This is a genomic window from Agromyces sp. NPDC058126 (assembly GCF_042884595.1).
Classification (GTDB): Bacteria; Actinomycetota; Actinomycetes; order Actinomycetales; family Microbacteriaceae; genus Agromyces.
The window spans coordinates 615,935-671,458 of record NZ_JBHVTS010000001.1; the positions used below are offsets into that span (position 1 = coordinate 615,935).

At 71.9% G+C, this 55,524-nt stretch carries 49 protein-coding genes (2 of these 49 only partly in view); 18 read left to right on the forward strand and 31 right to left on the reverse strand.

The annotated features are described in order from the left end of the window. Together ACFVTR_RS02840 and ACFVTR_RS02845 are read left to right on the forward strand one after the other, a co-directional pair. On the forward strand, positions 1–176 hold the end of the coding sequence (locus tag ACFVTR_RS02840) for an Lrp/AsnC family transcriptional regulator (protein WP_387034543.1). Its footprint begins 295 nt before the window's first position; 176 of the gene's 471 nt are visible here — the last part of the coding sequence; its start codon lies beyond the left edge, outside the window; the stop codon is at positions 174–176. A 59-nt stretch (positions 177–235) separates the two neighbouring features. After that, the gene (locus tag ACFVTR_RS02845; protein ID WP_387034545.1) at positions 236–1,297 is read left to right on the forward strand and encodes a LacI family DNA-binding transcriptional regulator; all 1,062 of its coding nucleotides are present in this window, start codon (positions 236–238) and stop codon (positions 1,295–1,297) included. Here the strand turns inward: ACFVTR_RS02845 and ACFVTR_RS02850 are convergent. After that, positions 1,245–2,810 (reverse strand): hypothetical protein, encoded by a 1,566-nt coding sequence (locus tag ACFVTR_RS02850; protein ID WP_387034547.1) that lies wholly within the window; start codon positions 2,808–2,810, stop codon positions 1,245–1,247. The genes ACFVTR_RS02845 and ACFVTR_RS02850 overlap by 53 nt on opposite strands. Continuing rightward, the gene (locus ACFVTR_RS02855; RefSeq protein ID WP_387034549.1) at positions 2,807–4,996 is read right to left on the reverse strand and encodes an alpha-galactosidase; all 2,190 of its coding nucleotides are present in this window, start codon (positions 4,994–4,996) and stop codon (positions 2,807–2,809) included. The genes ACFVTR_RS02850 and ACFVTR_RS02855 overlap by 4 nt, the downstream gene beginning before the upstream one ends. A gap of 119 nt (positions 4,997–5,115) precedes the next feature. Between ACFVTR_RS02855 and ACFVTR_RS02860 the strand changes: the two genes are divergently transcribed. The 4 genes from ACFVTR_RS02860 to ACFVTR_RS02875 all read left to right on the forward strand — a co-directional run bounded on the left by ACFVTR_RS02860 (position 5,116) and on the right by ACFVTR_RS02875 (position 10,092). Then, a complete protein-coding gene (locus tag ACFVTR_RS02860) occupies positions 5,116–6,462 on the forward strand; it encodes an ABC transporter substrate-binding protein (RefSeq protein WP_387034551.1) in 1,347 nt (448 codons plus the stop codon). A gap of 73 nt (positions 6,463–6,535) precedes the next feature. Next, complete coding sequence (locus ACFVTR_RS02865) at positions 6,536–7,549, forward strand: carbohydrate ABC transporter permease (protein ID WP_387034553.1); 1,014 nt, start codon at positions 6,536–6,538, stop codon at positions 7,547–7,549. Beyond that, entirely contained in the window at positions 7,546–8,391 is an 846-nt protein-coding gene (locus ACFVTR_RS02870) for a carbohydrate ABC transporter permease (RefSeq protein ID WP_387034555.1), read from the forward strand. Before ACFVTR_RS02865 ends, ACFVTR_RS02870 begins: the two co-directional genes overlap by 4 nt. Positions 8,392–8,403: 12 nt before the next feature. Beyond that, entirely contained in the window at positions 8,404–10,092 is a 1,689-nt protein-coding gene (locus ACFVTR_RS02875; RefSeq protein ID WP_387034557.1) for a glycoside hydrolase family 36 protein, read from the forward strand. Between the two features lie 183 nt (positions 10,093–10,275). Here the strand turns inward: ACFVTR_RS02875 and hpaD are convergent, their stop codons facing one another. From hpaD to hpaH, 6 genes are all read right to left on the reverse strand, one after another. Continuing rightward, positions 10,276–11,418, reverse strand: coding sequence for a 3,4-dihydroxyphenylacetate 2,3-dioxygenase (gene hpaD / locus ACFVTR_RS02880; protein WP_387034559.1), 1,143 nt, complete (start codon positions 11,416–11,418; stop codon positions 10,276–10,278). Between the two features lie 32 nt (positions 11,419–11,450). Beyond that, complete coding sequence (gene hpaE, locus ACFVTR_RS02885; protein ID WP_387034561.1) at positions 11,451–12,944, reverse strand: 5-carboxymethyl-2-hydroxymuconate semialdehyde dehydrogenase; 1,494 nt, start codon at positions 12,942–12,944, stop codon at positions 11,451–11,453. Between the two features lie 59 nt (positions 12,945–13,003). Next, positions 13,004–13,672, reverse strand: a complete 669-nt coding sequence (locus ACFVTR_RS02890) for a GntR family transcriptional regulator (RefSeq protein WP_387034563.1) — start codon at positions 13,670–13,672, stop codon at positions 13,004–13,006. Beyond that, positions 13,669–15,237 (reverse strand): fumarylacetoacetate hydrolase family protein, encoded by a 1,569-nt coding sequence (locus ACFVTR_RS02895; protein WP_387034565.1) that lies wholly within the window; start codon positions 15,235–15,237, stop codon positions 13,669–13,671. Before ACFVTR_RS02895 ends, ACFVTR_RS02890 begins: the two co-directional genes overlap by 4 nt. Before the next feature lie 76 nt (positions 15,238–15,313). Continuing rightward, entirely contained in the window at positions 15,314–16,153 is an 840-nt protein-coding gene (locus ACFVTR_RS02900; RefSeq protein WP_387034567.1) for an HpcH/HpaI aldolase/citrate lyase family protein, read from the reverse strand. Then, positions 16,138–16,923 carry a 2-oxo-hept-4-ene-1,7-dioate hydratase gene (gene hpaH / locus ACFVTR_RS02905; RefSeq protein ID WP_387034569.1) on the reverse strand — a complete coding sequence of 262 codons (786 nt, stop codon included), beginning with the start codon at positions 16,921–16,923 and terminating at the stop codon, positions 16,138–16,140. The genes ACFVTR_RS02900 and hpaH overlap by 16 nt, the downstream gene beginning before the upstream one ends. Before the next feature lie 176 nt (positions 16,924–17,099). Here hpaH and ACFVTR_RS02910 point away from each other — a divergent pair, with 176 nt between their 5' ends. Further along, positions 17,100–18,485 carry an MFS transporter gene (locus tag ACFVTR_RS02910; protein WP_387034571.1) on the forward strand — a complete coding sequence of 462 codons (1,386 nt, stop codon included), beginning with the start codon at positions 17,100–17,102 and terminating at the stop codon, positions 18,483–18,485. Positions 18,486–18,566: 81 nt separating this feature from the next. Here ACFVTR_RS02910 and ACFVTR_RS02915 read toward each other — a convergent pair whose 3' ends face one another. Both ACFVTR_RS02915 and ACFVTR_RS02920 read right to left on the reverse strand, forming a co-directional pair. Then, positions 18,567–18,719, reverse strand: a complete 153-nt coding sequence (locus ACFVTR_RS02915) for a hypothetical protein (protein ID WP_376942496.1) — start codon at positions 18,717–18,719, stop codon at positions 18,567–18,569. A gap of 110 nt (positions 18,720–18,829) precedes the next feature. After that, complete coding sequence (locus ACFVTR_RS02920; RefSeq protein WP_387034573.1) at positions 18,830–19,693, reverse strand: helix-turn-helix transcriptional regulator; 864 nt, start codon at positions 19,691–19,693, stop codon at positions 18,830–18,832. 321 nt (positions 19,694–20,014) lie between these two features. Here ACFVTR_RS02920 and ACFVTR_RS02925 point away from each other — a divergent pair, with 321 nt between their 5' ends. After that, a complete protein-coding gene (locus ACFVTR_RS02925; protein ID WP_387034575.1) occupies positions 20,015–20,896 on the forward strand; it encodes an aldo/keto reductase in 882 nt (293 codons plus the stop codon). A gap of 20 nt (positions 20,897–20,916) precedes the next feature. Here the strand turns inward: ACFVTR_RS02925 and ACFVTR_RS02930 are convergent, their stop codons facing one another. The 3 genes from ACFVTR_RS02930 to ACFVTR_RS02940 form a co-directional block, all read right to left on the reverse strand. Beyond that, positions 20,917–22,596 (reverse strand): thiamine pyrophosphate-binding protein, encoded by a 1,680-nt coding sequence (locus ACFVTR_RS02930; RefSeq protein WP_387034577.1) that lies wholly within the window; start codon positions 22,594–22,596, stop codon positions 20,917–20,919. Positions 22,597–22,783: 187 nt separating this feature from the next. After that, complete coding sequence (locus tag ACFVTR_RS02935; RefSeq protein WP_387034579.1) at positions 22,784–24,046, reverse strand: acyl-CoA thioesterase/BAAT N-terminal domain-containing protein; 1,263 nt, start codon at positions 24,044–24,046, stop codon at positions 22,784–22,786. A gap of 92 nt (positions 24,047–24,138) precedes the next feature. Beyond that, on the reverse strand, positions 24,139–25,344 hold the full coding sequence (locus tag ACFVTR_RS02940) for a metallophosphoesterase family protein (RefSeq protein WP_387034581.1): 1,206 nt from the start codon (positions 25,342–25,344) through the stop codon (positions 24,139–24,141). A 115-nt stretch (positions 25,345–25,459) separates the two neighbouring features. On the opposite strand from ACFVTR_RS02940, the gene ACFVTR_RS02945 reads away from it, so the two are divergent. Next, positions 25,460–25,789, forward strand: a complete 330-nt coding sequence (locus ACFVTR_RS02945) for a hypothetical protein (protein WP_387034583.1) — start codon at positions 25,460–25,462, stop codon at positions 25,787–25,789. A 19-nt stretch (positions 25,790–25,808) separates the two neighbouring features. On the opposite strand, the gene ACFVTR_RS02950 is transcribed toward ACFVTR_RS02945, so the two are convergent. Beyond that, complete coding sequence (locus tag ACFVTR_RS02950; protein WP_387034585.1) at positions 25,809–26,771, reverse strand: helix-turn-helix domain-containing protein; 963 nt, start codon at positions 26,769–26,771, stop codon at positions 25,809–25,811. A 209-nt stretch (positions 26,772–26,980) separates the two neighbouring features. Here ACFVTR_RS02950 and ACFVTR_RS02955 point away from each other — a divergent pair, with 209 nt between their 5' ends. Next, entirely contained in the window at positions 26,981–28,510 is a 1,530-nt protein-coding gene (locus tag ACFVTR_RS02955; RefSeq protein ID WP_387034587.1) for an APC family permease, read from the forward strand. A gap of 33 nt (positions 28,511–28,543) precedes the next feature. Here ACFVTR_RS02955 and ACFVTR_RS02960 read toward each other — a convergent pair whose 3' ends face one another. After that, positions 28,544–29,077, reverse strand: a complete 534-nt coding sequence (locus ACFVTR_RS02960) for a hypothetical protein (protein ID WP_387034589.1) — start codon at positions 29,075–29,077, stop codon at positions 28,544–28,546. Positions 29,078–29,148: 71 nt separating this feature from the next. Between ACFVTR_RS02960 and ACFVTR_RS02965 the strand changes: the two genes are divergently transcribed. After that, positions 29,149–31,209, forward strand: a complete 2,061-nt coding sequence (locus ACFVTR_RS02965; RefSeq protein ID WP_387034591.1) for a primary-amine oxidase — start codon at positions 29,149–29,151, stop codon at positions 31,207–31,209. 76 nt (positions 31,210–31,285) lie between these two features. Here the strand turns inward: ACFVTR_RS02965 and ACFVTR_RS02970 are convergent, their stop codons facing one another. The 3 genes from ACFVTR_RS02970 to ACFVTR_RS02980 all read right to left on the reverse strand — a co-directional run bounded on the left by ACFVTR_RS02970 (position 31,286) and on the right by ACFVTR_RS02980 (position 34,537). After that, a complete protein-coding gene (locus ACFVTR_RS02970; RefSeq protein ID WP_387034593.1) occupies positions 31,286–31,873 on the reverse strand; it encodes a TetR/AcrR family transcriptional regulator in 588 nt (195 codons plus the stop codon). A gap of 115 nt (positions 31,874–31,988) precedes the next feature. Further along, complete coding sequence (locus tag ACFVTR_RS02975) at positions 31,989–33,428, reverse strand: aldehyde dehydrogenase family protein (RefSeq protein ID WP_387034595.1); 1,440 nt, start codon at positions 33,426–33,428, stop codon at positions 31,989–31,991. A 32-nt stretch (positions 33,429–33,460) separates the two neighbouring features. Continuing rightward, positions 33,461–34,537 carry a VanZ family protein gene (locus ACFVTR_RS02980; RefSeq protein WP_387034597.1) on the reverse strand — a complete coding sequence of 359 codons (1,077 nt, stop codon included), beginning with the start codon at positions 34,535–34,537 and terminating at the stop codon, positions 33,461–33,463. A 294-nt stretch (positions 34,538–34,831) separates the two neighbouring features. On the opposite strand from ACFVTR_RS02980, the gene ACFVTR_RS02985 reads away from it, so the two are divergent. The 3 genes from ACFVTR_RS02985 (at position 34,832) to ACFVTR_RS02995 (ending at position 38,454) form a co-directional block, all read left to right on the forward strand. Further along, positions 34,832–36,262, forward strand: a complete 1,431-nt coding sequence (locus ACFVTR_RS02985) for a glyceraldehyde-3-phosphate dehydrogenase (protein ID WP_387035372.1) — start codon at positions 34,832–34,834, stop codon at positions 36,260–36,262. Positions 36,263–36,365: 103 nt separating this feature from the next. Further along, the gene (locus tag ACFVTR_RS02990) at positions 36,366–37,541 is read left to right on the forward strand and encodes a thiolase family protein (RefSeq protein WP_387034599.1); all 1,176 of its coding nucleotides are present in this window, start codon (positions 36,366–36,368) and stop codon (positions 37,539–37,541) included. Between the two features lie 124 nt (positions 37,542–37,665). Continuing rightward, entirely contained in the window at positions 37,666–38,454 is a 789-nt protein-coding gene (locus ACFVTR_RS02995) for an SDR family NAD(P)-dependent oxidoreductase (RefSeq protein WP_387034601.1), read from the forward strand. A gap of 74 nt (positions 38,455–38,528) precedes the next feature. Here the strand turns inward: ACFVTR_RS02995 and ACFVTR_RS03000 are convergent, their stop codons facing one another. The 3 genes from ACFVTR_RS03000 to ACFVTR_RS03010 all read right to left on the reverse strand — a co-directional run bounded on the left by ACFVTR_RS03000 (position 38,529) and on the right by ACFVTR_RS03010 (position 41,416). Further along, a complete protein-coding gene (locus ACFVTR_RS03000) occupies positions 38,529–39,545 on the reverse strand; it encodes a permease prefix domain 1-containing protein (protein WP_387034603.1) in 1,017 nt (338 codons plus the stop codon). After that, positions 39,542–39,883 (reverse strand): PadR family transcriptional regulator, encoded by a 342-nt coding sequence (locus ACFVTR_RS03005; protein ID WP_387034605.1) that lies wholly within the window; start codon positions 39,881–39,883, stop codon positions 39,542–39,544. Before ACFVTR_RS03005 ends, ACFVTR_RS03000 begins: the two co-directional genes overlap by 4 nt. Before the next feature lie 90 nt (positions 39,884–39,973). Then, on the reverse strand, positions 39,974–41,416 hold the full coding sequence (locus ACFVTR_RS03010; protein ID WP_387034607.1) for a helix-turn-helix domain-containing protein: 1,443 nt from the start codon (positions 41,414–41,416) through the stop codon (positions 39,974–39,976). A 127-nt stretch (positions 41,417–41,543) separates the two neighbouring features. On the opposite strand from ACFVTR_RS03010, the gene ACFVTR_RS03015 reads away from it, so the two are divergent. The 3 genes from ACFVTR_RS03015 to ACFVTR_RS03025 all read left to right on the forward strand — a co-directional run bounded on the left by ACFVTR_RS03015 (position 41,544) and on the right by ACFVTR_RS03025 (position 44,498). Further along, complete coding sequence (locus tag ACFVTR_RS03015) at positions 41,544–43,421, forward strand: phosphoenolpyruvate carboxykinase (GTP) (protein ID WP_387034609.1); 1,878 nt, start codon at positions 41,544–41,546, stop codon at positions 43,419–43,421. Positions 43,422–43,556: 135 nt separating this feature from the next. Further along, entirely contained in the window at positions 43,557–43,958 is a 402-nt protein-coding gene (locus ACFVTR_RS03020) for a DUF1622 domain-containing protein (protein WP_387034612.1), read from the forward strand. A 51-nt stretch (positions 43,959–44,009) separates the two neighbouring features. Beyond that, complete coding sequence (locus ACFVTR_RS03025) at positions 44,010–44,498, forward strand: 2'-5' RNA ligase family protein (protein ID WP_387034614.1); 489 nt, start codon at positions 44,010–44,012, stop codon at positions 44,496–44,498. Between the two features lie 88 nt (positions 44,499–44,586). Here the strand turns inward: ACFVTR_RS03025 and ACFVTR_RS03030 are convergent, their stop codons facing one another. From ACFVTR_RS03030 to ACFVTR_RS03055, 6 genes are all read right to left on the reverse strand, one after another. Continuing rightward, positions 44,587–45,411 (reverse strand): hypothetical protein, encoded by an 825-nt coding sequence (locus tag ACFVTR_RS03030; protein WP_387034616.1) that lies wholly within the window; start codon positions 45,409–45,411, stop codon positions 44,587–44,589. Between the two features lie 180 nt (positions 45,412–45,591). Then, on the reverse strand, positions 45,592–47,544 hold the full coding sequence (locus ACFVTR_RS03035) for an ABC transporter ATP-binding protein (protein ID WP_387034618.1): 1,953 nt from the start codon (positions 47,542–47,544) through the stop codon (positions 45,592–45,594). A gap of 82 nt (positions 47,545–47,626) precedes the next feature. After that, positions 47,627–47,854, reverse strand: a complete 228-nt coding sequence (locus ACFVTR_RS03040) for a hypothetical protein (RefSeq protein ID WP_376941150.1) — start codon at positions 47,852–47,854, stop codon at positions 47,627–47,629. A 61-nt stretch (positions 47,855–47,915) separates the two neighbouring features. Next, positions 47,916–48,794: a carbohydrate kinase family protein gene (locus ACFVTR_RS03045; protein ID WP_387034620.1), complete on the reverse strand. Its 879-nt coding sequence runs from the start codon at positions 48,792–48,794 to the stop codon at positions 47,916–47,918. Between the two features lie 7 nt (positions 48,795–48,801). Further along, entirely contained in the window at positions 48,802–49,737 is a 936-nt protein-coding gene (locus ACFVTR_RS03050) for a pseudouridine-5'-phosphate glycosidase (RefSeq protein ID WP_387034622.1), read from the reverse strand. Positions 49,738–49,885: 148 nt separating this feature from the next. Further along, a complete protein-coding gene (locus ACFVTR_RS03055; RefSeq protein WP_387034624.1) occupies positions 49,886–51,283 on the reverse strand; it encodes an MFS transporter in 1,398 nt (465 codons plus the stop codon). A 258-nt stretch (positions 51,284–51,541) separates the two neighbouring features. Here ACFVTR_RS03055 and ACFVTR_RS03060 point away from each other — a divergent pair, with 258 nt between their 5' ends. After that, positions 51,542–52,000, forward strand: coding sequence for a DUF2269 family protein (locus ACFVTR_RS03060; RefSeq protein ID WP_387034626.1), 459 nt, complete (start codon positions 51,542–51,544; stop codon positions 51,998–52,000). 69 nt (positions 52,001–52,069) lie between these two features. Here the strand turns inward: ACFVTR_RS03060 and ribH are convergent, their stop codons facing one another. The 4 genes in view from ribH to ribD are tightly spaced (at most 1 nt apart) and all read right to left on the reverse strand, a layout consistent with a single transcriptional unit that may run on beyond the window. Further along, on the reverse strand, positions 52,070–52,546 hold the full coding sequence (gene ribH, locus ACFVTR_RS03065; protein WP_387034628.1) for a 6,7-dimethyl-8-ribityllumazine synthase: 477 nt from the start codon (positions 52,544–52,546) through the stop codon (positions 52,070–52,072). Continuing rightward, positions 52,543–53,838 carry a GTP cyclohydrolase II gene (ribA, locus tag ACFVTR_RS03070; protein WP_387034630.1) on the reverse strand — a complete coding sequence of 432 codons (1,296 nt, stop codon included), beginning with the start codon at positions 53,836–53,838 and terminating at the stop codon, positions 52,543–52,545. Before ribA ends, ribH begins: the two co-directional genes overlap by 4 nt. Next, on the reverse strand, positions 53,835–54,488 hold the full coding sequence (locus ACFVTR_RS03075) for a riboflavin synthase (protein WP_387034632.1): 654 nt from the start codon (positions 54,486–54,488) through the stop codon (positions 53,835–53,837). Before ACFVTR_RS03075 ends, ribA begins: the two co-directional genes overlap by 4 nt. 1 nt (position 54,489) lies before the next feature. Beyond that, positions 54,490–55,524, reverse strand: partial view of a bifunctional diaminohydroxyphosphoribosylaminopyrimidine deaminase/5-amino-6-(5-phosphoribosylamino)uracil reductase RibD gene (ribD, locus tag ACFVTR_RS03080; RefSeq protein WP_387034634.1) — the 3' portion only. Its footprint extends 30 nt past the window's final position; only the last 1,035 of its 1,065 coding nucleotides appear in the window; its start codon lies beyond the right edge, outside the window; its stop codon occupies positions 54,490–54,492.

Genomic DNA, 55,524 nt, shown 5'->3' on the forward strand with positions numbered 1-55,524 from the left:
CCGGCCGGAGTGACCTGCTGGTGCGGGTCGTCGCCGCCTCGAACCGCGACCTCCAGCGCGTGGTCGACCAGCTCGTGCGCGTGCCCGGCATCGAGCGCACCTCGACGCTCGTCGTGCTCGACACGCCCATCCCGTACCGGGTCGTCCCGCTCGTCGAGGCGACGCCGGCCGACTGAGGGCCGGGTTCCCGGGCCCGGCGGTGCGCGCGGCGACGGTCGTCGTCCAGAATGGACGCATGAGCCGAACGCCCGAAGTCCCCGCCGCGGCCGGAGCGACGGGCGCGCGGCGCACGCGCTCACCCGCGGGCACTGTGCGTCTCGCCGAGGTCGCCGCGATCGCCGGCGTCAGCGAGGCGACCGTGAGCCGGGTGCTGAACCGCAAGTACGGCGTCTCGGCGTCGACCCGCGAGCAGGTCGAGCGCGCGCTGCAGCAGATCGGCTACGAGCGCCCGGTCAAGGGCGAGATCGTGCTGATCCTCGTTCCCGGACTGAAGACGCCGGTGTTCGCCGCCATGGTGACGGCGATCGAGAGCGAGCTCACGCCCCACGGGCTGCGGGCGTTCGTCTGCCCGGTCGTGCCGGGCTCGGTGATCGAGCGCGACTACATCGAGCCCATGCTCGACGCGGGCATCGCCGCGGCGGTGTTCCTCTCGGCGAGCAATACGCTGCGCAACGCCGACCCGATGGCCAGGCAGCTGCTCGAGGGCCGGGGCATCCCGTACGTCAGCGTCAACGGCGGGTTCCCCGAGGGGGCGACGCCCGTGGTCTCGACCGACGACTGGCGTGCGGCCGAGCTCGCGGTCTCGCACCTCTACGACCTCGGGCATCGCCGGATCGGGATGTGCGCGGGCCCCGTCGGCAACACCCCGGCCGATCGCCGGGTCGAGGGGTTCCTCGAGGCGATGGACGCCCGGGGCCTCAGCGACGCGGAGGACTACGTCGTGCGGCACCACTACAGCGTCGACGGCGGGCGCCACGCCGCCGACGAGCTGCTGCCGCTCGGGGTCACCGCCATCGTCGCCTCGAGCGACGACATGGCGCTCGGAGCGATGCGGGCGGCGACGCGTCGCGGCCTCGAGGTGCCGAAGGACCTCTCGGTCATCGGCTACGACGACTCCTACCTGCTCGACTTCACCGACCCGCCGCTCACGACCGTGCGCCAGCCCGTCGAGAGCCTCGCCGAGACCTCGGTCCGTACCCTGATCACGATGATCCAGAACCGCGGCGTGCAGTCCGGCGAGGTGCTCATCGACCCCGAACTGCGGCTGCGCCAGTCGACCGGGCCCGCGCCGCGGTAGCCTCCCGGTCGAGATCCGCGGCGTCGGAGACCGTGCGCCGCTCGCCGGGCCGCACCCGCACGAGGTCGCCCTCGCCCGCGACGACGGCGAGGTGCGGGTCGCGGAATCGCCGGTCGCGGGTGCGGTGCGGGCTCCAGAGGATCTCGTCGGGGGTCCGGTTCTCGAGCCAGTGGCCCTCGCCCTCGGCCCAGCCGATGTCGAGGGTGCCCCGCCCGAACGGCACGCCGCTCGCCACCAGCCGGCGGACGCTTGCGGGGAGCGTCGGCCGCGTCGCGATGCGTCGCGTTCCCGCGTCGGGTTCGAGCCCGAGCAGCCCGGCCACGATCTGGCCGACGAGCGCGAACGCGAGCTCGGGGTAGTCGCCGTTCGCACCCTGCTGCGGGACCTCGTGGAGCTCGTCGCGGCGCGCGTGGATCTCGCGCATCCAGGCGTAGGCGGCGTCGGCGCGGCCGTGCCGCAGGAAGACGTCGGGGAGGTAGCTCAGGGCTTCGATGTTGCTCGGCGCCCGTGCGTCCCGGCACGCGGCGTCGATCTCGTCGAGCACGGCGTCGCACCTCGAGTCGTCCTCGGTGAGCAGGCCCTTCAAGGGCAGGAACCAGGTGGCCTCGCGGAGCCACTCGGCGACCGGCCGGCCGTCGGCGAGCCAGGCCGACACCAGTCCGTCGAACGCGGAGCCGGTGGGACGGGCCGCCGGCTCGTCCGCATGCGTGGCCGACGTGGCATCCCGATCACCGGGCTCGCCCACGCCCGGAACACGACCCCAGCGCGCGGTGAACTCGGCGGCGAGCGCTTCGGCGGCGCCGGCGAAGCGCCCGGCGCCCTCCTCGTCGCCGAGCGCGGCCTCGAGCGCCGCGGCGTGCCGCAGCGCGGCGTATTGCGCGCCGATGCCGTCGCCGGCCTCGAGGAGGTACGAGCCCGGCCGCTCGTTGTAGCTCGCCGCGCCGTCGAAGATCCCGGGGCCGCCGGCCTCCGCGACGCCGTTCGGGCGCAGGGCGTCGCGCCCGGCGACGAACTCGCCGAGCGTGCGCCGCCAGTGCGCCCGGTGCCCGCCGAGCGTGCGATCGCCGGTCCACCGGTACAGCACGTGGACGAGCTCGACGAGCTCGAACGCGGCGGGCAGTTCGCGCACGAAGCGATCGGGCCCGTGGTAGTCGATGGCGAGCGGAGTGACGCCGTCGAAGTTGAGCGCCCACACCGGCCATCCGCCGTGCTCGGGCGTGGCGGTGCGGATGAACGAATCGAGCATGGCGCGGTTCTCGCGGCCGAGCCCGAGCAGCTGCGCGCCGACGGCCTGGTGCGCGAAGTCGCGCAGGTAGTAGCCGCTGCGGAAGAGGTACCCCGCGTGATAAGCGGGACGGTAGACCGCCTGCAGGTACGGCGGCGGCGTGGCCTCCGAGACGTCGAGCGGGCCGGTCGTGCCCGCCTCCACGACGAAGCGGCGGGCGGTGCTCGTCGCCCACGCGAACAGCTCCGCGAGCGCCGCGTCGTCGGTCTCGATGCGCAGGGCGCTCATCGGTCGGCACCGCCCTCGGCACCCACGGCGCCCTCGGCGCCCACGGCGACGAGTTCGACGAGCCCGGCCTCCTGCGGGCGCAGCGCGGGCGTCGGCAGTCCCGTCGCCATGAGCACGACGCCCGGGACCACGGCCCCGTCGGTCCACCACGCGGGCTGGGCCCGCCTGGCGGTCGCGTCGACGGCGCCCTCTGGGCGGATGCGCCGCACCTGATAGCTCGACGAGGGGTCGAGCCCGCGCAGCCGCACGGCCGGCCCGGGCAGGTGCGAGGGCGTGTCGATCGAGGCGATGGTGACGATGGCGTGCCGGCGGTCGGCGGCGACGACGCTCTGCGCGACGAGGGCCGGCTGGGTCTCGAGGCGGAGCAGGCTTCCCCGCTCGATGAGCGGCCGGAGGCGCACGAACTCGTCGATCCACGCCGCGAGCTCGTCGAGCTCGTCGTCGGTCGCCTCGCGCAGGTCCCACTCGATGCCGAAGCTGCCGACCATCGCGGTGATCGCCCGGTACGCGAGCGAGCTCGTGCGCCCCGAGGTGTGCGCGGTGGCGGGCCCGACGTGCGCACCGAGGAGCTCGGGCGGCATCAGCAGGCTCGTCCAGCGCTGGATGCGCTGGCGCTCGAGCGGGTCGTTCGAGTCGCTCGTCCAGAACCGGTCGGTGTGCTCGACCACCCCGAGGTCGATCCGGCCGCCGCCGGCTGAGCATGATTCGATCTCGAGCCACGGGCAGGCCGCCCGCACGGCGTCCATGAGCCGGTAGACGGCGAGGGTCTGCGCGTGCACGCCGGCGCGGCCGTTGGTGCGGTCGATCGGTTCGACGAGGTCGCGGTTGTGGTCCCACTTGATGTAGTCGATTCGGTGCGCCGTCACGACGTCGACGATCTGCTCGAGGAGGTGGGCGAATGCGTCGGGGTGGCCGACGTTGAGCACGAGCTGCTGGCGGGCGAGCGGGGCGTCGCGGTGCCGCGGGCCGAGGATCCACTCGGGGTGCTCGCGGGCGAGGTCGGAGTCGGGGTTCACCATCTCGGGCTCGAACCAGATGCCGAACTGCATGCCGTGCTCGCGCACGCGGTCGACGAGCGGGCCGAGCCCGTCGGGCCACGCCTCGGGCGAGACCGTCCAGTCGCCGAGGCCCGCGCGATCGTGGCGGCGGGCGCCGAACCAGCCGTCGTCGAGCACGAAGCGCTCGACGCCGACGCGGGCGGCGAGCCCGGCGAGCTCGACGAGCGGTTCGAGCCGGTGGTCGAAGTACACGGCCTCCCAGGTGTTGAGGGTGACCGGGCGGCCGATCGACGGATGCCGGGGTCGCGCCCGCAGCGTGCGGTGGATGCGGGCGGAGGCGGCGTCGAGACCCTCGCCGTAGCTCGCGTACAGCCAGGGAGCGCGGTACGAGTCGCCGGGGGCGAGCGCGAGCTCGCCCGGGAGCAGCAGCTCGCCGCCGCCCAGGGCGGTGCGCCCGCCGTTCGAGCGGTGGGCCCACATGCGCTGGTTCCCCGACCAGCCGACGTGGATCGCCCACACCTCGCCGCGATCGACGTCGAAGCCGGGGGTCCCTGCCACGAGGAGGGTCGCGGCATCCTGGCCGGTGCGGCCGCGCCGGGCCTCGCGGAGGTGGGTGCCGTCGACGAGTTCGCGACGCTGGGGCCGGCGCTCGCCGTTGTGACGCCCGGTGAAGTCGAGCAGTTCGCTCGCTCGGCCCGGGACGGGCAGCGCGAGGTCGAGCCCTTCGACCAGGTACGCGGCCGTTCCGTCGTTTCGCAGGGTCGCCGCGGTGCGCACGAGTCCGGAGACGAGCATCTCGAGCTCGATGGCGAGCACGAGCCCGCCGTCGACCTCGGTGGCCGTCGAGACGAGGCGCTCGGCGACGACGGGGGAGTCGACGCGCGTGCGCTCGGTGTCCACCCGACCGAACTCGGGGAACGCTCCCGCGCCGTCCTCGCGGTGCACCGAGAGGCCCTGCGGACCCATCCAGGCCTGTCGCGCCTCGGTGACGACGCCGATTCCGGGCGGCACGTCGAGTTCGTTGCCCACTCGGATGCCGCGGGCGAGCTCGGCGATCGAGGCGAGCCCCCGGTCGTCGAGCTCGCCGAGCGAGGCGCCCCAGTAGTGCACCACCGGCAACGTCGATGCCGTGGTCTCGACGACGAGGCTGACCCCGGCGGCGTGCAGGTGGTGAAGTTCTGCGTTCACTGCGTGCTCCCTTGCAAACTTGCAAACTTATGCTGCATATATACGAATGATATGTTACTGTCGCCTTCGTCGCGGATGACGCGATGCACCGGAGCATCACTGAGAAAGGACTGCGAACAATGAGGTTCACCCCCACGAGGCAGGCGTTGCGCATCGTCGCCGCCGCAGCCGCGGTCACGACCGCCGCGGCGCTCGCCGGCTGCTCGAGCACCGCCGACGGCCAGCCCGCCGCCGAAGGCGAAGTCGGCGGGAAGATCACGATCTGGACCTGGAACGCGCCCGGCGACGGCCTCGAGGCCGCGATCCCGGCGTTCCAGAAGCTCTACCCCGACGTCGAGATCGACGTGCAGGACGTCGGCAACCCGGCGATCTGGGAGAAGATCACGACCGGCATGGCCGCCGGCGGCCAGGGGCTGCCCGACGTCCTGAACATCGGCATCGACTACATGGGCAACTACGTCGAGAAGTTCCCGGGCCAGCTCGTCGACCTGCGCGACTTCGGCGCGGAATCGCTCGAGTCCGAGTTCCCCTCGGGCGCCTGGAAGAGCGGCTCGGGCGCCGACGGCGCGGTCTACGGCATTCCCTACGAGGTCAACGCCACCGGCTTCTTCTACCGCAGCGACGTCTTCGAAGAGGCCGGCATCGACATCGACTCGATCGAGACGTGGGACCAGCTCATCGACGCCGGCGTCACCATCAAGGAGAAGACGGGCGTCCCGCTCTACAACCAGGACAAGGCGGCGACGGAGGCCGACTCCGCCGGGCTCTGGCAGCTCCAGACCGCCCTGCAGGACTCGTTCTACTTCGACGAGAACGGCGACATCACGATGAACGGCGAAGCCGGCGTGCACTCGCTCGAACTCATCAAGCAGGCGAACGACCTCGGCATCGTCGGCGACGTCCAGGGCAGCTGGGACAACCTGCTCGCGCAGCTCCGCGGCGAGAAGCCCACGGCGATCATGCCCGCCGGCGGCTGGATGGCCGGCGTCATCGAGAACGAGGCCCCGGAGATGGCGGGCAAGTGGGGCGTGCGGCTCCCTCCGGCCGTCGAGCCGGGCGGCATCACCGCGGCCGTGAACGGCGGCACCTACCTGTCGATCCCGACGGCGAGCAAGAACCAGAAGACCGCGTGGGAGTTCGTGAACTTCGCGCTCGGCACGCTCGAGGGCCAGAAGCTCGTCTACGAGGGCGGCGGCATGTTCCCCGGCTACAAGCCGATGCTCGAGTCCGAGGGCTTCGCCGCGCCGAGCGAGTTCTTCAACGGGCAGTCGCCGAACGCGATCTTCATCGCGGAGCTCGCGCAGGACACCCCCGTCCTGAACTACACGAGCGACTACGCGCGTGCGCTGAAGGCGTACACCGATGCGCAGACGCGGGTGCTGCTCTCGGGAGCCGACCCCCGGCAGGCGCTCGACGAGGCGGCCGACCAGGTCGCCCAGCAGACCGGCCGCAAGCTGGCCGACTGACGGACGGGGTGCGTCGGCTCGCGATGTCCAGCGACGTCGCGGGCCGGCGCGCCCGCCCATGGAGCGAACACACATGAACGTCTTGTCCTCGACCGCCGGCACGACCGCCGGCCCCACCGCGGAGGCGGCGCCGATCGAGGCCGCCCCGCGGCCGCCGCGCCGGCGCCGTCGATCATCGGTCGGCCACCCGCGCATCACCCCGTACCTCTTCCTGTTGCCGACGATCCTGCTGTTCCTCGGCTTCAAGCTCTACCCCTACCTCTCGGCGTTCTGGACGAGCCTCACCTCGAACATCGGCGGGGTCATCACCTTCGTCGGACTCGACAACTACGCGCGCCTGCTGCAGGACCCGCTCTTCTACACCGCGCTCGGCAACACCGCGCTCATCCTCGTGGTGCAGGTGCCGCTCATGCTCGGGCTCGGCATCGTGCTCTCGGTCGCCTTCAACTCGCTGCTGCTGAAGGGCCGCGGGTTCTTCCGCATGGCCTACTTCGTGCCGATCGTCATGGGCCTCGTCGCCTACGGCATCCTCTTCAGCGCCCTCTTCGACTCCAGCGCCGGAATCGTGAACGAACTGCTGGGCTACGTCGGCATCGCCCCGATCCCGTGGCTCGTCGATCCGTTCTGGGCGAAGATCTCGATCGTGCTGGCGATGACCTGGCACTACACCGGCCAGAACGCGATCATCTACCTCGCGCAGCTGCAGTCGATCCCCGGCGAGCTCTACGAGGCGGCGCAGGTCGACGGCGCGAACGCATGGCAGCGCTTCCGCAACGTCACGCTGCCGGGGCTCCGCCCCGCGCTGCTCCTGACCGTCATCCTCTCGACGATCGGCACCCTCCAGCTCTTCGACGAGCCGTACGTGCTCACGAACGGCGGGCCCGACAACGCCACGCTCACCGTCGGGATGTACCTCTACCAGAACGGCTTCAAGTACTTCGACTTCGGGTACGCCTCGGCGATCGGCTACGCACTGACGGTCATCATCGCCGTGGTCTCGCTCATCCAGTTCCGGCTCTTCCGCGAGCGGACGCCGAAGCCGGTGTCCCCGACGAAGCCGCAGTCCCCGAAGGAGAAGACCCGATGACCGAGTCGCTCATCGGCGTGCGCGGGCGCCGCACCAAATCGCTCGTGCTCACCACGGCGATCGCCGCGGGCGCCGTGGTCATGCTGCTGCCGTTCTACTGGCTCATCATCGCCACCACGTACCCGTCGCGCGAGATCTTCGCCTCCCCGCCGAACGTGCTGCCCGGCCCGGCCTTCTTCGACAACCTCTCGGGGCTCCTCACCGACACGCTCTTCGGGCGCGCGATCGGCAACTCGGTGCTCGTGGCCTCGGTCTACACCCTGCTTGGCCTCGTGGTCTGCACGGCCGCGGGCTACGCCTTCGCGAAGTTCGAGTTCCGCGGACGCAATGTGCTGTTCGGCGCCGTGCTGGTCACGCTCGCGCTGCCGTCGCAGGTCACCCTCGTGCCGCTGTTCCAGATCATGGTGACGCTCGGCTGGCTCGACACCTACCAGGCGCTCATCCTGCCGAACCTCGCCCTGCCGTTCGGCATCTTCCTCATGCGCCAGACCATGCAGGCGGTGCCCGACGAGCTGCTGCAGGCGGCGCGGGTCGACGGCGCGGGAGAGTTCCGCGTGTTCTCCCGGATCGTGCTGCCGACCGTCCGGCCGGCGCTCGCGGCGCTCGCGATCTTCCTCTTCCTCGCCCAGTGGAACGAGTTCGTCTACCCGCTCGTGGTGCTCCGCACGCCCGAGTCCTTCACCATCCCCGTCTCGCTCGCCTCGTTGCAGGGCATCGGCACGACCGACTACGGCCAGCTCATGACCGGCACGCTGCTGTCGGTGCTGCCGATCCTCGTGCTGTTCCTCTTCCTGCAACGTCACTTCGTCGCCGGCATCCTCGCCGGTGCGGTCAAGCAATAGGAGTCCTTCACCGTGCTACTCGAAGACCACCAACTCTCGCTCGTCGACTGGGTCGACCTGCCGCGGGCCATCCGGCTGGGCACCGGCGGCGGATGCCGCGTGCTCGGCACCGATGACGACGGCGAGGTGCTCCGGGTCCGTCTGGCGGTCCGCGCCGGCGGTCAGGTGATCCTGCAGTCGCCGCTCGGGGACGCGGCGGGGTACTGGTACCCGGGACTCGACGGCGAGCGGGGGCTCCCCGCCGACTGGGCCGGGCGCGATCGCTACAGCGCGATCCGCTCGGCGCCGATCGGTGCGCTGTACGACGCCGACGGCACGAGCAGGCTCGCCTTCGGCCTCGACTGGACGACCGGCGAGGGCGAGGTGCAGTTCGGCGTCTCCGAGGAGGAGAAGAACTTCGTCGTGCGCCTGCCGATCGACGAGCGCCTCGCCGCGCGCACGACCGAGGTCGAGCTCGTGATCGCGCGCTCGCCCGAACCGTTCCCGCGTGCGCTCGGGCGCGTCGCCGAGGTGCTGTTCCACAACGCACCGGTGCGCCCCGCTTCGACGGCGGCGCTCGAGCCCGTGTATTCGACCTGGTACGCGTACTCGCAGCGGATCTCCGACGAGATCGTCTCGCGCGACCTGCCGGTCGCGGCCGAGCTCGGGTTCCGTTCGGTGTTCCTCGACGACGGCTGGCAGCGATTCGGCGACGGCCGCTGGTACGCCGGCTGCGGCGACTGGGTGCCCGACAGCGAGAAGTTCGCCGACCTCGGCGGCTTCGTCGAGCGCGCACACGGGCACGGGCTCGAGGTGGTGCTGTGGCTCGCGCCGCTGCTCGTCGGCGAGCAGAGCGAGGCGTTCGCGCGGCTCGCGCCGTTCGCGACCGAGTACTCGACGGGCCTCCGGGCCTGGGTGCTCGACCCGCGCCACCGCGAGGTGCGCGAGCACCTCGTCGAGACGTGCGCGCGACTCGTGCGCGACTACGGGCTCGACGGCCTGAAGATCGACTTCCTGAACAATGCGATGGTCTACGCGGACACCCCGAGCACCGGCGACCTCGACGACATCGGGTTCGCGATGGTCGAGCTGCTGCGCGGGGTCGCCGACGCGGTCGACCTCGCGCGCCCCGGGGCGCTCATCGAGTTCCGCCAGCCCTACGTGTCGCCGACCGTGGCCGCCTTCGCCGACGTCGTGCGCGCGAACGACTGCCCGGCCGACGCCGACCAGAACCGCCTCTCGGTGCTCGACCTCCGGCTGCTCTCGCGCGGACAGGTCGTGCACGCCGACCCCATCATGTGGGCGCCCGAGGCCGACGCCGATGCGGTGCGCCGCCAGCTCTTCGCCGGGTTCTTCGGCGTGCCGCAGGTCTCGATGCCTCTGGCCGAGCTCTCCGGCCCGCATCGCGAGACGGTCGCGGAGTCGCTCGAACTGTGGCGTTCGCTGCGGGACGTCCTGCTCGGCGGCGAGCTCGAGCTCGGACTGCCGGCCCGCGGCTACCCGGCCGCGCAGGCCCGGCAGGACGGCACCCTCGTCGTCGTCGACTACGAGTCGGTGCTCGTCGAGCTCGATCTCTCCGGCGTCGACGAGCTCGTCGTCGTCAACGCCTCCCAGGTCGCGGGCGTGCCCTACCGGGTGACCGCCGGCGGCGGCACCGCGCTCGCGGCCGAGGGGCTCCTCGACGTCCCGGCGTGGGGGATCGCCCGACTCGGCCTGGCCTGAGCTTCGGCCCGGATGCCGCGGGCGCCGCGTCGCGCGACGTATTGGGTGACGTGCGGCGCGCCGCCCGGGGCATCCGGCTGCCGACGTCGAGCCGGCGCACGACCACCGCGCCGGGAGACGCGGACGGGGGCCCCGGGCGAATCCGCCCGGGGCCCCCGTCCGTCATGCGCGCGGCCGCGCGACTCAGAGCGTGTTGCCGAGCTTGAAGCCCTGCTCCTCGTCGCCCTTGCGCGTGTACGAGAACCCGTCGGCGCCGATCGTGACCGCCATCTCCGACGAGTCGGTGCGTGCGACGACGGGCTTGGGGTTGCCGTCGAGGTCGAGCACGAGCGAGGCCTCGGTGTACCACGAGGGCACGACCGGGTTGCCCCACCAGTCGCGGCGCTGGTTGTCGTGCACGTCCCACGTGACGACGGGGTTGTCGGGGTCGCCCGTGTAGTAGTCCTGCGTGTAGATCTCGACGCGGTGCCCGTCGGGGTCGCGCAGGTACAGGTAGAACGCGTTCGAGACGCCGTGGCGGCCCGGCCCGCGCTCGATCGCGTCGGAGCGGCGGATCGCGCCGAGCTTGTCGCAGATCGCGAGGATGTTGTGCTTCTCGTGCGTCGCGAAGGCGACGTGGTGCATGCGCGGGCCGTCGCCGCCGGTCATGGCGGTGTCGTGCACGGTGGGCTTGCGGCGCATCCACGCGGCGTAGACCGTGCCCTCCTCGTCCTGGATGTCCTCGGTGACGCGGAAGCCGAGGTCCTGCATGAACTTCACGGCGCGCGGCACGTCGGGGGTCACCTGGTTGAAGTGGTCGAGGCGCACGAGCTCGCCCGGCGTGTGCAGGTCGTAGCGCCACGAGAGCCGCTCGACGTGAGTGGTCTCGTAGAAGAACTCGTACGGGAACCCGAGCGGGTCTTCAACCCGGACCGAGTCGCCGATGCCCTTGGTGAAGCCCTCCGCGCGGCGCTCGACGCGGCATCCGAGCTCGGTGTAGAACGCGACCGCCTTGTCGAGGTCGTCGTTCGAGCGCACCCGGTACGAGAACGCGGCGACGGCCGCGAGCTCGCCCCGGCGCAGCACGAGGTTGTGGTGGATGAACTCCTCGGTCGAGCGGAGGTAGATCGTGTCCTCGTCCTCCTCGGTGACGTAGAGGCCGAGCACGTCGACGTAGAACTCGCGCGAGGCGGCGAGGTCGGTCACGACGAGCTCCATGTACGCGCAGCGCAGGATGTCGGGGGCGGGCACGCTCGGCGTCGGCACCGGGTTGTCGGTGTGGATCGGGGCCTCCTGGCTCACGTAGAAGCCCGAGGAGGTGAGGGTCATGTCGTCGCGGTTGGTCATGTCAGCGTCCTTGCTCAGTGGGGTTCCGGGCCTCAGGCCTTGCCGAAGGTCGGGTTGTGCGGTGCGCCGAGCGTGATGTGCACGCTCTGCTGGTCGGTGTAGAAGTCGATCGAACGGTAGCCGCCCTCGTGGCCGAGGCCCGAGGCCTTGACGCCGCCGAACGGGGTGCGCAGGTCGCGCACGTTGTTCGAGTTGAGCCACACCATGCCCGCCTCGACCGACTGCGAGAAGTTGTGCGCCCGCTTGAGGTCGTTGGTCCAGATGTAGGCGGCGAGGCCGTACTTCGTGTCGTTCGCGAGGGCGAGTGCCTCCTCCTCGGTGTCGAACGGGGTGATCGCGACGACCGGCCCGAAGATCTCCTCCTGGAAGATACGTGCGTCGGGCGCGACATCCGCGAAGACCGTGGGAGCGACGTAGTTGCCGGTCGGGAAGCCCTCGGGGCGCCCGCCGCCGGCGACGAGCCGGCCCTCGGTCTTGCCGAGCTCGACGTAGCTCATCACCTTGTCGTAGTGCTCGGGGTGCACGAGCGCGCCGACCTCGGTCGCGGGGTCGTGCGGGGCGCCGACCTTGACGCGCTTCGCCTGCGCGGCGTAGCGCTCGACGAACTCGTCGTAGACCGGGCGCTCGACGAGGATGCGCGAGCCGGCGGTGCAGCGCTCGCCGTTCAGCGAGAACACGCCGAAGATGGTCGCGTCGATCGCCGTGTCGAGGTCGGCGTCGGCGAAGACGACGGCCGGGCTCTTGCCGCCGAGCTCCATCGAGAGGCCCTTGAGGAACGGTGCGGCGTTGCCGAAGATCAGCTGGCCGGTCGAGCTCTCGCCCGTGAACGAGATGAGCGGCACGTCGGGGTGCTTGACGAGCGCGTCGCCCGCGTCCTCGCCGAGGCCGTTGACGAGGTTGAAGACGCCCTTGGGCAGGCCCGCCTCCTCGAAGATGCCGGCCCAGAGCGAGGCCGACAGCGGCGTGAACTCGGCGGGCTTCAGCACGACGGTGTTGCCGGTCGCGAGGGCCGGGCCGAGCTTCCACGACTCGAGCATGAACGGGGTGTTCCACGGGGTGATGAGCCCGGCGACGCCGATCGGCTTGCGGTTCACGTAGTTCATCTGCTTGCCGGGCACCTTGAAGGCGTCGTCGGCCTGCGCGACGATGAGGTCGGCGAAGAAGCGGAAGTTCTCGGCGGCGCGGCGGGCCTGGCCGAGCGCCTGCGTGATCGGCAGGCCCGAGTCGAACGACTCGAGCTCGGCGAGGCGGGCGTCGCGCGACTCGACGATGTCGGCGATCTTGTGGAGCACGCGCGAGCGCTCGCGGGGGAGCATGCGCGGCCACGGTCCCTCGGTGAACGCGCGGCGGGCGGCGGCGACGGCGCGCTCGACGTCGGCCTTCTTGCCGGCGGCGGCGTGCACGTAGGTCTCGTTCGTGACGGGGTTCAGCACCTCGAAGGTGTCGCCGTCGATCGAGTCGACGAACTCGCCGTCGATGTAGTGGCGGATGCGGTCGGGCAGCCCCTCGGGCGTGTACGCGGTCATCGTGGTTCTTCCGTTCTGCGGTGGTCGGGCGATGAGACGGTCGGTCTCGGTCGGTCGGGTCAGGCGGTCGCCGGATGCTTGTGCTCGGCCTGGTAGGCGAGCACGGCGTCGAGCGTGGCGGTGCGGTGGGCGCGGGCGGCGAGTTCGACCTCGAGCGACGGGGCGCCCGCCTCGATGAGCTCGAGGATGCGCTCGTGCTCGTCGACGGACTCGTGGGCCCGGCCGGGCACGAAGCTGAACGACGAGTCGCGGAGCACCTTCATGCGGTTCCAGCCGCGGTGCACGAGGTCGAGGATATGCGGGTTCGGGCACTCCTCGAAGAGCACGGCGTGGAACTCGAGGTTGAGCTCGGTGAAGCGGTGCGGCTCGAAGTCGTCGAGGGTGCGGCGCATCCGCTCGTTCACCGCGCGGGCGCGGGCGAGCTGCTCGGCGGTGAGCGTCGGCGCCGACAGCGCCGTCGCGGCGCCCTCGACGAGGGCGAGCGTCTGCATGGTGTGCAGGTACTCGGTCTCCTTGATGAGCGCGACCTGCGCGCCGACGTTGCGCTCGAAGGTGACGAGGCCCTCGGCCTCGAGGCGGCGGATCGCCTCGCGCACCGGCACGACGCTGACGTCGAGTTCGCCGGCGATCGAGCCGAGCACGAGCCGGTAGCCGGGCACGTAGCGCCCGTCGTCGATGCGCTCGCGGATGAACCCGTAGGCGCGCTGCGACTTGGACTCGGCGGTCATCGCGACTCCTGCGCGGCATCGGCCGAGTCGGCACCCGACGCGCGGTCGGCGTCGTAGCGGGCGCGCCACTCGGCGTTCATGGGGAACAGCCCGTCGACGGAGGCGCCGCCGGCGACCTGCTCGGCGACCCAGGCGTCCTCGGCCTCCTGCGCGAAGGCCTCGGCGGCGACCTCGGCGGCGATCGCCGCGGGGATGACGAGCACGCCGTCGCCGTCGCCGACGATCACGTCGCCCGGCTGCACCGCGGCGCCGCCGCAGGCGATGGTGACGTCGGTCTCCCACGGCACGTGCCGGCGGCCGAGCACGCTCGGGTGCGGCCCCTGGCTGAACACGGGGATGTCGAACTCGGCGACCGCGTCGAAGTCGCGCACGCCGCCGTCGGTCACGATGCCGGCGGCGCCGCGCACCTGGGCGCGGAGTGCGAGCACGTCGCCGACGGTGCCGGTGCCGCGCTCGCCGCGGGCCTCGACGACGAGCACCTCGCCGGCCTCGACGGTGTCGAAGGCGCGCTTCTGCGCGTTGAACCCGCCGCCGAACTCCTTGAACAGGTCGGGGCGGAACGGGATGAACCGCAGCGTCTTCGCCGTGCCGACGATGCGGTCGCCCGCGTGGTTCGCGAAGACGCCCTCGATGAAGACGTCGTGGTAGCCGCGCTTGCGCAGCGCCGCCGAGATGGTCGCGACCGCTGAGCGACCGAGCTGCTCGCGCACCTCGTCGGTCAGCACGGGGCCGGATGCCACGGGCGCGGCGACGTTCGCGGCCACCGTGTCGTTCGGGGCGGGCGATGCGTCGAGCGGGCTCGCGAGCCCGGCGGTGACCGCGGCGGCGTGCTCGGTCTCGCTGCCCCAGGCCTCGATGCGCTGCGCGTCGTCGATCGCGGGCTTCGTGCCGAAGTCGCCGAAGGGCACCGTGCCCTGGGTGACGGTCGTGACGAGTCGGCCGGTGCTCGGGGCGCCGGGCGCGCCGGGGGCGTCGACCTCGACCTCGACGACGTCGCCCGGCACGACGACCGAGGAGCCGGCGGGCGTGCCCGTGAGGATGACGTCGCCGGGCTCGAGCGTCAGGTGCTGCGAGAGGTCGGCGACGAGCCGGCCGAACGGGAAGAGGAGGGTGTCGCTGGTGTCCTGCTGCACGAGTTCGCCGTTGACCCAGGTGCGCACCCGCCAGCCGTCTTCGCCGGCGATGGATGCCGAGAGCGCGACCGGGCCGAGCGGCGTGTAGCCGTCGCCGCCCTTGTTGCGCACGTTCGAGCCCTTGTCGGCGGCGCGGAGGTCGTAGAGCCCGAAGTCGTTCGCCGCGGTGACCTGCGCGACGTGCGACCAGCCGTCGGCCGGTGCGACGTGGCGGGCGCGCTCGCCGATGACGATGGCGATCTCGCCCTCGAAGGCGAGCAGCTCGGTGCCGGCGGGGCGCTCGATCGTGCCGCCGGTGACGGCGAGCGAGGAGGCGGGCTTGAAGAAGTAGCTCGGCTGGGCGGGTGTGCGCCCGCGCTGTGCGGCCCTCGACGGGTAGTTGAGGTGCACGGCGATGATCTTGCCGGGAGTGGCGATGCCAGCGATGGTCATTGACGTCCTCGTCTCGTGATATCAGAAATCATATACGATCAACACCGACGCGCAAGAGGCCGGTGCGGATCGGGTCTCAGTAGCTCGTGCGCGGCGTCGGGCCCGTGGCATCCCCGCTGTCGCGCGACCCGATGAATCGCTCGGCGAGCGCCTCGGAGGCGCGGGCGAGGATCGCGACGTCGGCGCCGACGGCGACGAACGACGCCCCCGCCTCGAGGTACCGCTCGGCGTCGGCCGGCACGAAGGCGTTGACGCCGACGGGCGTGCCTGCGGCGGTCGCGGCGCGGATCGCGCTGAGCACGGCGGCGACGACGTCGGGGTGCCCGGGCTGCCCGACGAGTCCCATGGAGGCGGCGAGGTCGGCGGGGCCGACGAAGACCGCGTCGACCCCGTCGACCGCGGCGATCTCGCCCGCGACGGCGACCGCGGCGGCCGACTCGATCTGCACGATGAGGCTGATCGAGTCGGATGCGCGGCCGAGGTAGCCCTCGACCCGGTTCCAGCGTGACGAGCGGGCGAGCGCGGCGCCGACGCCGCGGACGCCGCCGTCGTCGGCGCCGTCGGGGTAGCGCACGGCCTGCACGAGCTCGGCGGCGTGCTCGGCCGAGTGCACCATCGGCACCAGGAGGTTCTGCACCCCGAGGTCGAGGTACTGCTTGATGAGGACGGGGTCGCCGATCGGCGGGCGCACGACCGGCGCGACGGGGTAGGCCGAGACGGCATAGAGCTGATGCAGGATCGTCTGCAGGTCGTTGGGGGAGTGCTCGGCGTCGATGAGCACCCAGTCGAGGCCGCTGCCGGCGGCGATCTCGGCGACGAGCGGGCTCGCCGAGCACACCCACATGCCGATCTGCGGCCGGTCGGCTGCGGCGAGCCGTGCGGCGAAGGTCTGGGGCAGGTTCATTCGAATCGGCATGAGATCGTCCCCAGCTGTCCGTAGTCGGCGTGCACGGTGTCGCCGCGCTCGACCCACATGGGGCGGGTGAACGAGCCGGCGAGGATGATCTCGCCCGCGCCGAGGGTCTGCCCGTGGTGGGCGAGCTTGTTGGCGAGCCAGGCGACGCCCATCGCGGGGTGACCGAGCACCGCCGCGGCGACACCCGACTCCTCGATGGTCTGGTTGCGTGAGAGCAGCGCCGAGACCCAGCGCAGGTCGACCGCATCGGCCTTGACCGGTCGCCCGCCGAGCACCATGGCGCCCATGGCGGCGTTGTCGCTGATGGTGTCGACGATCGTGCGGCCCTGCATCTCGATGTGCGAGTTCAGGATCTCGAGCGCCGGCACCACGTAGGCCGTCGCCTCGAGCACGTCGAAGATCGTGGTGTTCGGCCCCTGGAGGGGCTTGGCGAGCACGAAGGCCAGTTCCACCTCGATGCGCACGTTCGAGAAGCGGTCGAACTCGACCGAGGCCCCCGACTCGATCACCATGTCGTCGAGGATCACCCCGTAGTCGGGCTCGGTGATTCCGGTGGCGACCTGCATCACCTTCGAGGTGAGGCCGATCTTGCGCCCGACGAGCCGCGCGCCTCCGGCGATGCGGCGTTCGGCCCACACCCGCTGCACGGCGTAGGCGTCGTCGACGCTCATGCCGGGATGGCGCGCGGTGAGCAGGGGCACGGTCGTGCGGTCGCGGTCGGCGGCGACGAGTTCGTCGGCGATCGCGTCGATCACTGGCTGGTCAAGCACAGGCGCTCCACTTCATCGAGGGTCCACTGGAGATCGTAGTCACCGCTCCCGGATCGGGGCGGGGGCGCCCCGGTTGCGGGGTATCTGAAATCGTATATGATTCGAGACGTGTTCGGGGCGGAGCAGCCGGTCCGGGCGCATCCCCCTGACCGCGGACTCGACAGAGGAGTCGCCGCATGACCGCACAAACCCTTCCCGCCCCATCGCCCGTCGATGCCGCGAAGCGCCGCGAACTCAAGCGCGTCGCCTTCGCCACCGTGATCGGCACCACCATCGAGTGGTACGACTTCTTCCTGTACGCGAGCGCCGCGGGCCTCGTCTTCGGGTCGCTCTTCTTCGCCCCCGCGGGCGCCGAGTTCGCGACGATCCTCTCCTTCGCGACGGTCGGCGTCAGCTTCCTCTTCCGCCCGCTCGGCGCGTTCCTCGCCGGCCACTTCGGCGACAAGATCGGCCGCAAGGCGATGCTCGTCGTCACGCTGATCCTGATGGGGTCGGCGACGACGCTCATCGGCTTCCTGCCGACCTACGAGCAGATCGGCATGGCGGCCCCGCTCCTGCTCGTGCTCCTCCGCATCGTGCAGGGTCTCTCGACCGGCGGCGAGTGGGGTGGCGCCGTGCTCATGGCGGTCGAGCACGCACCCGACGGAGAGCGCGGTCGCTACGGCGCCTTCCCGCAGATCGGCGTGCCGATCGGCCTCCTCCTCGCCTCGGGCGTGCTCGCGCTCATGACCGGCGTGATCTCGCCCGGCGACGCCTTCCTCGAGTGGGGCTGGCGCGTGCCGTTCCTGCTCAGCTTCGTGCTGATCGTCGTCGGCATCATCGTGCGCCGCGCGGTCGACGAGAGCCCGGTCTTCCTCGAGATCGCCGCGAAGAAGGAGGAGGCGAAGACCCCGATCCTCACGCTCTTCCGCAAGCACTGGCTGCTCGTGCTGCTCGCCGCGCTCACGTTCGCAGGCAACAACGCCGCGGGCTACATGACGACCGGCGGCTACCTGCAGAACTACGCGACCACGCCGGTCGCCGACGGCGGACTCGTCGGCATGGAGCGCACGCCCGTGCTGCTCGCCGTCGCCGGCGCCTCGGTCGTCTGGCTCGTCTGCACCTTCGCGGCGGGAATCATCTCCGATCGGATCGGCCGCCGCAACACCTACATCATCGGGTGGATCGCGTTCCTCGCCACCGTCTTCCTGCTGTTCCCGCTCGTGAACACCGGCAACCCGTGGCTGCTCTTCCTCGGGGTCTCGCTCTTCGCGATCGGCAACGGCTTCACGTACGGGCAGCAGGCGGCGTACTTCGCCGAGCTCTTCCCTGCCTCGATCCGCTACTCGGGCGTGTCGATCACGTACGCGATCGGTGCGATCCTGGGCGGCGCGTTCGCTCCGATGATCGCCACCTGGCTCGTGCAGGAGACGGGCACCGCGACCTCCGTGGCCTTCTACATCGCGGGCGTGATGGTCGTCGCCTTCGCGGCCACGCTGCTGCTCCGCGACCGCACCGGCATCCCGCTCGGGCCCGACCACGAGGCCGAGCAGTCGCGCGGGGCCGTCTACGGCATGCGCTGAGCCCGAGTCGCCGAACGGCGCCCCGCCCATCCGGGTGGGGCGCCGTTCGTCATCTCCGGTGCGGGGTGCGTACGCCGCGGCTCAGCGCCCGAACAGGCGGGCCAGCAGGCCGGCGGGCTTCGGCTCGTCGGCGTGGCCGGTGCACCGCTCGGAGCGCGGGACCCCGCGCATCACCTGGTCGACGTGCTGGCCGCAGCCGGCCCACGTCGTCTTCCCGCAGGTCTTGCAGTTCACCGCTCGGCACATGGTCGCTCGCATCCCGGGGTGGTTCGGATACCCCTGGGGTATCCTTTCAAGCGCCCGCTGGGAGAACGATGGGTGCGCGGCGGAGCATCCGGTGCGACTCAGCTGAGCGCCCGGTGGGCATCCGGCGACGCCGCGGATGCCCCCAGCAGTCGGAGCGCGTCCGCTGAGGCGCTGCCCGCCTCCGCCGTGAACACCGAGAGCTTCAAGCCGGGGTCGGCGCTGAGCTCCATCGCCTCGTAGTCGAGCACGAGCTCGCCCACGACCGGATGATGGAGGCGCTTGGTTCCCGCCCGGTGATGCCGGACGTCGTGCGCGGCCCAGAGCGTCCGGAAGCGCTCGCTGCCCAGTGAGAGCTCGCCGACGAGTTCGACGAGGTGCCGGTCGTTGGGGCTTCGGCCGGCCTCGGCGCGGAGGTTCGCGACGACCTCCTGTGTGACGCGTTCCCACTCGGCGTAGAACTCCAGCGCGGCCGGATCGAGGAACGAGAACCTGGCCCCGTTCGGGCGGGTCATCGCGAAGATCGGTGCGTAGAGCGCACGGCCGAGGGCGTTGCCGGCGAGGTAGTCGGATCGGACGGTGGTGATGACGGCAGGTGCGTCCGTGATCGCGTCGAGGACGCGCTGCAGGCCGGGTCGGAGTCGGTCGGAGCTCGTTCGCATGCGGCGGACGACCGGCGAGGCGTTGGCCGACCGCGCCAGGTCGACGAGGTGCGCGGTCTCGGCATCATCGAGTTGCAGGGCTCGAGCGAGCGAGTCGAGTACTGCCTCGGAGGCGCCGGCGAGGCTTCCGCGTTCGAGTCGGATGTAGTAGTCGACGCTGACCCCCGCCAGCAATGCGACCTCTTCGCGGCGCAGTCCCGGTACGCGGCGGTGACCCGAGTAGTCGGGCAGTCCGGCCTGCGCCGGGGTGACCTTCGCGCGGCGGGTGGTCAGGAACTCCCGTACCTCGCTGCGGTTGTCCATGCTGTCGACCCTACGCGCGCCGTGCACGCGGAGGGAGGGCCTGGCAGTACCGGGCTCGTCGGGGACTGGTACCGAGGTCGGGGCCGGGGGTTCACTCGAAGCATGACGACTCATCCCGACACGCCGGTGCCAGCCGGGCATCGGAGCGCGACCGTGCGGGCGGTGCTGGAACGAGCATTCAGCAGTCTTGCGCCCCTGCCGATGCGAATCGCGATCGAGCGGGACCGGCAGCGCCGGTGCGAGGACCCGTCGCAGCCGGAAGCGCCCGCACGGCTCGGCCCAGCCGTCGAGCGGCTGCCCTGAACGATGAAGGAGAACCAGATGCATCCCACGATCCGCCTGAACAACGGCGTCGTCATGCCCGCCCTCGGATTCGGCGTGTTCCAGACCCCACCGGAGGCCACCGCGCAGGCGGTCGAGACCGCACTGCGGACCGGCTACCGGCTCATCGACACCGCTGCGTCATACGGCAACGAGCGCGGCGTCGGTGAGGCGATCCGGGCGTCGGGGGTTCCGCGTGAGGACCTCTTCGTCGAGACGAAGGTCTGGATCGACGACTACGGGTACGACGAGACACTGCATGCGTTCGACAAGAGCACCCGCAAGCTCGGGCTGGAGGTCATCGACCTGTTCATCCTGCACCAGCCGCTGCCGACCGCATTCGACCGCACGACGGGTGCGTACCGAGCGCTCGAGCAGCTGCTCACCGATGGCCGGGTGCGGGCGATCGGTGTCAGCAACTTCATGCCGGATCACCTCGCAGCGTTGCTCGAACGGGCGGAGGTGATCCCGGCGGTCAACCAGATCGAAGTGCACCCGTACTTCACGCAGTCCACCCTCCGATCCGCGAACGCCGCGCACGGCATCCTCACGCAGGCGTGGTCGCCCATCGGCGGCATCACCGCGTACCGCGGCGACGAGACGCGGAGCACCTTCACCGACCCGGTCATCGTCGGGATCGCCGAGCAGCACGGGAAGACGGCCGCGCAGGTCATGCTCCGCTGGCACCTGCAGCAGGGCCGCTCCGCCATCCCGAAGTCCGTCCGACCCGATCGCATCGCGGAGAACTTCGACGTCGTCGACTTCGAACTCGTGGACGATGAGCTCGCGGCCATCGACGGACTCGACACCGGAGTCCGGGGCGGCCCCGACCCGGCCGAGGTCACGCTCGAGAAGTTCAGCCGGGAGATCCCCGAGAACTGAGACCTCGTCCGCCGATCGACTCAGCGGGAGTTCACCCGGATGATCTCCTCCTGGTACGGCGCGATCACCGTGCCCGAGATGCGGCAGTCGAGCAGGAGGAAACGGCGCTCGTCGACGTGCCGCGCGGCCCACGCCGCGAGCGCGTCGAGGTCGGCGAGCTCGCGGACGACGACGCCCTCGGCGCCGAACGCCGCGGCGGCCGCCGCGAAGTCGGCCTCGGGGATGAGCATCGGCCCCTCGGCGAGGCCCTTCAGGCCGTAGAGGTTCACCTCGGCGCCGTATGCGGCGTCGTTCCAGATCACGGCGACGCCGCGTCCGCCGGCCGTGCGCACCGCGGTCTCGAGGTCGGCGAGGGCCATCAGGCCGCCGCCGTCGCCGCTCGTCAGCACGATCGTCGCGCCGGGCTTCGCCGCGGCGGCGCCGGCGACGCTCGGGAAGCCCTGGCCGATCGACTGGAACGCCGTGCCGACCATCATCATGCGGTCGGGCGAGGCGACCGGCCAGTACATGTTCGCCCAGCCGATGAAGTGGCCGCCGTCCGAGACGACGACGCGGTCTTCGGGCAGCAACTCGGCGACGCGCAGCGCGACGGCGCGCGGGTCGAGACGGCCGTCGTCGGCGAGCCCGTCGGCCCGCTCGGGGGCCGGGTAGGCGCGCAGGGAAGCCACGTCGACGCGCTCGCGCCATCCAGAGGGGGTCGCCCCGGTCATCCGGAGCTCGTCGACGAGGACGCGGGCGGCGACGGCGGCGTCGGCGCGGACGTAGCCGCCGACGTGCGGGTGCGTCGCCGACTGCGCGACGTCGACCTGGAACACCCGGGTGCCTGGCGCGAAGAGCTCGCCGAAGCGCATCGTGAACTGGTTGAGCGATGCGCCGAACACGACGGCCACATCGGCCTCGCGCACGAGCCCCATCGCGCCCTCGGCGCCGAATCCGCCGGTGACGCCGAGGTCGAAGCGAGTCTCGGGGAACACGCCGCGGCCGAGCGCCGTCGACGCGGTGATCGCCCCGGTCGCTGCGGCGAGCTCGCCGAGCACCTCGCCCGCGTCGGCGAGCCACGCACCGCGGCCCGCGAGGAGGAACGGGCGCTCGGCGGCCGCGAGCGCGTCGGCGAGCTCGCCGATCACGCCGGTCGCGAACTCGCCCGCCGGGGTGAGCGGGGCCGGAACCCGCGGCGCGGGCGCCGCGACGAACGGCCCGGCCTCGGCCGCGGCGACGTCGTAGGGGAGGGCGAGCACCACCGGCACGCGGTAGCTCAGCGCGTGCTCGATCGCGATGACCGTGGTGGCCGGGGCATCCGTGCGCCCGACCGTGTAGGTGCGCGCGCCGACGGCCGAGGCGAGGGCGATCTGGTCGACGTCCCACGGGCGGCGGCCCGAGGTGGGCTCGTCGCCGACGACGAGCACGAGCGGCACGCGGGCCTGGGCCGCCTCGGCGAGGGAGGTGAGGGTGTTCGTGAACCCCGCCCCGTAGGTCGAGGTCGCCGCGGCGAGCCGCTTCGAGGCGCGATAGTGCGCGTCGGCGGCCACGACGCCGCCCGCCTCGTGCCGCACGGCCGTGAACGCGGCATCCGTCTCGCGTTCGAGCGCGTCGAGGAAGTAGGCGTTGCCGTTGCCCATCACGCCGAAGACGTGGTCGACGTGGGCGGCGAGGGTGCGCGCGACGTGCGCGGCGACGGTGGTGTTCGAGGGTGCGGGCATGGCGAAGCCTTTCGAGACGATGACGGATGAGGTGATTCCGTATGTGTCTCGCGGCAGGGGCCCGCTTCGTGCCCATTTTTCGAGCACCGGCGCCGTGCCGATCGATGATCGCCGTACGCCTGGACGAGGTCGAGTATACGACGAGGGCGGCAGCCGGGTGGGCTGCGCGTCGTCAGGTGTCGACGGCTCAGCCGCCGGCGGTCGGCGGGCCGAGCGCCCGGATGGCGGCGCTCCAGAACTCCGCGCGAGCAGCAGCGTCGGAGGCCGCATCCGTCCCGGCGAATGCCGGCTGGGTGGGATCGGCCGCGATGAAGTGCGAGGCGCCGTCGCCGGTGATCGCGGTCACGTCGAGCCCGGCGGACGTGGCGCGGTCCCGGGTGCGATCCATCAGCCGGCACGAGTCCCACAGCGCGTCGGCGGTGCCGCAGGCGAGCACGAGCGGTCCGTCGACGTTCTCGAGGTCGAGGAGCGAGGCGGGGACGGGGTCCGCCGGGTCGATCGTGCAGGGCGTCGGGGCTCCCGCGAGCGTCCAGGCCGAACGCCTCCACTCGGGATACCCGCACCAGAGCTCACCCGCGCCGACCGGTGCGATCGCGCCGCGAACGAGATCGGGATGGACGGCGGCGAGCCAGAGGGCGACCTCGCCGCCGCGGGAGATCCCGAACGGGGTCACGCGTTCGGGGTCGACCTCGGGGCGGGCCCGGAGCCACTCGACCGCCGTGAGGAACGGCTCGAGCGGGATCTCGGCGAGCGACGTCGGTTGACCGGGCGAACCGAAGTAGCTCACGGCGAGTGCGGGGTAGCCGGCTCCGGCGAGCTGACGGGCGACGAGGCGGGCACCCGCGATGCCGCCTTCGCTGCCCGAGATCACGAGGGCGGCAGGGCGCGGCTCCGCACCGGGAGCCCCTGCTGCAGCGGGTGCCGCGAACTCGCCGACGAGTCCGTCGTCGTCGACGGGCTCGATCGACAGCCCCTCGAACTGCGTGCCGCGGGTGACCACCGTGCCCGCGAGCTCCTCGCCGTCTGCCGAGCTGAGCGTCAGCTCGACCTCGTACGGCTCGCCGAGCGAGCCGAAGCTCGGAACGCCGCTGCCCTCGGGCGCGAGCGCCCAGAACGGGGCCATCGGGTCGGCGATCGACCAGTCGCCGTCGACGGGGGCGGTCTCGGCGAGGTCGATCTCGCCGTGATCGTCCGCGACGAGGTCCGCCTCCGAGCGATGCATGATCCAGTCGATGCTCGCTGCGGCCGAGAGCGTCACCGTGCTGTTCGGCTCGAGGCCGCTCAGCCGGAGGTCGAGCGGTCGGAACGGCGCGGCCCGCTCCTCGACGAGGATGACGGCGTCGGGTTCGCCCGACGGGCCGGCCTGCGGCGCGCAGCCCACGAGGCTCGCGATCACCGCGCCGGCGAGTCCGACGGCGATGGCAGCCGGCCGTGCTCCCGAGCAGCGCATGGCTGATTCTGACCGCACCACGGGTGGCCGGTCAAGCGAGGACGGGGCCCGCTGCGCGAGCCCCGTCCGATCCGATCAGCTCGGGATCCGCCTCAGATCCGCTCCTGCTTCGGGGCGAGGGGCGTCGGCTCCATCGGCTGGTCGTTCGCCGTGAGGTCGATGCCGAGGTCGCGGGCGTAGACCACGCGGGTCGCGACGTTCACGTCGTCGCCGGCCTCGGTGAGCTCGAACACGCGGCCGCCGCGCATGCGGTTGCGGGCGGCACCGGGCAGCCCGTAGGCGCCGAAGCCCGTGCCGGGCGCGTAGCCGAGCAGCACGCCGTAGTAGTCGCCGACGTAGTCGTTCACGTGGTCGTGCCCGACGAAGACGCCCTTGACGTCGCCGCGCTCGAGGATCGCGTTGTACATGCCCGAGTTGATGGGGCCGGGGCACTCGTCCTCGTTGCGCTCGCCGACGATGCCGTGGCGGGCCTTGCCGCGCGCGGCGTCGGCCGCGGTGCGGGTGTCGACGCCGCCCCACCACATGAAGCGGTGCTCCCACAGCGCGATGTGGATGAACATGAGGCCCGGGAGCTTCCGCCCGAGCTTCTTCTCAAGCTGCTGCGACTCCTCGCGGTACCAGGCGACCTGGTCCATGCGCAGCCAGTCCCAGGTCGGGTAGCCCGCGAAGTCCTGGCCGTTGATCGAGCCCGGCGCGTAGCGGCCCGAGTCGAGCAGCCACAGCGCGAAGGCGTCGCGGTTCTTCTTCGCCGAGGAGGCGACCGGCACGATGGTGTTGCCCGTGCCGGTGACGCCGGCGATGTTCGCCGCGTTCATGTTGTAGTCGTACGAGCGGTAGAACTCGAGCATCCCGGCCTCGTCGACGCCCGACTGCGGCAGCGAGTCCTCGTCGTGGTTGCCGTAGGTGACCGCCCACGGGATCTTCCGGCTCTCCATCGGCCAGACGACGTTGTTGATGGCCTGCTTCACGGCGAGCCGGGTCTCGCAGCCGCCCGTGATGACGTCGCCGTTGATGAGCACGAAGTCGGGCTGCTCCTGGTCGAGCGTCTTCTCGATCAGCTCGACGGTGCGGCGGTCGGTGAGCTCGTCGTCCTGGGTGTCGTTGAACTGCACCACCTTGAAGGTGCCGTCGCCGTGGAAGCGCAGCTTCGGGCCGTTCGCGCGCGGGCTGCCCGCGGGGGAGCGGCGCGGGTCGGCGGGTGCCGCGTTCGCGGCGCCGACGGGCAGCGCGGCGCCGACGGCGCCGAGCGCTCCGGCGGTGATCACGGCGCGGCGGCTCACGGGAAGTCGGTCGGGCATGTCTGGTCTCCTCATCGTCGGCGACGGTCGCCGGTGCGACGGTAGGGCGGCCGGATGACCCGGGCGCGACCAGCGGGTGAACGTTCGCCCCACTCCGCCACGGCATGATGGACGCATGAAGACCGTGCAGCTGCGCCGCTACCAGATCGTCCCGGGCGAGTACGAGGCGTTCGTCTCGTGGTTCGAGGAGCGGATGCCCTCGGTGCGGCGCGCGACCGGCTTCGAGGTCGAGTTCGCCTACGGCGTGCCCGCGGCGAGCGAATTCGTGTGGGCGGTCAGCGTGCCCGGAGACCGGGCCGAGTTCGAGCGCGTCGAGGCCGCGTACGTCGTGTCGCCCGAGCGTGCGGCGGCGTTCGACGGCATCCCCGAGCGCATCGCCGCCAAGGAGATCTCGTACGTCGACGACGTGGCCATCGGCCGCGGCGACGAGCCGCACGCCGGCTGACGAGGCGGTGCGGTCGCCGTCAGGCGGCGATCGCCCGTGCCCTGGCGCCCGTCGGCGCCTCGCCGAACTCGGCGCGGAACGCACGGCTGAAGTGCGCGGCGTCGCGGAACCCCCACCGCGCCGCGATCTGCGCGACCGGGCGATGCGCCGACAGCGGGTCGACCAGCTCGCGACGGCATCGATCGAGGCGGCAGGCGCGGATCCAGCTGGAGACGGTCAGGCCCTCCTCGTGGAAGACGGCGTGCAGGTGCCGCGTCGAGATGAAATGGGCGGCGGCGATGCTCGTGGGGTTGAGCTCGGGCGAGCCGAGATGCTCGTCGATGTACGCCTGGACGCGCCGCAGCATCGGCCGGTGCGGCTTGTCGGCGTCTCGCGCGAGGTCGAGCTGCTGCGCGTACATCGTCGTCACCAGGTCGACGGCGTTGCGCGCGAGCCTCGCGCCGACCGGCCCGTCGAGCTGGTCGAGCTGTCCGGCGAGACCGCCGAGGAACCCCGAGACCACGCGCGCGAGGCCCTCGTCGCCCGAGAGGGTCGTCGCGGTCATGCCGCGCACCGCCTCCGTGGGCAGCTCGATCAGCCGGTGCGGCACCATGAGCACCGCCGTCGTGAAGCGCTCCTCGAAGACCAGCGAGTACGGGGTGTTCGTGTCGTAGATGGCCAGGTCGCCGGGGCGCACGAGCGCCTCGCGGCCGTCCTGGATGAGCAGCCCGCTGCCCGAGAGCTGCAGGCCGAGCTTGAAGAACCGCGCCTCCTTGCCGGCCACCAGCTCGGGCGTCCGCCGGATCTCGTGCGCGTCGGCGGTCACGACCGAGAGGTGCACCTCGTCGGATGACGCCGTGCGGAGCCCGCCGCGGAAGGAGTCGGGTCGCTCGGGGTGCACGCGCAGCGGCACGAACGATCGCGACACGAGGCCGGCGAACTGCGCGAAGTCGAGTGGCGCGGCGGTGTCGGCGGCGGGGGATGTGCCGAGCGAGTGCTCCACGGGGTCACCTCAGTCTCTCTCCGGACGTCGTCGTCCGGCACGGGTGCGGTTATTCTACGCACGTAGTGCGAAGACCGACAGTGGGACGTGCACCGGAGGGCAAGCGCCGTTCACGCAGCGACAACCCGCCATGGCGGGAGAGGGGCGATGATGACGGGCATCGTGCGAGGCCGTCGGGGTCTCGCGCACCCGGACGAAGGACCTCTGCCATGACCTCAACGTCGACAACGTCGCCGACGACGACCAGCGGTGAGCTCGGTCGACGCCGCCTCGGCGTGCCCTCCATCACCCTCATGATCATCGCGGCGTCCGCGCCGCTCACCGTCGTCGCCGGCGGGGTCACCAGCACCTTCGCCGTGACCGGGGTCATCGGCGTGCCCCTCGCGTTCCTCCTGCTCGCCGCCGCGCTCGCCGTCTTCGCCGTCGGGTACGCGGCCATGAGCCGGTTCGTCACGAACGCCGGCGCGTTCTACGCGTACATCGCGCAGGGCCTCGGCAGGCCGTTCGGCGTCGGCGCCTCGCTCGTCGCCTACAACGCGATGCAGATCGGCATCTACGGACTCTTCGGATTCCAGCTCTCGATGTTCCTCGAGGCCAAGCTCGGCATCGCCACGCCGTGGTGGCTCTGGATCTTCGTCTGCATCATCGTCGTCGGCATCCTCGGCGTGAACCGGGTCGACCTGTCGGCGAAGGTGCTCGGCACGCTCGTCGCCCTCGAGTTCGTCGCGGTGCTCGTGTTCGACCTCGTCGCGCTCGCCGTGGCACCCGAGGGCGTGAGCACCGCCGCGCTCGAGCCGTCGAGCCTCTTCGTGCCCGGCATCGGCGCCGTGCTCTCGTTCTGCATCGCGGCCTTCATGGGCTTCGAGTCGGCCGCCATCTACGGCGAGGAGGCGAAGAACCCGAAGCGCACGGTCGCCCGCGCGACCTACGCCGCCGTCGCGATCATCGGCGTGTTCTACGCGTTCAGCGCGTGGGCGTTCACGGTGGGCGTCGGGCCCTCGCAGATCGTCGAGGCCTCGGCGACCTTCGGGCCCGACCTGATGTTCGTCTTCATGGGCGAGCACGCCCCCGTCATCATCAGCGACATCATGCAGGTGCTGTTCCTGACGAGCCTGTTCGCGGCCCTGCAGTCGTTCCACAACGCGGTCGCGCGCTACCTCTACTCGCTCGGTCGCGAGGGCGTCCTGCATCGCGGGCTCGGCGCGGTCCGTCAGGTCTCCCGCGCGCCGTGGGCGGGGTCGGTCGTGCAGAGCGTCATCGCGATCGTCGTGACGCTCGGGTTCGTCGTCGCGGGCGAGGGCATGGGGCTGAAGAACGACTTCGCGCCGGTCGATTTCCTCTACCCGGTGCTCACGATGTTCACGTGGCTCACCAACACGGGGGCGATGGGGCTCGTGCTGCTCATGGGCATCGTCGCGATCTCGGTCATCGGCTTCTTCCGCCGTGATCGCCGTGGCGTGAGCACGTGGGCGGCCGTCGTGGCGCCCTCGATCGCCGCGGTCGTGCTGTTCACCGTGTTCGTGCTCATCGTCGCGAACTTCGACGTGCTGCTCGGCCAGGCCGAGACCACGCCGGCGACCTTCGTGCTGCCGGCCCTGCTCATCGTCCCCGGCATCCTCGGCGTCGTGTGGGCGTTCGCGCTGCGCCGTCGCGATCCCGCGCTGTACCAGTGCATCGGTCACGGGGTCGACGAGGCGGAGGCCGCCGTGCACGGGTCGGAACCGCACCGCGGGATCTGAGGCGCACGTGGCGCCGTCGTGTCGGTCGCTCCCTCAGGCGAGCGCCGCGACGGCGCCCGGAGCGGCCATGGCGGCGAGCATGAGTGACGTGCTCGCCGCCTCGGCCGCGTGGCGGAGGCGGCGTGCGTCGTCGGTGCGCAGCTCTCGGACCACGAGGCATCCGCCGAACACGGTCATCGCGAGCGCGGCCAGGGCGAAGGCGACACTGCCGCTGCCGTGCGCGTGGGCCGAGGAGGCGGCGTCGGCGGCCGCGGGCACCGCGAACGCCCATCCGCCGACGATGAACGTCAGCGCCCGGTGCAGCAGGCGCGGGTGTCCCGGCGCGGGGATCCGCGGCCGGTGCGCGGCGCGTTCGGCGCGCATGCGCGCCCCGAGCGCGAGTCCGATGCCGACGAGCGCGATCGTCCAGGCCAACGGGGGAGCCAGGCGGGTGAACGCCATGTCGCACATGGCGAGGAGCATCACGGCGGAGGCCGCGAGGTCGAGCGCCGCGCGGCGCGTCGTCACGGCGCACCCCGCACCGGTGAGCGCGCCGACGAGCATCGCGCCGTGGGCGAATTCGTTCATCTCGGGACTTCCCTGTCTCGTGGATGCAGGCTAATGTATCTCAACATTCGTAGAGAAAACGAGGTTCCAGCATGACAACGACGTCGGCCCAGCACTCGCACCACGCGAGCCCGTCACCCATCGACACCCTCCCGTCGCCGCTGCGCGACGCCGACCCGCTGCGCGGCCTCGCCGCCGACGAGATCGTCGCGACGCGCGAGATCCTCGCCGCAGCCGGGCTCGTGCGCGAGACCACCCGGTTCGTGTACGTCGGGGTCGACGAGCCCGCGAAGGCGGAAGTCCTCGCGGGGATCGACCTGCCCCGCGTCATCCGTGCGCTGCTGCTCGACCAGGCCACCGGCGCCTCGCACGACGCACGCGTCTCGCTCACCGCCCGCGAGGTCGTCCGCGTCGACGAGATCGACGGGGCGAACGGCCAGGTGCCGATCCTCGACGTCGAGTTCGAGGCGATCTACGACCTGCTCGGTCGCGAGGACGAGTGGCATGCCGCGCTCGCCAAGCGCGGCATCACGCACGAGCAGGTCGCGCTCGCGCCGCTCTCGGCGGGCCAGTACGGCTTCGAGAACGAGCGGGGGCGCCGCGTCATCCGCGTGCTCGCCTTCATGCGGCAGTACGAGCAGGACCACTGCTGGGCGCACCCGGTCGACGGCCTCTGCGCCTACGTCGACATGGTCGAGGGCCGCATGTTCGAGCTCGTCGACCACAAGGTCTTCCCCATCCCCGCAGAGGGCGGCAACTTCGACGACCCCGAGGTGCAGGGCGCGCCGCTCGACACCCTGAAGCCCATCTCGATCACCCAGCCCGAGGGCCCGAGCTTCACCGTCGAGGGCGACGAGGTGTCGTGGGCGAACTGGCGCTTCTCGCTCGCGTTCGACGCCCGCGAAGGGCTCGTGCTGCGGCGCATCCGCTTCGTCGACGCCGACCAGGGCGGCGCCGAGCGCGACATCGTCTACCGCGCCTCGATCGCCGAGATGGTCGTTCCCTACGGCGACCCGTCTCCTGCGCGCTTCTGGCAGAACTACTTCGACACCGGCGAGTACGTGTTCGGCCGCTACGCGAACTCGCTCGTGCTGGGCTGCGACTGCCTCGGCGAGATCCACTACTTCGACGTCACGCTCGCCGACGAGCTCGGCAATCCCCGGGTCATCCCGAACGCGATCTGCATGCACGAGGAGGACTACGGCACCCTCTGGAAGCACACGGACATCTACACGGGCTCGAACGAGGTGCGCCGCCAGCGCCGGCTCGTCATCAGCTTCTTCACGACCGTCGGCAACTACGACTACGGCTTCTACTGGTACCTCTACCTCGACGGCACCATCGAGTGCGAGGCCAAGCTCACCGGCGTGCTCTTCACCTCGGCGTACGACCCCGAGGCCGGCGACCACGCGAGCGAGGTCGCGCCCGGCCTCGGCGCGCCGTACCACCAGCACCTGTTCAGCGCGCGACTCGACATGATGGTCGACGGCGTCGCGAACGCGGTCGACGAGGTCGACGCGGTGCGCCTGCCGATGGGCGAGGGCAACGAGTACGGCAACGCGTTCACCAAGCAGACGACGCGCCTGCGCACCGAGTCGGAGGGCGTGCGCGACGCCGACCTCGCGGTCGGCCGTGCCTGGCACATCGTCAACACCGAGAAGCAGAACCGCCTGGGCCGGCCGGTCGCGTACGAGCTGCTCGCGCAGGGGCTCCCGACGCTCATGGCCGATCCCGAGTCGGTCATCGCCAAGCGCGCCGGCTTCACCCGCAACCACCTCTGGGTCACGCGGTACGCGCAGGACGAGCGGTACCCGGCCGGCGACCTCGTGAACCAGAACCCCGGCGGCGACGGACTGCCACGCTACACCGCGGCCGACCGCTCGATCGACGGCGAGGACTTCGTGCTCTGGCACACCTTCGGCCCCACGCACTTCCCGCGCGTCGAGGACTGGCCGGTCATGCCCGTCGACTACGCCAAGTTCACGCTGAAGCCCTACGGCTTCTTCGACCGCAACCCCGCGCTCGACGTGCCGTCGTCGGCGTCGATGGGCATGGCCTGCCACACGGATGCCGCGGCGCACGGCGCGCACGGCGGCGACGGCGGATGCGGCTGCGCCGCGGGTTCGTGCACCTGCTCGGGGCACGCGCACTGAGCGACGCCTCGAGGGCATGGGCGGTCGGATGTCGCGTCGGCGACGTCCGGCCGCCCGTCGCCGTCGCCCGCCGGGATCAGCGCAGCAGCTCGAGGTAGCCGTCGAGCATGCGCGTGAGCCGCTCGGGCCCGGAGGTTCCGGGCGACACGACCGCGACCACCTGCACGCCGTCGAGCAACGCCATGAAGAGATCGGTCACGAGTGCGACCTCGACGTCCTCGCGGATCTCGCCCCGTCGCTTCGCCGCCTCGAGGTGCCCCGTGATCTCGACGCGCCAGCGCAGCATGGTGCGCTCGTGGAGCTCGAGCAGCTCGGGCTCGTTGGCCGCGTACTCCCAGAACGGGATCACGATGCGCGCCTCGAGGAGCCGTTCGTCGTCGATCGGGAAGATCTGCAGCATGAGCGCGCGCAGCGCCGCGAGACCCTCGGCGTCGGCGCGGACGGCGGCGAAGCGCTCGTTCGTCGCCTCGAAGACGTGCTCGAACGTCGCGCCGAGCAGTTCCTCCTTGTTGCGGAAGTACGGGAACAGGCCCCCGTTGGCCACGCCCGACGCCTTCGCGATCTCGCGCATGGTCGTCGCACGGAACCCCTTCGCCGCGATGAGGCGCCAGGTCGCGTGCACGATCGCGAGACGACGTTCGTCGTGGTCGACGATCTTCGGCATTGACCCTCCAGGGTGACGGCGGTGCGTTCGCTCCACGATACGCGGCGGCCGCGGCAGACACTGCGATGGCCGGGCGGGATTCCTCCCGCCCGGCCATCGCCGTCGCGTTCGCGCCTCAGCCGTTGACGACCTGCGGCACGGCGAGCGCCTTGAGCCCCTCGACCCCGAACTCGAGGCCGTAGCCCGACTGCTTCGCCCCGCCGAACGGCACCATCGGGTGCACCACGCCGTGGGCGTTGATCCAGACGGTGCCCGACTGGATGCGGGACGCGACCTCGCGGGCCGCCTCGCGGTCGGACGACCAGACGGAGGCGCCGAGGCCGACGTCGACGCCGTTGGCCATCTCGATCGCCTCGTCGACGTCGCGGTACCGGATGATCGGGAGCGCCGGGCCGAACTGCTCCTCCGCCACCAGCGGGTGGTCGTTGTCGATGTCGGCGACCAGGGTCGTCGGGTAGAAGTAGCCCGGCTGCTCGCGGTCGGGCTCGCCGCCGAGCACGACGCGTGCGCCGGACGCCTTCGCCGACTCGACGAGCCGGTCGACGATGTCGAACTGCTGCTTGTTCTGCAGCGGCCCGAGCACGTTCTGCTCGTCGATGCCGACGCCCATCGGCATGGCGCCGGCGACCTCGGCGAGCGCCGCGACGACGTCGTCGTAGACGTCGTCGTGCACGTAGAGGCGCTTCAGTGCGGCGCAGGTCTGGCCCGTGTTGATGAACGCGCCCCAGAACAGCCCCTCCGCGATGGCCTTCGGGTCGACGTCGGGCAGCACGATGCCGGCGTCGTTGCCGCCGAGCTCGAGGGTGAGGCGCTTGACCGTGTCGGCCGAGCTGCGGATGATCGCCTTGCCGGTGGCGGTCGAGCCGGTGAACATCACCTTCCCGATCTCGGGGTGCGCGGAGAGCGCGGCGCCGACCTCGCGGCCGCCGCTGACGATGTGCAGCACGCCCTCGGGGAGCACGGTGTTGATCACCTGCACGAGCGCGAGCACGCTGAGCGGGGTGTACTCCGAGGGCTTCACCACCACGGTGTTGCCCATGCGCAGCGCCGGGGCGATCTGCCACACGGTGATCATCTGCGGCCAGTTCCACGGGCCGATGGCCCCGACCACGCCGATGGGGCGGTAGTGGAGCTCCGCGTGGGTCGCGCCGTCGTCGAACACGACCTCGGCCTCGAGCGGCGTCGCGGCGGCGGCACGCATCCAGCCGGATGCCCCGCCGACCTCGAAGCGCGCGTTCGGGCCGTTCAGCGGCTTGCCCTGCTCGCGCGAGAGCAGGTGGGCGAGCGCCTCGGCGTTCGCGTCGATCGCGTCGGCGGCCTGCATGAGCAGTTCGCTGCGGCGCTCGTGCCCGAGTGCGGCCCACGCGGGCTGCGCGGCCTTCGCCGCCGCGACGGCGCGGTCGAGGTCGTCGACCGTGTGCACCGGGGCGTGGCCGACGACGTCTCCGGTCGCAGGGTCGAGGATCTCGCGGCGTTCGCCGCCGTCCGGGGTGATCTCCGCGAGGAGCGCGGCGTGCGCCTCCTCGAGGACGGGGGTCTGGGTGTCGATGGTCATGGCTCCTCCACGTCGAGTCGTGACCATCCACGCTAGGAGCGTGCGGGGGTTCCGCGTTGTCTGCGCGCGCGGGGCGCTTGACCCGGAGCGCTTGCGAACGCGTCCATCCCGGCCGCGGCCTGCGCGAGCCCCCGGTGGCCGCGACTCGTGAACGCGACGACGAGGCTCGCCACCGCGAGCACGCTCGCGAGGAGGCTCCAGGGCTCGGGCATGAGCTGCAGCAGCCCGTAGCCGCCGATGCCCGCCGCGAACCGCACGACTCGCCAGAGCGCACGGGGGCGCCGGGTCTCGGCGGCGCCGATGAGCACCGCGCGCTCGCCGATGGTGACCCCGCCCGCGAGCACGGAGACCGCCTGCGCCGAGATGACGAGCAGCGTCGCGACGAGCGACACCGCGTCCGCGACCTCGAGCACGGCCTCACGACCGAGGAGCAGGAGGAACGCGGCGTTCGCGAGCACCGACAGCGCGACGGAGCCCACGCCGAGCACGAGGAGGTCGGCGGTCATCGCCAGCACGCGGCGGCCGGCCGAGACGACGCCGGTCGCGGCATCCTGCTCGTCGGAGGATCGGCCTCGCCTGACGAGCGCCAGGGCCGCGAGTGAGCCGAGCACCGCGCCGATCGTGTTCGTCATGAGGTCGCCCGTGTCGAACAGTCGGTAGGCGCACGGGTAGACGCCCCAGACGCCGGTGAGCTGCGTGAGCTCGATCGAGAGCGAGACGAGCGCGCCGGCGGCCGTCGCGACGACGATGCCGCGGTCGAACAGCGCGCGCACGAAGAAGCCGAGCGGCAGGAACAGCACGATGTTGAGCGCGAACTGCTGGAACGCGGCGTTGCGCAGCAGCGAGCCGCCGTCCTCCGCCTGCAGGCGCACGATGTCGGCGATCTCCGCGAAGGGGTCGAGCACGACGCCCGAGCACGTGTAGTCGGAATCGGGCAGCGGCAGCAGGGTGTACGCCCAGAGGCCGAGCAGGTAGAAGCCGAGCGCGATCCAGCCGAGGAACCTCGCCGTCGAGAACCCGCCGCGCCGCCGGTAGCTCAGGGCCACGAGGGGCACGAACACGACGGTGAGGGCGACGGCGCCGACGAGGACGGCGATGACTCCGGGCATGAGGCGATCCACGTGACCCCAGTCTACGGAGGCGCCCTCGGTCGCCGGACGGTCGCCGCGCCGTCGCGCCGCGTTGCATCCGTTCGACGTCACGTACAGCAACCGCGCATGAATGTCTAGGTATGATCGAGACATCCCCGGAAAGAATGCGGCCAGCGCTGCCCACCGGCAGACGCGGTCGCACGACCCTGGTCGACGACGCCCACGTCCGCTCGGCCGAGAAGGAAGAACGTGAGCCACGAGTTCGACGCCCGCCGTGCCGAATGGATCGCCAAGGAAGAGCTCGCCGAGCGGATGATTCCGCTGATCGGCGGCCTGTACCGAGACCACGGGGTGGTGACGTCGATCCACGGAAGACGGCTCATCAACCGCTCGGCGGTCGAACTGCTGAAGGCGCACCGCTTCGCCCGTCAGGCCGGTGACGTCGAGCTCGACCTCGTCGACACCATGCGCGTGCTCGACGTGCTCCGCGAGATCGCGCCGGGCCCGGCCTCGATCGACGTCGCCCGCATCGTCAGCCGCTACGCCGACGCCGTCGGTGAGGGCGACGCCCGCGAGCTCGTCGACTTCGTGCGCGCCGAACTCGCCCCGGTCATCGCCGAGGCCGGCGCCCCCGAGGCGTCGGGCACCGACGTGGTGCTCTACGGCTTCGGCCGCATCGGGCGTCTCCTCGCGCGCATCCTCATCGCGCACACGGGCGGCGGCCAGGGCCTGCGCCTGCGTGCGGTCGTCGTGCGCAAGGGCGCCGAGAACGACCTCGTGAAGCGCGCGAGCCTCCTCCGCCGCGACTCGGTGCACGGCCCGTTCGCGGGCACCATCGAGGTCGACGAGGAGGCGAACACGATCCTCGCGAACGGCACGCTGATCCAGGTCATCTACTCCGACGACCCCGCCACGATCGACTACACCGCGTACGGCATCGACAACGCGATCGTCGTCGACAACACGGGCCGCTGGCGCGATGAGGCCGGCCTCAGCCAGCACCTGCAGTCGAAGGGCGTCGCCCGCGTGCTCCTCACCGCACCCGGCAAGGGCGCGATCAAGAACATCGTGCACGGCATCAACACCGACGACATCACGGCCGACGACCGCATCCTCTCGGCCGCGTCCTGCACGACGAACGCGATCACCCCGGTGCTGAAGGCCGTCGACGACGCCTACGGCGTCGTGCGCGGTCACGTCGAGACGGTGCACTCGTTCACGAACGACCAGAACCTGATCGACAACTTCCACAAGGGCGACCGTCGGGGCCGTTCGGCCGTGCTCAACATGGTCATCGCCGAGACGGGCGCCGCGAAGGCCGTGTCGAAGGCGCTGCCCGCGCTCGAGGGCAAGCTCACCGGCTCCGCCATCCGCGTGCCCACGCCCGACGTGTCGCTCGCGATCTTGAACCTGCAGTTCGAGCGCCCCGCGACGAAGGCCGAGCTCAACCGGTTCCTCCGCCAGACCTCGCTCACCTCGCCGTTGCGCCAGCAGATCGACTACATCGAGTCGCCCGAGGTCGTGTCGACCGACTTCGTCGGCTCGAACCGCGCCGGCATCGTCGACGGTCTCGCGACCATCGCCGACGGCACCGACGCCGTGCTCTACGTCTGGTACGACAACGAGTACGGCTACTCGTGCCAGGTCGTGCGCGTGATCGAGGCGATGGCGGGCACCCACCCCGTCGTGCTGCCCGAGCGCCAGCCCGTCGTGCTCGCGCGCGAGCCCGAGCCGGTCGGCTGACCTCGCCTCCAGAATGAGACGGATGCCCCGTGCGCACGCCTGCGCACGGGGCATCCGTCGTTCGCGTACCAAGCGAGCGCTTGGCTGGCCGTAGGCTGGAGCCATGAGCACTGAAGCCGTCATCGTCGACGTCATCCGCACGCCCGTCGGGCGCGGCAAGCCCGGGGGGCTGCTGTCCGCCGTCCACCCCGTCGACCTCCTCGCGGGAGTGCTCGACGCGCTCGTCAATCGCAACGATCTCGACCCGGGGCTGATCGACGACGTGATCGGCGGCTGCGTCAGCCAGATCGGAGAGCAGAGCTACAACCTCACCCGCAACGCGGTGCTCGCCGCGGGCTTCCCCGAGCACGTGCCGGGCACCACGATCGACCGGCAGTGCGGCTCGAGCCAGCAGGCCGCGACGTTCGCCGCGCAGGCCGTGCTCGCGGGCCAGGCCGACATCGTGATCGCCTGCGGGGTCGAGTCCATGAGCCGGGTGCCGCTCGGCTCGAGCGCGGCGGGCGCCGACCCGTACGGCTCGCGCATCCGCGCGCGCTATCCCGAGGGGCTCGTGAACCAGGGCGTCTCCGCCGAGCTCATCGCGGCGAAGTGGGGCTTCGAGCGCGACGAGCTCGACGCCTTCGCCGCACGCTCGCACGAGCTCGCGGCCGCGGCGCACGAGTCGGGCGCGTTCGCGAGCGAGCTCGTGCCCGTGCCCGGTGTCGACGCGCTCGCCGACGAGACGGTGCGTCCGGGCACCTCGGTCGAGTCGCTCGGGGGCCTGAATCCGGCGTTCCGCACCGACGCGCTCGCCGTACGCTTCCCCGAGCTCGACTGGCGCATCACGCCCGGCAACTCGTCGCCGCTCACCGACGGGGCATCCGCCGCGCTCATCATGAGCGCGGAGCGCGCCTCGCAGCTGGGGCTCACCCCGCGGGCGCGCTTCCGTTCGTTCTCGGTGGTCGGCAGCGACCCGCTCTACATGCTCACGGGCGTCATCCCGGCGACCGCGAAGGTGCTCGAGCGGGCCGGCCTCACCCACGACGACATCGACGCGTACGAGGTCAACGAGGCGTTCGCCTCGGTTCCGCTCGCGTGGCTCGCCGACACGGGGGCGGATGCCGCGAAGCTCAACCCGCGCGGCGGGGCGATCGCGCTCGGGCACGCCCTCGGCTCGTCGGGCACGCGCCTGCTCACGACGCTCGTCAACCAGCTCGAGGCGACGGGCGGCCGCTACGGCCTGCAGACGATGTGCGAGGGCGGCGGCATGGCGAACGCCACCGTCATCGAACGCCTCTGACCGACCTCTCCACCCACCCATCCCACCTCCGCACCAGCGCCGTCGATCCGCCCGGGTCACCCGGTCGACGTCCGTCGGGATCGCAGGTTCGCGGGGGAACCCAACGCAGAGAGCAGGAACGCACATGGAACTCAACGGAGCATCCGCGATCGTCACGGGCGGCGCCTCGGGCCTCGGTCGCGCGACGGCGCGCGCACTCGTCGAGGGCGGCGCCGCCGTCGTCCTCGTCGACCTGCCCGGGCCGCGCGGCGAGGAGGCGGCAGCCGAACTCGGCGATCGCGCCCGCTTCGTCGCGGCCGACGTCGCGAACGAGGCCGAGGTGCAGGCCGCGGTCGATGCGGCCTCGGCGCTCGCGCCCCTCCGCGTGGCCGTGAACTGCGCCGGCATCGTGACGGCGAACCGCACCGTCGGTCGTGAGGGCGCCGGCCCCCTCGACGCGTTCGAGCGCACCATCCGGGTGAACCTCATCGGCACCTTCAACGTCACCCGCCTCGCGGCCGCGGCGATGGCCGCGACCGAGCCCGTGACCTCGGCCCTGGCGGGCGGACCGGCGACCGCCGAGCGCGGTGTCATCGTGAACACGGCCTCGGTCGCCGCCTTCGACGGGCAGATCGGCCAGGCCGCCTACTCGGCGTCGAAGGCGGGTGTCGCGGGCATGACGCTGCCGATCGCACGCGACCTGTCGAAGCTGCTCATCCGCGTCATGACGATCGCGCCGGGCATCTTCGAGACGCCGATGATGGCCGGTATGCCCGAGGAGGTGCGCGCCTCGCTCGAGGCCCAGGTGCCCCACCCCTCGCGGCTCGGTCACCCGAGCGAGTACGCCGCGCTCGTGCGCTCGATCATCGCGAACCCGATGCTGAACGGCGAGACGATCCGCCTCGACGGCGCGATCCGGATGCAGCCGAAGTAGCCTGCAGCTCACGACGGATGCCTCGGGGCCGACGATCGATCGTCGGCCCTGAGGCATCCGGTCTGCTGCGGTGCTCAGGCCGCGGTGCGGCGGGGGCTGCGGTTGCCCGGGAAGTCGAGCGTGCCGCGCCCGCCGCCCCGTGCGGCCTTGACGATGCCGTCGATCGAGTCCCAGGCGCAGATCGCGGCGACGCCTCCGACGAACAGCACCGACAGCACGCGCTCGGCGTCGGCGTCGAGGTGCGGGTCGACGAGCGCGACGAACTCGGGGCTGAGCAGCATGCCTTCGATGAAGAGCCAGATGACCGGGATCGCGAACGCGGCGTTCAGCACGACGTTCACGGTCGCGTTGGCCCAGTTCCAGTCGCTGCGGTAGATCCAGACTGCAAACGCCGCCTCGAGCGCGATGAGCACGTAGAGGTACGGCAGCCAGAACGACCACAGCTCGGGCGCGAGCAGCGGCACCGGGGAGCGCTCGCCGCCGATCCACACGATGCCGAACTGCTGCCACACGAGGAACTCGGCGGCGATCGCGAGCCACACGAGGCTGGCGATGAGATCGCCCCGCCGGTGCGGGCGACGCACCTCGGGCAGCTGCGGGAGCTGGTCGGGCGTCCAGCCGAGCAGCTTGTCGGTGCTGCCGACGGCACCCGTGTCGTAGCGCTCGATCAGGGCGAAGACGAGCGTCAGCCAGAAGGCGAGGTGCACGGCGACGGTGATGCCGGTGGAGACCACCGGGCCGACGATCTCCCAGCCGCCGCCCGCGAGGACGAGGCCGAGCGCGGTCGCGGCCGCGACGGTCGCGGGGACGAACGACTCGAGGAAGACCAGGAGGCGCTTCCAGACGAGGAAGTAGCGCGGCCCGATCAGCATGAGCGGGCGGTCGCTGTAGCTCGCGGCGAGCACGGCGGGGTGCCCGAGCTCCACGAGCGCGTCGCGCTCGGCGGTCTCGGGCGTCGAGGCCCCGGATTCGACCCGTGCGTCGATCGTGTCGGCGATGCGCTCGGCGAGGTCGCGGGATAGCTCTTCGCGCTGCGCCTGGGGAAGGCTCCGGGTCGCCGCGAAGAGGTAGCGGTCGGTGAGCTCGGTCATGATTCGTCTCCGTCGGTGAGGCCGGCGAGCGCGTCGTCGATGCGTCGCCAGTCGGTCATGAGGGCGTCGGCGAGCAGCTCGCCGCCGGGGCTGGTGCGGTAGAACTTGCGGGGCCGGGCCTCGTCGGTGTTCCACTCGCTCGTGAGGAGGCCCTGCTTCTCGAGCCGGCGCAGGAGCGGGTAGAGCGTGTTCGCGTCGACGAGGATGCCGAGCGCGTTGAGCGACTCGAGCAGGGCGTAGCCGTAGTCGGGCGTGCGCAGCCGGATCAGGCAGGCGAGCACGACGGTGCCGCGGCGCAGCTCCTGCAGGTGCCCGGCGGTCGTCTCATCGGTGTTCATGCGTCACACGATACTGTGCATCACACACTAATGCAAGAGAAACTTCATTGCCTCGGATGCGGCTCGAGGGTGGCGGGTGCGCCGGGCGGCCTACAGTTCGGCGTGCGACTCCAGGAACTCGTAGACCGAGGCGTCGTCGACCCCGGGGAACGTGCCCGACGGCAACGGCGAGAGCACGTGCGCGTGCAGGCGCGCACTCGGCCAGGCCCGGCCCGCCCAGCGCTCGGCGAGCTCGGACGGGGCGCTGCGGCAGCACGACTCGTCGGGACAGGTGGAGACCGCCCGGAGCGTGGTCTCGCGCCCGCGGAACCACTTCGCCTGCGCGAAGGGCACGCCGACCGTGATCGAGAACTCCGCGGCATCCGTTCGCCCGGTCTGGGTCGCGCACCAGAAGGTGCCCGCCGGGGTGTCGGTGTACTGGTAGTTCTCGGTCGTGCGGTTCGTATGCGCGAACGCGGTGCGGGCACTCCACTTCTTGCACACCCACTGGCCCTCGATCGACCCGGTCACGTCGGTCGGCAGGGGCAGGCCGTCATTCTCGTAGCCCTTGAGGAGCGCCCCGTCGCCCGCCACCCGGAGGAAGTGCAGGGTCATGTCGAGGTGCGAGGTGGCGAGGTTCGTGAAGCGCAGCGCCGCGGCCTCGTGGGTGACCCCGAACGCGTCGCGGAAGTCCTCGATCGCGAGCCGCTTCTCCTTCTTCGCCTCTTGGAGGAACGCGATCGAGGCGTCCTGCGGCATGAGGCAGGCGGCGGCGAAGTAGTTGATCTCGAGTCGCTGCCAGAGGAACTCGGTGTAACTGGCCGGGGGAGTGTGTCCCAGCAGTCGGTGCGCCATCGCCTGGAGGGCCATCGACCGCAGGCCGTGGCCGCCGGGGATCGACGCGGGCGGCAGGTAGATGCGGCCGTTCGAGAGGTCGCTGATCGACCGCGTCGAGTCGGGCAGGTCGTCGACGTAGAAGAGCTGGAACCCGAGCCGCTCGGCCATGACGCTCACCTCGCGGTGCGTCAGCGCGCCGGAGCGGTGCCCCGAGGAGCGGACCTGCTCCTCGGCGAGGGTCTCGATCTCGGGCAGGTAGTTCGCGCGCTCGCGCATGCGCTCGCGGAGCTCGGTGTTGGCGCGCCGCGCCTCCTCGGGGGTCGCGATCGCCTCGGTCGCCCGGCGCTGGAGCTCGCGGTGGAGGCCCACGACCGCCTCGAGCGTCTCGTCGGTGATGCCGCGCGTGGCCTTGATCGGCGGCAGGCCGAGGCTCGCGTAGAGGTGGCCCGCCTGGGCCCGGCCGAGCTCGAGCTCGAGCGCGGCCCGCCGGCTCGGCGCCTCGCGCGAGAGCAGTTCGGCGAGCTCGACGTCGAGCGCGGCGGCCAAGGCGTCGAGGGTCGAGAGCTTCGGCTCGCGCTTGCCGTTCTCGATGAGCGAGAGCTGGCTGCCGGCCATGCCGACGGCCTCGCCGAGCTGGTCGAGGGTGAGCCCGCGCTCGCCGCGGAAGTGGCGGATGCGATGGCCGAGCGTCGCGAGGTCGGGGGAGCCTGCCTTCATGCCTTAAGAATATCGAAAGATCACCAGTTCTTAACTACCGATTTGGTCACGCGGATGCCACGAAACGGCGCATTCTGGAAACACGACCACTCCGGCGCACGCCGGGAACCCATTGGAAGGGACGACGATGACCATCTCCGAGTTCTCGATCGGCACCGAGGCATCCGACTCTGCATCGCCCGAACGGCGCGGGACGACCGACGCGGCCCTGCGGGCGTGGGTCGACGAGATCGCGGGCCTCACCAAGCCCGACGAGATCGTCTGGTGCGATGGCTCGCAGCACGAGGCCGACCTGCTCGAGAAGCAGCTCGTCGCCGAAGGCAAGCTCATCAAGCTGAACCCCGAGTGGCGTCCCAACAGCTACCTCGCGCGCACCGACCCCTCGGACGTCGCGCGCGTCGAGGACCGCACCTTCATCTGCTCGACCTACGAGGAGGACGCGGGCCCGACGAACAACTGGCGCGACCCGCGCGAGATGCGCACCGAGCTCACCGAGGTCTTCGACGGCTCGATGAAGGGCCGCACGATGTACGTCGTGCCGTTCTCGATGGGCCCGCTCGGCGGCCCCATCTCGCAGCTCGGCGTCGAGATCACCGATTCGCCCTACGTCGTGCTCTCGATGGGCATCATGACCCGGATGGGCGAGCAGGTCTACCGCCTCATCGAGGCCGGCGAGCCGTGGGTGCGCACGGTGCACTCGGTCGGCTACCCGCTCGTCGACGGCGTCGGCCACCGCCGCGCCGAGATCGAGTGGCCCTGCAACGACGAGAAGTACATCGTGCAGTTCCCCGACTCGCGCGAGATCTGGTCGTTCGGCTCGGGCTACGGCGGCAACGCGCTGCTCGCGAAGAAGTGCTTCGCGCTGCGCATCGCGAGCGTCATGGCCCGCGACGAGGGCTGGCTCGCCGAGCACATGCTGCTCATCAAGGTCACCTCGCCCGAGGGCAAGTCGTACCACGTGGCGGCCGCCTTCCCGTCGGCGTGCGGCAAGACGAACCTCGCGATGCTGCGTCCGACCATTCCCGGCTGGACGGTCGAGACGATCGGCGACGACATCGCCTGGATGCGCCCCGGCGACGACGGCCGCCTCTACGCGATCAACCCCGAGGCCGGCTTCTTCGGGGTCGCGCCGGGCACCGGCGAGACCACCAACCCGACGGCCGTGCAGACCCTCTGGGGCAACACGATCTTCACGAACGTTGCGCTCCGCCCCGACGGCGACGTCTGGTGGGAGGGCCTGACCGACGAGATCCCCGAGGAGCTCACGGACTGGCAGGGCAACCACTGGACGCCCGCCTCGGGCCGCCCCGCCGCGCACCCGAACTCGCGCTTCACCGTCGCCGCCGCGCAGTGCCCGCAGATCTCCGACGACTGGGACGCCCACGAGGGCGTGCCGATCGACGCGATCCTCTTCGGCGGTCGCCGCGCGACGAACGTGCCGCTCGTCGCCGAGGCCCGCTCCTGGAAGCACGGCGTCTTCATGGGCGCGACCATCTCCTCCGAGAAGACCGCGGCCGCCGAGGGCACCGTCGGCGAGCTGCGCCGCGACCCCTTCGCGATGCTGCCGTTCTGCGGCTACAACATGGCCGACTACTGGGGCCACTGGGTGAAGATGGGCCGGGTGCTCGGCACCAACGCGCCGAAGATCTTCCAGGTCAACTGGTTCCGCAAGGGCGCCGACGGCTCGTTCCTCTGGCCGGGCTTCGGCGAGAACTCGCGCGTGCTCGAGTGGATCGTCGGCCGCATCGAGGGCACCGCCGACACCGTGGAGACGCCGATCGGCCTGCTCCCGGCTGCCGACTCGCTCGACCTCGAGGGGCTCGACATCACGGAGGCGGCGCTCGAGCAGCTCTTCGACGTCGACCGCGACTCGTGGCTCGCCGAGTGCGCGCTCACCGACGAGTACTTCGCCCAGTTCGGCGACCGGGTGCCCGCGGCGCTCAAGGCCGAGCTCGCGAGCCTGCGCTACCACCTCGAGCACGCCTCGGCCCCGGTCGCCGAGTAGCGCTCCGGGACCTCCGGTCGCGAAGGGCGGATGCTGAACGGCATCCGCCCTTCGCCGTCGCCGCGTCCGCGCCACGCGGGCGGCATCGGCCTCGCGCCGCGCCGCCGGGGCTAGCGTGTGCGGCAGGAGGACCCCATGGAGTTCGGCCAGATCATCACGCGGGCGGGCGAGGTCATCGACGTCATCGGCGTCGTCGCGATCGTCGTCGGCGTGCTCTACGCGATGGTGGATGCGGCGATCCGGCGCATCCGCAACACCGGGCCGGTCTACGAGCGGTTCCGCCGGGTGCTCGGTCGCGGCATCCTGATCGGCCTCGAGCTGCTCGTCGCGGCCGACATCATCCGCACGGTTGCCGTGACCCCGACCCTCGAGTCGGTGGGCGTCCTCGGCATCATCGTGCTGATCCGGACGTTCCTCAGCTGGTCGCTCGCCGTGGAGATCACGGGGCGGTGGCCGTGGCAGCGACCGGGTGCCCGGGCGGGTGACGGTGAGCCCGACGTCGGCGGCGCCGAGCGTGCGGCCGCGCGGCCGCAGTAGCCCGCGAGCCGCCCGCGCCGTCGCGCGACGGGGCCCGGATAGACTCGCCGGATGGCGCGCTTCGTCGTCGTGCTCCCGCTCTCGCCGCTCACCGTCGGCGACGAGTTCACGGTCGCGCAATGGCCGTTGCACGTGACCCTCGTCGAGCCGTTCGACACCGAGCTCGACGCCGACGTCCTCTGCGGGACGCTCGCCGCGCTCGCGAGCGAAGCGGGCGAGCGGCCGATCTCGGTCGCCGTCGGCGAGGACGCGATGTTCGGGCCGCGCCGCGACATCCTCGTCTCACTCGTGCGCGACGGCGGCGAGATCGCCGCCCTCCGCGCCGGTGCGATCTCGAGACTCCACGATGCGGGGGTCGAGCGCGTCCGACCGCGCGTCGACTTCCGCCCGCACGTCACGGCGAAGCGACACGGGCGGGTGCACCCCGGCGACCGTCTCGAACTCGGCACCGTCGCGCTCGTCCGGCTCAGACCGCCGGAGACCTCGCACCACGGCCGGATCCTCGGATCCTGGTCGCTCGGCGGGCCTCCGGCGGTCTGAGCCGCCAGATGCGCCGCACCCACGCACCCACGCGCCCCCGCGCTCACGCGACCGGGTCGGGGTTCGGTCGCGAGGGCGCGGGCGGGATTCAGTCGACGGTGTGCGGGTCGTCGAGATGCCCGATCAGGCGCAGCAGCGCCGCCGGGGCGTAGCGGAACTCGATCGTGCCGCTCGCGCCGGCCTCGCTCGGGCCGATCCAGGTGCTCGAGCCCTCGTGCATGCGCACCCAGCCGTGCTCGAACAGGAGGTCGGTGCCGATCACGAAGGCCATCGCCGGGGTGTCGCCCTGGCGCACGGCGATCGAGCCCTCGAACGTCTGCGAGGACGTGGCGTCGACGTCGGCGCGGCACTGCACGCCGACGAGCGGACGCACGATCGGGGTGGCGAATCCGGGTGTCTGGAACGGGCTCTGCTTCGCGGCGTCGGCGACGACGCCGAAGTTGACGCTCGTCGAGACGAGGCTGAGGTCGGCCTGGCCGTCGAGCACGAGGCGGCTCGCGGCGCTGAACCGGTAGAACAGGCGTCCGGCCTCCCTGGCGGGCGGCAGCACCGCGAGGCTCGCCCAGTTGCGCGACCACGCGAGGGGGCCGCCCGAGCGGTTCGGCCGGTCGTAGACGCTCGCGGTGAGGCGCACCGCGCCGTCGGGCCGCGTGGGGGCGGCGTGCAGCGAGCTGCGGCCGCGGTCGTCGGCCGGCATCACGTCGCGCACGGCGGTGAACGCCGGCAGTTGCAGCGGTTCCCAGTGGCGCAGCCACCCCTGGATGCCGGACTGCACCCGGTCGAAGGAGTTGCCGAGGCCCGAGCGGCGCGTCGTGGTGGCGTCGCCCGCCTCGGGCAGTTCGTCGATGAGCTCGACGGGCAGTTCGTCGAAGCGGCTGAGGTCGCGCGAGTCCGTCATGGTCGCGATGGTCATGGTGGGTCCTCCGTGGGGCATGGGCCTGGGGCATCCAATGCCGGATGCGGGTTCCCACGCTAAGGACGACGCGTCGCGGATCCATCCGAGCGAGCACTGAGGTTCGCTCGGGTCAGCACTGAGCGGCGGATGCCCCGTGGCGGCCGCCACGGGGCACCTCGCCGTGGGATCCGCTGGAGCTCAGACGAGCAGCTGGTGCTCGGCGAGCTCCCGGTAGAGGGGCACCGAGTCGACGAGCTCGCCGTGCGTGCCCTCGCCGACGACCCGACCGTCGTCGAGCACGACGATGCGGTCGGAGTCGATGACGGTCGAGAGCCGGTGCGCGATCACGATGAGCGTGCGGCCTGCGGCGACCGCGTCGATCGCCTCGCGCATCATGCGCTCGTTGACGCCGTCGAGCGACGAGGTCGACTCGTCGAGCAGCAGGATGGGCGGCGCGGCGAGCAGCGCCCGCGCGATCGCGAGCCGCTGGCGTTCGCCGCCCGACAGCATGATGCCGTCGTCGCCGACCGCGGCGCCGAGGCCGGCCGGGTCGCGGTCGAGCACCGCGCCGAGGTTGACGGCCCGCAGCACGTGCTCGCACTCGACGTCGGTGGCGTCGGGCGATCCGAGCAGGAGGTTGTCCCGCAGGGTGCCGGCGAGCACGGGGGCGTCCTGCTCGACGTAACCGATCTGGGCGCGCAGTTCGGTGCGGTCGAGGGCGCGCAGGTCGAGCCCGCCCATGCGGACCGCGCCGACCGAGGGGTCGTAGAACCGTTCGATGAGCGCGAGGATCGTCGACTTGCCGGCGCCCGACGGCCCGACGAGCGCGATGCGCCGACCGCGGGGCACCTCGAACGACACGCCGCGCAGCACGGGCTGCCGCTCGGTGACGTCGGGCTCGGGCAGGTGCTCGTCGGGGGAGTCGTTGGCGGGGTCCGCCGGGTCCTGACGGGTCGAGGCGTACGCGAAGTGCACGTCGTCGAAGGCGATGGCCGGCGCGTCGGGCAGCAGGCCCTCGTTGGCGTCGCCGACGATGAGGGCGCGCGGGGCGAGCTCGCGGTCGTGCGCGTCCTCGTCGGGGAGGTCGAGGATCTCCTGGATGCGCCCGAGGGCGCCGAGGGCCTGGTTGACCGAGGTGATCGCGCCGAACGCCTGCCCGAGCGGCAGGATCATCATGAAGAGGAACAGGATGAACGCGACGAGGTTCGCCACGGTGATCGCCCCCGAGGCCACGCGGTAGCCGCCGACCCCGAGCACCACGAGGAACGACACCTGCATCGCGATGCCGGCGATCGGCACGATCAGCGCCGAGATCTTCGCGACCTGCACGCCCATGCGCCACGCGCCCTCGGCCTCGGCCTCGACGGCCGTGACCTCGCGCTCGGTGGCGCCGGCGGCGCGGATGGTGCGCACGGCGCCGATGGCCCGCTCGACCGAGGCGGCGACGTCGCCGACCTTCGCCTGCGCCGCGTGCGACGCCTCGCGCACCCGCTGCGAGAGCAGCGTCACGGTCGTGATCGCGATGGCGACGACGAGCACGGTGAGTCCGAGCAGCACCGGGTCGATGATGAGCATGGCGATGAGGGCGCCGATGAAGGTGACGGTGCCGCCCACCGCTTCGACGAGGCCCTGCGTGAGCACGGCGCGCAGCATCGTCGTGTCGCTGCCGACGCGCGAGACGAGGTCGCCGGTGCGACGGGTGTCGAACTCGGCGATCGGCAGGTGCAGCAGCTTGTGGATGAGCCGCTTGCGGCTCGAGAGCACGACGCCCTCACCGGTTCGCTGCAGCAGGTAGTGCTGGTAGCCCGAGATCACACCGCTCACGATGACGAGCGCGATGAGCGCCCAGACGATGCCGCCGAGCGGCTCGTTCGCCTCGACGACGTTGATGACCTGGCTGACGAGCAGCGGCTGGGCGAGGCTCGCGAACGCGCCGACGATCGAGAGCACGGCGACCCAGATGAGCACCGGACGGTGTTCGAAGATGAAGGGCAGCAGCTGCCGGAAGGTGGCGCGGGGGCCCGCGGGCTGCTCGCCGCCGCGGCGGGCGAAGGGTGACGTGCGGCGGGTGGTGGACCGGGGGCGACGGGCCAGGCGCGCGTTGCGCGCGGCGCGTTCGTCGCGGCGGGTTCGGGGCTCGCTGGTGCTCATGCTCACTTTCCTGACGAGAAGAGCGATCGGATGCCTCGCGCCCCCGCCGCTCGCATCATCGCCGCATTGCAGCCTACGCGTCTCAGCTGCGCCCGTACTTCTTGTGCACCGCCTGCTTCGACACTCCGAGGGCGAGGGCGATGAGCTGCCAGCTCGATCCGGCCGCGCGGGCGCGGCGGACGGCGAGCGATTCGGCGCGGTCGAGGTCGCGGGTGAGCTCGACCCTCGCGCGGTGGAGTTCGCGGAGCGCCCGGTACGGGTCGTCGCCGTCGGCTGCGGCGATGGCGGTGCGGAGGTTGCGGTCGTCCATGGCGTCAACCGTAGTTGACGCTGAGGGGTTCGTCAATCTCGGTTGACGGTACCGCTGCCCTTCACGAGGCCGCGCCCGGCGCCGTGATGACCGCGGCGGCCGCGGCATGACCGGCGAGGGCCGCCGCTGCCGGCGCGAGCCCGGCCAGTCGGGCGGCGAGGAACCCGGCGGCGAAGGCATCGCCTGCGCCCGTGAGGTCCCGCGCGCCCGGCACCGGCTCCACGGGCACCTCCGCGATCAGCCGGCCGCCCTCGAAGACCTGCGTCGGCAGGGGGCCGTGCTTCACGACGACGTTCGCTGCGACGTCGGCCGTGGGCGGCCCGCCATCGCCGAGGCCGAGCAGCGCGGCCTCGGTCTCGTTCGCGAAGAGCACGTCGGGTCCGAGCGACCGGTAGAGGCGGAGCACGTGCTCGACACCGAGCGCCGAGAGCAGCCCGGTCGACGAGGCGTCGATCGAGAGGCCCGCGCCCTGCTGCCGCGCCTCCGCGATGAGCGCGAGCACGGCCGATCGCGCCGGTTCGCGTTCGAAGCCGTAGCTCGGCACGTGCAGCCAGTCGACGCCGTCGAGCCAGGCCGGGTCGACCGCCTCGAGCAGCGCACTCGCACCGCGGTCGGGGAACATCGTGCGCTCGCCGTCGGGGTCGACGACGAGCACCACGGCGCCCGTCGTGCCGCGTCGCTGCACGCGCACGTCGACGCCGCGGCGCTCGAGCTCCGTGACGAGCGCCTCGCCCGCGGCGTCGGGTCCGACGCAGCCGATGAAGCGCGTGGCGACGAGCGGGGCCGCGAGCGCCGCGACGTTCGCCGCACTGCCGCCGCGCGTGCGGAACACCCGGGCGGCGGTGTCGGTGCCGTGCCGCACGGGCTCGGACGCCCAGACGACGACGTCCTCGACGAGATCGCCGACGACCGCGAGGAGCGGCGGGCGCGAGGCATCCATCGCGGGATCAGCCGGCGAGCTCACACGCGATCTCCGCCCCGAGCGCGACGTTGCCGCGATAGACCTCGAGGTTCACCTCGAGGCTCGCGCCGCCCGTCTCGCGGTGGAACCGCTCGAGCAGGAACGGCGTGGTGTCGTGGCCGGCCACGCCGGCGGCGATGGCCGCCGCGAGCGACTCGGCGAGCACCCGGTCGTGCAGCGCCGGGTCGAGCTGCCGCTCGGGCGCGACCGGGTTTGCGACGAGGACCGCCGCGCGCTGCCCGAGCTCGTCGCGCGCCCGGGCGAGCGACGCCGCCTCGGCGGGGGAGTCGACCCGGTAGTCGAGCGCGAAGCCCGAATCGGTGACCGTGAACGCCGGAAACCGGTTCGTGCGGTAGCCGACGACGGGGATCGAGAGGGTCTCGAGGCGTTCGAGCGTCGCCGCGATGTCGAGGATCGACTTGACGCCGGCGCTCACGAGGGTGATCGGCGTCTCGGCGAGCAGCGGCAGGTCGGCCGACTCGTCGAAGCTCTCGGCCGCGCCCCGGTGCACCCCGCCGAGACCGCCGGTCGACATCACCCGGATTCCGGCCCGGTGCGCGAGCCAGGCCGTCGCCGCGACCGTCGTCCCGGCATCGAGGTGCTTCGCCCGGGCGATCGGCAGGTCGCGCACGCTCGCCTTCACCACGTCCTCGGCCGTGCAGAGGTGCTCGATCTCGGCGGCGGCGAGCCCGACGACCGCGACGCCGGCGACGACGCCGATCGTGGCCGGCACGACCCCCGCCGCCCGCACCTCGGCCTCGCTGCGGAGCGCGACCTCGAGGTTGCGGGGCCGAGGCAGCCCGTGCGTGAGGATCGTCGACTCGAGCGCGAGCACGGGCCGCCCCTCGTCGAGGGCGGCGCGCACCTCGTCGGCGACGAGGATCGCGGGGTGGGCGGGGCCGGGCGGCACGTCGACGGGCATGCCGCCATGTTAGAGGCGGGCGCCCTCGAAACCCGGCGGGCACGACGAAGGGCGGATGCCCGGGCCCCCGGCGCCGGAGGCTCGGTACCGCGCGAAGCGATGTGCCGAGTGGCCCGGGGAGCATCCGCCCTTCGTGGGGAACCGCCGGCTACAGCACCGCCGAGGACTCGAGCCCCGCCTCGTCGAAGTCGACGTCGCGGGTCTCTTTCGAGACGAGCAGCGCGATGAGCGTCAGGACGCCCATGACCGAGAGGTAGACGCCCACCCAGAACGGGCTGCCGCCGCCGGCCTGCCACAGGGCGACCGCGATGAACGGGGCGACCGCGGCGCCGAGGATCGACGACACGTTGTACGAGATGCCCGAGCCCGTGTAGCGCACGTTCGTCGGGAACAGCTCGGGCAGGAGCGCCCCCATCGGGCCGAAGGTCATGCCCATGAGGGAGAAGCCGACGACGAGCCAGGCCATGACCCCGACGAAGCCGGCGCCGAGCAGCGGCACCCACGCGAGGCCGAACACGATGATGCCGATCGTGACCCAGATGAGCGTCTTGCGGCGCCCCCAGCGGTCGGCCCACGGGCCCGACAGGAGAGTGAAGATGCCGAAGAAGACGACCCCGCCGATGAGCATCAGCACGAAGGTGTTGTACGAGTAGCCGAGGCCGGGGAGCGCGCCGTCGGCCGGCTCGACCGCCGCGCGGCCGTAGCTCAGCGAGAACGTCGTCATCAGGTAGAAGAGCACGTACGTCGCCAGCATGAAGAAGGTGCCGAGGATGAGCTGCTTCCAGTAGTGCTTGAAGACGTTCGCGAGCGGCAGGCGCGTGAGCTTGCCGCGCTTGGACGCCGACTGGAACGCGGTCGACTCGACCAGGCGCAGGCGCACCCAGAGGCCGACGGCCACCATCACGATCGAGAAGAGGAACGGGATGCGCCAGCCCCAGTCGAGGAACGCCTGCGAGGGCATCGTCGGGTCGTCGGAGGGCAGCAGCGCCGCGATGACGAGGAACAGGCCGTTCGCGATGATGAAGCCGATCGGCGCGCCGAGCTGCGGGAAGGTGCCGTACCAGGCGCGCTTGCCGGCCGGCGCGTTCTCGGTCGCGACGAGCGCCGCACCCGACCACTCGCCGCCGAGGGCGAAGCCCTGCGCGATGCGCAGCACGACGAGGAGGAGCGGGGCCAGCCAGCCGACCGCCTCGTAGGTCGGCAGCGCGCCGATGAGGAAGGTCGCGATGCCCATCGTGAGGAGGGCGCCGACGAGCGTCGCCTTGCGGCCGTGCTTGTCGCCCAGGTGGCCGAACACGATCGCGCCGAGCGGGCGCGCGACCATCGCCGCGCCGAACACGGCGAACGACGAGAGGAGGGCGGTCGTCGGGTCGCCCGTCGGGAAGAACAGGTGCGGGAAGACGAGCACCGCTGCGGTCGCGTAGACGTAGAAGTCGTAGAACTCGATCGTCGTGCCGATGAGGCTCGCGAGGATCACGCGGCTGCGGGGATTGGCCGGGGCGGCCGTGGTGGTGGGTGCGGACGGGGCCGCGGGTGATGCTGACATCGCTGGCGAAGACTCCAGGGTTGCGTGACGACGCTGCGCTCGGGGCACGTCGGTCTGGCGTCTTGCCCGTGAGGCAGTGGGGTGGAATCGTCGCTTGTGGCAACCCACCTACACTACGCCTGCGCCGCGGCGCGACCCCGCGAGCGGGGGCCGTGCGTGCGACGAACGGTGGCGATCGTGCGGCGAACGGCCGAGGCATCCGCCCGTTCAATCGAAGGTTCGATGCCCCCGCGAGGCCCGCGTCGTTAGGCTGGGGCCATGGATACCCTCTTCAGCGTTCTGCACGTCGTCTCCGCCGTCTTCATCGTCGGGCCGATGGCGATCCTGCCGATGACCGCCATGCGTGCGGTCCGCGCGGGCAACGCAGGTCAGGTCGCGACGCTCGCGAAGTCGACGATGATCTTCAGCTGGCTCTCGCTCGCGGTGTTCGTCTTCGGGTTCGGGGCCATGAGCATGGCCCCCGACGAGTTCGATCTCTCGGTGACGACCCCGTGGATCCTCTGGTCGATCATCCTCTACGTGATCGCCTTCGCGCTCAGCATCTTCGTCGTCGTGCCCGCCATGAACAAGGCGGCCGAGGCGCTCGCCGCGAGCGGTGCGGATGCCTCGGGCGCGGCTGCGGCCGAACGCCCGAGCTACCCCGCGATCGCGGCCGGCAGCGGCATCGTGTCGCTGCTGCTCGTCGCGGTCGTCGTGCTCATGGTCTGGAAGCCGTAGAGCCCGGCAGTTCCGTCGGCGGGGCGCCACGAGACCGCAGGCCGCGGTGCTCGGGGCGCCCCGTCGTCGTCAACCGGCCGAGCGGAGGGCGCGGAGCGCCCTGGCCGTCGCGATCGCGGCCTCGGCGGCCTCGCGCCCCTTGTCCTCCTTCGAGCCCGGCAGGCCGGCACGGTCGAGGCCCTGCTGCTCGTCGTCGAGGGTGAGCACGCCGAACCCGACGGGCTTGCCCGTGTCGAGCGCGACCCGGGTGAGCCCGTCGGTCGCCGCGGCCGACACGTACTCGAAGTGCGGCGTGCCGCCGCGGATGATGACGCCGAGGGCCACGACCGCGTCGGCGCCGGCCTCGAGCGCGGCCTTCGAGACGACCGGCAGCTCGAAGCTGCCGGGCACGCGCACGAGCTCGAACTCGGCGCCCGCCGACTCGAGGGTGCGGGTCGCGCCCGCGATGAGGCCGTTCGAGATCTCGTCGTGCCAGCTGCCCGCGACGATGACGACGCGGAGGCCGGAGCCGTCGATGTCGAGGGTGGGCGAGCCGTGACCGCTCATGATGCGTGTCCTTCCAGGAGGGTTTCCGCCGCCGCGTCGGCGAGCTGTTGGTCTTCGATGGCGTGGCCCATGCGGCGACGCTTGGTGTCGAGATAGCCGGTGTTGACGGTGCCGACGCCGACGACGAGCGGCATGCGCTCGACGACCTCGATGCCGTGCGCCTCGAGCTGGCGCACCTTGTCGGGGTTGTTCGTGAGCAGGCGCACCCGCTCGACGCCGAGGTCGGCGAGGATCGCCGAGGCCGCCGTGTAGTCGCGGGCGTCGATCGGCAGGCCGAGCGCGACGTTCGCGTCGAGGGTGTCGAGGCCGTCCTCCTGCAGGCGGTAGGCGCGCAGCTTGTTGATGAGGCCGATGCCGCGGCCCTCGTGGCCCCGCAGGTAGATCACGACGCCGCCGCGGCGCTGGATCTCCTCGAGCGCGGCGTCGAGCTGCGGCCCGCACTCGCACTTCAACGAGCCGAACGCCTCGCCGGTCAGGCACTCCGAGTGCACCCGCACGACCGCGCCCAGTTCGTCGGCGCCCGGGTCGCCGACGATGATCGCCACGTGGTCGGCCCCCGTGCCGCGGTCGCGGTAGGCCCGTACGCGGAAGTCGCCGTGCTCGGTGGGCAGCGTGGTCTCGACCTCGAAGGCGACCGGCGACGACTCGGGCACCGCGGCGGCCGCGTCGAGGTCGTCGTGCTCGTGCCACTCGCGCAGCCACTCGATGAGGGCGGCGACCGTCGTCACCGGCAGGCCCTCGCGCTCGCCGAGCGCGATGAGGCCCGGCAGGCGCATCATCTCGCCGTCGTCCTCGACGAGTTCGCCGATGACGCCGACGGGGGAGAGTCCCGCGAGGCGCATGAGGTCGACCGCGGCCTCGGTGTGCCCGGCGCGCTCGCGCACGCCGCCGTCGACCGCGCGCAGCGGGATCACGTGACCGGGCCGGATCAGCCGCTCAGGCGTCGATGCGGGATCGGCGAGGACCCGCAGGGTGTGCGCGCGCTCGGTGGCCGAGATGCCGGTCGAGTTGCGGTCGGCCGCGTCGACCGAGATCGTGTACGCCGTCGAGCGCGCGTCCTCGTTGCGCTCGACCATGAGGGGCAGCTCGAGGCGGTCGGCGATCGCGTTCGGCATGGGCGCGCAGAGGTAGCCGCTCGTGTTGCGCACCATCCAGGCGATCCACTCCTGCGTGGCGAACTCGGCGGCCATGATCGCGTCGCCCTCGTTCTCGCGGGCCTCGTCGTCGGCGACGATGACGGGCTTGCCGGCGCGGAGCGCGTCGAGCACCTCGGGGATCGTGGCGAGGCTCATGCGAGACCCCCGCTCGTCGCGGGCACGGATGACGGCAGCGTGCGGTGCTCGCCGAAGCGCAGCATCCTGGCCACCTGCCGCGCGAGGATGTCGGTCTCGAGGTTCACGCGGTCGCCGACGACGCGTTCGCCGAGGGTCGTCGCCACGAGCGTCTCGGGGATGAGCGACACCTCGAACCAGTCGCCGGCGTCGTCGGCGCCGACCGCGCTCACCGTGAGCGAGACGCCGTCGATCGCGATCGAACCCTTGTCGACGACGAGCGGCGCGTGCTCGGGGTCGAGCGAGAATCGGATGACCCGCCAGGCCTCGCCCGGCCGGATCTCGAGCACCTCGGAGGTGCCGTCGATGTGGCCCTGCACGATGTGCCCGCCGATGCGGTCGCCGACCTTCGCGGCCCGCTCGAGGTTCACCGCGAGGCCCTCGCGCGCCGCGTCGAGCGTCGACATCGCGAGGGTCTGCGCCATGACATCGGCGGTGAAGCCCTGCGCGTCGAACTCGACCACCGTGAGGCAGACGCCCGACACCGAGATCGAGTCGCCGTGCTTCACGCCCTCGACCGCGAGCGGCCCGTGCACCGTCAGCCGCGCGGCGTCGGCGTTGCGCTCGACGCCCGCGATGCGGCCGAGTTCCTCGATGATTCCGGTGAACATGTCAGTTGCCTTCCTGTGGGCCGGCCGGGGCCGGGTGGGCGACGAGCAGGAGATCGTCGCCGAGCCGCTCGACGGCGGCGAAATCGAAGCGGCGGGCGTCGGCGATCGTCGTGACGCCGAGGTCGCCGAGCGCGAGCATCGGACCGCCGATGAGGGCGGGGGCGAGGTAGACGAGCAGTTCGTCGACGAGGCCGGCGGCGATGAACGAACTCGCGAGCGTCGGTCCGCCCTCGACGAAGAGCGAGCGGATGCCCCGCCGCTGCAGCTCCTCGAGGTCGCTCGCGAGGTCGGCGCCCGTGACGAACACCGGCTCGTGCGGGTGGGCGCGCAGCGCCGCGCCGGCCGGCACCGGGCGGCGCCCGAAGACGACGGGCACGGGCTGGCGCTCGAGCAGCCGGCCCGCGTCGTCGCGCGCGGTGAGCGCCGGGTCGTCGGCGAGCACGGTGCCCGTGCCCACGGCGATGGCCTCGGCGGCGGAACGGCGGCGGTGCACGTCGTGGCGGGCGGCCGGGCCCGTGATCCACTGGCTCGTGCCGTCTTCCGCGGCCGCGCGGCCGTCGAGGCTCGACGCCCACTTCACGATCACGCGGGGCCGACGGTGACGGGCGGCGAACAGCCAGTCGTCGAGGAGCGCCTCGACCTCGTCGGCGAGCACGCCGCCGGTGACGTCGACGCCCGAGTCGCGCAGGCGCGCGGCGCCGCCCGAGGAGTGGTCGCCGGGGTCGCCGACCGCGTAGACGACGCGGGCGACGCCGGCCTCAACGAGGGCGAGGGCGCACGGGCCGGTGCGGCCGGTGTGGTTGCAGGGCTCGAGGGTGACGACGGCCGTCGCCCCGGCGGCGGCGCCCGGCGCGAGCTTCGAGAGGGCGTCGACCTCGGCGTGCGCGGTGCCGGCGCCCCGGTGCCAGCCCTCGGCGAGCACCTCGCCCGCGGGCGAGAGGATGACGCAGCCGACGCGCGGGTTCACGCCCGTGGCGGGGCCCCGCTCGGCGAGTTCGAGCGCGCGGCGCATCGCCGTGGCATCCGCTGCGTGCCG

What these genes read in the sequence shown, in the direction of transcription:
- ACFVTR_RS02845 (WP_387034545.1), top strand. Translation starts at nt 236, where the DNA reads ATGAGCCGAACGCCCGAAGTCCCCGCCGCGGCCGGAGCGACGGGCGCG.
- ACFVTR_RS02850 (WP_387034547.1), bottom strand. Translation starts at nt 2,810, where the DNA reads ATGAGCGCCCTGCGCATCGAGACCGACGACGCGGCGCTCGCGGAGCTG.
- ACFVTR_RS02860 (WP_387034551.1), top strand. Translation starts at nt 5,116, where the DNA reads ATGAGGTTCACCCCCACGAGGCAGGCGTTGCGCATCGTCGCCGCCGCA.
- ACFVTR_RS02865 (WP_387034553.1), top strand. Translation starts at nt 6,536, where the DNA reads ATGAACGTCTTGTCCTCGACCGCCGGCACGACCGCCGGCCCCACCGCG.
- ACFVTR_RS02870 (WP_387034555.1), top strand. Translation starts at nt 7,546, where the DNA reads ATGACCGAGTCGCTCATCGGCGTGCGCGGGCGCCGCACCAAATCGCTC.
- hpaD (WP_387034559.1), bottom strand. Translation starts at nt 11,418, where the DNA reads ATGACCAACCGCGACGACATGACCCTCACCTCCTCGGGCTTCTACGTG.
- hpaE (WP_387034561.1), bottom strand. Translation starts at nt 12,944, where the DNA reads ATGACCGCGTACACGCCCGAGGGGCTGCCCGACCGCATCCGCCACTAC.
- ACFVTR_RS02890 (WP_387034563.1), bottom strand. Translation starts at nt 13,672, where the DNA reads ATGACCGCCGAGTCCAAGTCGCAGCGCGCCTACGGGTTCATCCGCGAG.
- ACFVTR_RS02895 (WP_387034565.1), bottom strand. Translation starts at nt 15,237, where the DNA reads ATGACCATCGCTGGCATCGCCACTCCCGGCAAGATCATCGCCGTGCAC.
- ACFVTR_RS02900 (WP_387034567.1), bottom strand. Translation starts at nt 16,153, where the DNA reads ATGCCGATTCGAATGAACCTGCCCCAGACCTTCGCCGCACGGCTCGCC.
- ACFVTR_RS02910 (WP_387034571.1), top strand. Translation starts at nt 17,100, where the DNA reads ATGACCGCACAAACCCTTCCCGCCCCATCGCCCGTCGATGCCGCGAAG.
- ACFVTR_RS02920 (WP_387034573.1), bottom strand. Translation starts at nt 19,693, where the DNA reads ATGGACAACCGCAGCGAGGTACGGGAGTTCCTGACCACCCGCCGCGCG.
- ACFVTR_RS02925 (WP_387034575.1), top strand. Translation starts at nt 20,015, where the DNA reads ATGCATCCCACGATCCGCCTGAACAACGGCGTCGTCATGCCCGCCCTC.
- ACFVTR_RS02930 (WP_387034577.1), bottom strand. Translation starts at nt 22,596, where the DNA reads ATGCCCGCACCCTCGAACACCACCGTCGCCGCGCACGTCGCGCGCACC.
- ACFVTR_RS02935 (WP_387034579.1), bottom strand. Translation starts at nt 24,046, where the DNA reads ATGCGCTGCTCGGGAGCACGGCCGGCTGCCATCGCCGTCGGACTCGCC.
- ACFVTR_RS02940 (WP_387034581.1), bottom strand. Translation starts at nt 25,344, where the DNA reads ATGCCCGACCGACTTCCCGTGAGCCGCCGCGCCGTGATCACCGCCGGA.
- ACFVTR_RS02945 (WP_387034583.1), top strand. Translation starts at nt 25,460, where the DNA reads ATGAAGACCGTGCAGCTGCGCCGCTACCAGATCGTCCCGGGCGAGTAC.
- ACFVTR_RS02955 (WP_387034587.1), top strand. Translation starts at nt 26,981, where the DNA reads ATGACCTCAACGTCGACAACGTCGCCGACGACGACCAGCGGTGAGCTC.
- ACFVTR_RS02960 (WP_387034589.1), bottom strand. Translation starts at nt 29,077, where the DNA reads ATGAACGAATTCGCCCACGGCGCGATGCTCGTCGGCGCGCTCACCGGT.
- ACFVTR_RS02965 (WP_387034591.1), top strand. Translation starts at nt 29,149, where the DNA reads ATGACAACGACGTCGGCCCAGCACTCGCACCACGCGAGCCCGTCACCC.
- ACFVTR_RS02970 (WP_387034593.1), bottom strand. Translation starts at nt 31,873, where the DNA reads ATGCCGAAGATCGTCGACCACGACGAACGTCGTCTCGCGATCGTGCAC.
- ACFVTR_RS02975 (WP_387034595.1), bottom strand. Translation starts at nt 33,428, where the DNA reads ATGACCATCGACACCCAGACCCCCGTCCTCGAGGAGGCGCACGCCGCG.
- ACFVTR_RS02980 (WP_387034597.1), bottom strand. Translation starts at nt 34,537, where the DNA reads ATGCCCGGAGTCATCGCCGTCCTCGTCGGCGCCGTCGCCCTCACCGTC.
- ACFVTR_RS02985 (WP_387035372.1), top strand. Translation starts at nt 34,832, where the DNA reads ATGATTCCGCTGATCGGCGGCCTGTACCGAGACCACGGGGTGGTGACG.
- ACFVTR_RS02990 (WP_387034599.1), top strand. Translation starts at nt 36,366, where the DNA reads ATGAGCACTGAAGCCGTCATCGTCGACGTCATCCGCACGCCCGTCGGG.
- ACFVTR_RS02995 (WP_387034601.1), top strand. Translation starts at nt 37,666, where the DNA reads ATGGAACTCAACGGAGCATCCGCGATCGTCACGGGCGGCGCCTCGGGC.
- ACFVTR_RS03000 (WP_387034603.1), bottom strand. Translation starts at nt 39,545, where the DNA reads ATGACCGAGCTCACCGACCGCTACCTCTTCGCGGCGACCCGGAGCCTT.
- ACFVTR_RS03005 (WP_387034605.1), bottom strand. Translation starts at nt 39,883, where the DNA reads ATGAACACCGATGAGACGACCGCCGGGCACCTGCAGGAGCTGCGCCGC.
- ACFVTR_RS03010 (WP_387034607.1), bottom strand. Translation starts at nt 41,416, where the DNA reads ATGAAGGCAGGCTCCCCCGACCTCGCGACGCTCGGCCATCGCATCCGC.
- ACFVTR_RS03015 (WP_387034609.1), top strand. Translation starts at nt 41,544, where the DNA reads ATGACCATCTCCGAGTTCTCGATCGGCACCGAGGCATCCGACTCTGCA.
- ACFVTR_RS03020 (WP_387034612.1), top strand. Translation starts at nt 43,557, where the DNA reads ATGGAGTTCGGCCAGATCATCACGCGGGCGGGCGAGGTCATCGACGTC.
- ACFVTR_RS03025 (WP_387034614.1), top strand. Translation starts at nt 44,010, where the DNA reads ATGGCGCGCTTCGTCGTCGTGCTCCCGCTCTCGCCGCTCACCGTCGGC.
- ACFVTR_RS03030 (WP_387034616.1), bottom strand. Translation starts at nt 45,411, where the DNA reads ATGACCATCGCGACCATGACGGACTCGCGCGACCTCAGCCGCTTCGAC.
- ACFVTR_RS03035 (WP_387034618.1), bottom strand. Translation starts at nt 47,544, where the DNA reads ATGAGCACCAGCGAGCCCCGAACCCGCCGCGACGAACGCGCCGCGCGC.
- ACFVTR_RS03040 (WP_376941150.1), bottom strand. Translation starts at nt 47,854, where the DNA reads ATGGACGACCGCAACCTCCGCACCGCCATCGCCGCAGCCGACGGCGAC.
- ACFVTR_RS03045 (WP_387034620.1), bottom strand. Translation starts at nt 48,794, where the DNA reads ATGGATGCCTCGCGCCCGCCGCTCCTCGCGGTCGTCGGCGATCTCGTC.
- ACFVTR_RS03050 (WP_387034622.1), bottom strand. Translation starts at nt 49,737, where the DNA reads ATGCCCGTCGACGTGCCGCCCGGCCCCGCCCACCCCGCGATCCTCGTC.
- ACFVTR_RS03055 (WP_387034624.1), bottom strand. Translation starts at nt 51,283, where the DNA reads ATGTCAGCATCACCCGCGGCCCCGTCCGCACCCACCACCACGGCCGCC.
- ACFVTR_RS03060 (WP_387034626.1), top strand. Translation starts at nt 51,542, where the DNA reads ATGGATACCCTCTTCAGCGTTCTGCACGTCGTCTCCGCCGTCTTCATC.
- ribH (WP_387034628.1), bottom strand. Translation starts at nt 52,546, where the DNA reads ATGAGCGGTCACGGCTCGCCCACCCTCGACATCGACGGCTCCGGCCTC.
- ribA (WP_387034630.1), bottom strand. Translation starts at nt 53,838, where the DNA reads ATGAGCCTCGCCACGATCCCCGAGGTGCTCGACGCGCTCCGCGCCGGC.
- ACFVTR_RS03075 (WP_387034632.1), bottom strand. Translation starts at nt 54,488, where the DNA reads ATGTTCACCGGAATCATCGAGGAACTCGGCCGCATCGCGGGCGTCGAG.